General features: G+C 45.4%; 60 protein-coding genes, 1 tRNA gene, 1 rRNA gene and 1 riboswitch (1 of these 63 cut by a window edge). Of the genes, 39 read left to right on the top strand and 23 right to left on the bottom strand.

The features are described 5' to 3' along the window. Window positions 1-292, bottom strand: partial view of a YitT family protein gene (locus L2D08_RS12195; RefSeq protein WP_255821946.1) — the 5' end (the start) only. It extends 335 nt beyond the left edge of the window; the window shows 292 of its 627 coding nt (coding positions 1-292); its start codon is at window positions 290-292; the stop codon falls past the left edge of the window. A gap of 132 nt (window positions 293-424) precedes the next feature. Between L2D08_RS12195 and L2D08_RS12190 the strand changes: the two genes are divergently transcribed. Continuing rightward, window positions 425-1,681, top strand: a complete 1,257-nt coding sequence (locus L2D08_RS12190) for an MFS transporter (protein ID WP_242234050.1) — start codon at window positions 425-427, stop codon at window positions 1,679-1,681. A gap of 74 nt (window positions 1,682-1,755) precedes the next feature. Here the strand turns inward: L2D08_RS12190 and L2D08_RS12185 are convergent, their stop codons facing one another. Further along, window positions 1,756-2,835: a sulfate permease gene (locus L2D08_RS12185; protein WP_255821945.1), complete on the bottom strand. Its 1,080-nt coding sequence runs from the start codon at window positions 2,833-2,835 to the stop codon at window positions 1,756-1,758. Window positions 2,836-3,194: 359 nt separating this feature from the next. Between L2D08_RS12185 and L2D08_RS12180 the strand changes: the two genes are divergently transcribed. From L2D08_RS12180 to L2D08_RS12165, 4 genes are all read left to right on the top strand, one after another. Next, window positions 3,195-3,881, top strand: coding sequence for a 2-phosphosulfolactate phosphatase (locus tag L2D08_RS12180; protein ID WP_242234049.1), 687 nt, complete (start codon window positions 3,195-3,197; stop codon window positions 3,879-3,881). Continuing rightward, on the top strand, window positions 3,878-4,708 hold the full coding sequence (locus tag L2D08_RS12175) for a phosphosulfolactate synthase (protein ID WP_242234048.1): 831 nt from the start codon (window positions 3,878-3,880) through the stop codon (window positions 4,706-4,708). Before L2D08_RS12180 ends, L2D08_RS12175 begins: the two co-directional genes overlap by 4 nt. A 163-nt stretch (window positions 4,709-4,871) precedes the next feature. Further along, window positions 4,872-5,786 carry a lipoyl synthase gene (gene lipA, locus L2D08_RS12170; protein WP_242234047.1) on the top strand — a complete coding sequence of 305 codons (915 nt, stop codon included), beginning with the start codon at window positions 4,872-4,874 and terminating at the stop codon, window positions 5,784-5,786. Next, window positions 5,787-6,101, top strand: a complete 315-nt coding sequence (locus tag L2D08_RS12165; protein WP_242234046.1) for a YutD family protein — start codon at window positions 5,787-5,789, stop codon at window positions 6,099-6,101. 66 nt (window positions 6,102-6,167) lie between these two features. Here L2D08_RS12165 and L2D08_RS12160 read toward each other — a convergent pair whose 3' ends face one another. Continuing rightward, on the bottom strand, window positions 6,168-6,434 hold the full coding sequence (locus tag L2D08_RS12160) for a DUF3055 domain-containing protein (protein WP_242234045.1): 267 nt from the start codon (window positions 6,432-6,434) through the stop codon (window positions 6,168-6,170). A gap of 73 nt (window positions 6,435-6,507) precedes the next feature. Here L2D08_RS12160 and L2D08_RS12155 point away from each other — a divergent pair, with 73 nt between their 5' ends. The 3 genes from L2D08_RS12155 (at window position 6,508) to L2D08_RS12145 (ending at window position 9,321) form a co-directional block, all read left to right on the top strand. Next, window positions 6,508-6,963 (top strand): DUF86 domain-containing protein, encoded by a 456-nt coding sequence (locus tag L2D08_RS12155; RefSeq protein ID WP_242234044.1) that lies wholly within the window; start codon window positions 6,508-6,510, stop codon window positions 6,961-6,963. Beyond that, the gene (locus L2D08_RS12150; protein WP_242234043.1) at window positions 6,960-7,727 is read left to right on the top strand and encodes a TIGR01457 family HAD-type hydrolase; all 768 of its coding nucleotides are present in this window, start codon (window positions 6,960-6,962) and stop codon (window positions 7,725-7,727) included. The genes L2D08_RS12155 and L2D08_RS12150 overlap by 4 nt, the downstream gene beginning before the upstream one ends. A gap of 88 nt (window positions 7,728-7,815) precedes the next feature. Then, the gene (locus tag L2D08_RS12145) at window positions 7,816-9,321 is read left to right on the top strand and encodes an FAD-dependent oxidoreductase (protein WP_242234042.1); all 1,506 of its coding nucleotides are present in this window, start codon (window positions 7,816-7,818) and stop codon (window positions 9,319-9,321) included. 23 nt (window positions 9,322-9,344) lie between these two features. Here the strand turns inward: L2D08_RS12145 and L2D08_RS12140 are convergent, their stop codons facing one another. Continuing rightward, window positions 9,345-9,851 (bottom strand): phosphatidylglycerophosphatase A family protein, encoded by a 507-nt coding sequence (locus tag L2D08_RS12140; protein WP_242234041.1) that lies wholly within the window; start codon window positions 9,849-9,851, stop codon window positions 9,345-9,347. A 122-nt stretch (window positions 9,852-9,973) separates the two neighbouring features. Between L2D08_RS12140 and L2D08_RS12135 the strand changes: the two genes are divergently transcribed. Next, a complete protein-coding gene (locus L2D08_RS12135) occupies window positions 9,974-10,954 on the top strand; it encodes a 2-hydroxyacid dehydrogenase (protein WP_242234040.1) in 981 nt (326 codons plus the stop codon). A 35-nt stretch (window positions 10,955-10,989) separates the two neighbouring features. Here L2D08_RS12135 and L2D08_RS12130 read toward each other — a convergent pair whose 3' ends face one another. Then, complete coding sequence (locus tag L2D08_RS12130; RefSeq protein WP_242234039.1) at window positions 10,990-11,232, bottom strand: NifU family protein; 243 nt, start codon at window positions 11,230-11,232, stop codon at window positions 10,990-10,992. Between the two features lie 202 nt (window positions 11,233-11,434). Here L2D08_RS12130 and L2D08_RS12125 point away from each other — a divergent pair, with 202 nt between their 5' ends. Next, on the top strand, window positions 11,435-12,832 hold the full coding sequence (locus tag L2D08_RS12125) for an NAD-dependent succinate-semialdehyde dehydrogenase (protein WP_242234154.1): 1,398 nt from the start codon (window positions 11,435-11,437) through the stop codon (window positions 12,830-12,832). A 36-nt stretch (window positions 12,833-12,868) separates the two neighbouring features. Here the strand turns inward: L2D08_RS12125 and L2D08_RS12120 are convergent, their stop codons facing one another. Then, window positions 12,869-13,936: an NAD(P)/FAD-dependent oxidoreductase gene (locus tag L2D08_RS12120; RefSeq protein ID WP_242234038.1), complete on the bottom strand. Its 1,068-nt coding sequence runs from the start codon at window positions 13,934-13,936 to the stop codon at window positions 12,869-12,871. A gap of 159 nt (window positions 13,937-14,095) precedes the next feature. On the opposite strand from L2D08_RS12120, the gene L2D08_RS12115 reads away from it, so the two are divergent. Continuing rightward, the gene (locus L2D08_RS12115) at window positions 14,096-14,332 is read left to right on the top strand and encodes a YuzB family protein (RefSeq protein ID WP_242234037.1); all 237 of its coding nucleotides are present in this window, start codon (window positions 14,096-14,098) and stop codon (window positions 14,330-14,332) included. A gap of 52 nt (window positions 14,333-14,384) precedes the next feature. Here L2D08_RS12115 and L2D08_RS12110 read toward each other — a convergent pair whose 3' ends face one another. Further along, window positions 14,385-15,071, bottom strand: a complete 687-nt coding sequence (locus tag L2D08_RS12110; protein ID WP_242234036.1) for a DUF2225 domain-containing protein — start codon at window positions 15,069-15,071, stop codon at window positions 14,385-14,387. A 163-nt stretch (window positions 15,072-15,234) separates the two neighbouring features. Here L2D08_RS12110 and L2D08_RS12105 point away from each other — a divergent pair, with 163 nt between their 5' ends. After that, window positions 15,235-15,603, top strand: coding sequence for a HesB/IscA family protein (locus L2D08_RS12105; protein WP_255821944.1), 369 nt, complete (start codon window positions 15,235-15,237; stop codon window positions 15,601-15,603). 402 nt (window positions 15,604-16,005) lie between these two features. After that, a complete protein-coding gene (locus L2D08_RS12100; RefSeq protein WP_242234035.1) occupies window positions 16,006-19,254 on the top strand; it encodes a DUF6359 domain-containing protein in 3,249 nt (1,082 codons plus the stop codon). A 65-nt stretch (window positions 19,255-19,319) separates the two neighbouring features. On the opposite strand, the gene L2D08_RS12095 is transcribed toward L2D08_RS12100, so the two are convergent. Next, window positions 19,320-19,961 (bottom strand): SDR family oxidoreductase, encoded by a 642-nt coding sequence (locus L2D08_RS12095; protein WP_242234034.1) that lies wholly within the window; start codon window positions 19,959-19,961, stop codon window positions 19,320-19,322. A 52-nt stretch (window positions 19,962-20,013) separates the two neighbouring features. Beyond that, a complete protein-coding gene (locus tag L2D08_RS12090; RefSeq protein ID WP_242234033.1) occupies window positions 20,014-20,967 on the bottom strand; it encodes an NAD(P)/FAD-dependent oxidoreductase in 954 nt (317 codons plus the stop codon). 272 nt (window positions 20,968-21,239) lie between these two features. Between L2D08_RS12090 and L2D08_RS12085 the strand changes: the two genes are divergently transcribed. The 3 genes from L2D08_RS12085 (at window position 21,240) to L2D08_RS12075 (ending at window position 23,562) form a co-directional block, all read left to right on the top strand. Then, a complete protein-coding gene (locus tag L2D08_RS12085; RefSeq protein ID WP_242234152.1) occupies window positions 21,240-22,457 on the top strand; it encodes an NAD(P)/FAD-dependent oxidoreductase in 1,218 nt (405 codons plus the stop codon). A gap of 61 nt (window positions 22,458-22,518) precedes the next feature. Continuing rightward, window positions 22,519-22,998 (top strand): NUDIX domain-containing protein, encoded by a 480-nt coding sequence (locus L2D08_RS12080; RefSeq protein ID WP_242234032.1) that lies wholly within the window; start codon window positions 22,519-22,521, stop codon window positions 22,996-22,998. Window positions 22,999-23,244: 246 nt separating this feature from the next. Next, complete coding sequence (locus L2D08_RS12075) at window positions 23,245-23,562, top strand: YuiB family protein (protein WP_242234031.1); 318 nt, start codon at window positions 23,245-23,247, stop codon at window positions 23,560-23,562. Here the strand turns inward: L2D08_RS12075 and L2D08_RS12070 are convergent. Beyond that, complete coding sequence (locus L2D08_RS12070; RefSeq protein WP_242234030.1) at window positions 23,559-24,311, bottom strand: cobalamin-binding protein; 753 nt, start codon at window positions 24,309-24,311, stop codon at window positions 23,559-23,561. The two genes, L2D08_RS12075 and L2D08_RS12070, sit on opposite strands and share 4 nt — an antisense overlap. A gap of 50 nt (window positions 24,312-24,361) precedes the next feature. On the opposite strand from L2D08_RS12070, the gene L2D08_RS12065 reads away from it, so the two are divergent. The 4 genes from L2D08_RS12065 (at window position 24,362) to L2D08_RS12050 (ending at window position 28,129) form a co-directional block, all read left to right on the top strand. After that, entirely contained in the window at window positions 24,362-25,831 is a 1,470-nt protein-coding gene (locus tag L2D08_RS12065) for a leucyl aminopeptidase (RefSeq protein WP_242234029.1), read from the top strand. Window positions 25,832-25,944: 113 nt separating this feature from the next. Beyond that, window positions 25,945-27,273 carry a Na+/H+ antiporter family protein gene (locus tag L2D08_RS12060; RefSeq protein ID WP_242234028.1) on the top strand — a complete coding sequence of 443 codons (1,329 nt, stop codon included), beginning with the start codon at window positions 25,945-25,947 and terminating at the stop codon, window positions 27,271-27,273. Between the two features lie 49 nt (window positions 27,274-27,322). Further along, window positions 27,323-27,712 carry a hotdog fold thioesterase gene (locus L2D08_RS12055; protein WP_242234027.1) on the top strand — a complete coding sequence of 130 codons (390 nt, stop codon included), beginning with the start codon at window positions 27,323-27,325 and terminating at the stop codon, window positions 27,710-27,712. A gap of 51 nt (window positions 27,713-27,763) precedes the next feature. Further along, window positions 27,764-28,129 carry a DUF2188 domain-containing protein gene (locus L2D08_RS12050; RefSeq protein WP_242234026.1) on the top strand — a complete coding sequence of 122 codons (366 nt, stop codon included), beginning with the start codon at window positions 27,764-27,766 and terminating at the stop codon, window positions 28,127-28,129. 29 nt (window positions 28,130-28,158) lie between these two features. Here the strand turns inward: L2D08_RS12050 and mnhG are convergent, their stop codons facing one another. From mnhG to L2D08_RS12015, 7 genes are read right to left on the bottom strand one after another with little or no spacing between them, the layout of a single operon-like run. After that, a complete protein-coding gene (gene mnhG, locus L2D08_RS12045) occupies window positions 28,159-28,512 on the bottom strand; it encodes a monovalent cation/H(+) antiporter subunit G (protein WP_242234025.1) in 354 nt (117 codons plus the stop codon). Continuing rightward, entirely contained in the window at window positions 28,496-28,780 is a 285-nt protein-coding gene (locus L2D08_RS12040) for a Na(+)/H(+) antiporter subunit F1 (RefSeq protein ID WP_242234024.1), read from the bottom strand. Before L2D08_RS12040 ends, mnhG begins: the two co-directional genes overlap by 17 nt. Continuing rightward, window positions 28,777-29,256: a Na+/H+ antiporter subunit E gene (locus tag L2D08_RS12035; RefSeq protein ID WP_242234023.1), complete on the bottom strand. Its 480-nt coding sequence runs from the start codon at window positions 29,254-29,256 to the stop codon at window positions 28,777-28,779. The genes L2D08_RS12040 and L2D08_RS12035 overlap by 4 nt, the downstream gene beginning before the upstream one ends. Before the next feature lie 5 nt (window positions 29,257-29,261). Beyond that, the gene (locus L2D08_RS12030) at window positions 29,262-30,743 is read right to left on the bottom strand and encodes a Na+/H+ antiporter subunit D (protein WP_242234022.1); all 1,482 of its coding nucleotides are present in this window, start codon (window positions 30,741-30,743) and stop codon (window positions 29,262-29,264) included. After that, window positions 30,736-31,077 carry a Na(+)/H(+) antiporter subunit C gene (locus tag L2D08_RS12025; RefSeq protein ID WP_242234021.1) on the bottom strand — a complete coding sequence of 114 codons (342 nt, stop codon included), beginning with the start codon at window positions 31,075-31,077 and terminating at the stop codon, window positions 30,736-30,738. The genes L2D08_RS12030 and L2D08_RS12025 overlap by 8 nt, the downstream gene beginning before the upstream one ends. Then, window positions 31,077-31,499, bottom strand: coding sequence for a Na(+)/H(+) antiporter subunit B (locus tag L2D08_RS12020; protein ID WP_242234020.1), 423 nt, complete (start codon window positions 31,497-31,499; stop codon window positions 31,077-31,079). Before L2D08_RS12020 ends, L2D08_RS12025 begins: the two co-directional genes overlap by 1 nt. Continuing rightward, entirely contained in the window at window positions 31,486-33,903 is a 2,418-nt protein-coding gene (locus tag L2D08_RS12015; protein WP_242234019.1) for a Na+/H+ antiporter subunit A, read from the bottom strand. Before L2D08_RS12015 ends, L2D08_RS12020 begins: the two co-directional genes overlap by 14 nt. 285 nt (window positions 33,904-34,188) lie before the next feature. On the opposite strand from L2D08_RS12015, the gene L2D08_RS12010 reads away from it, so the two are divergent. Beyond that, a complete protein-coding gene (locus tag L2D08_RS12010; RefSeq protein ID WP_242234018.1) occupies window positions 34,189-34,746 on the top strand; it encodes a DUF5366 family protein in 558 nt (185 codons plus the stop codon). A gap of 37 nt (window positions 34,747-34,783) precedes the next feature. Here the strand turns inward: L2D08_RS12010 and mtnA are convergent, their stop codons facing one another. Both mtnA and mtnK read right to left on the bottom strand, forming a co-directional pair. Continuing rightward, window positions 34,784-35,815, bottom strand: coding sequence for an S-methyl-5-thioribose-1-phosphate isomerase (gene mtnA, locus L2D08_RS12005; protein ID WP_242234017.1), 1,032 nt, complete (start codon window positions 35,813-35,815; stop codon window positions 34,784-34,786). Beyond that, a complete protein-coding gene (gene mtnK / locus L2D08_RS12000; protein ID WP_375337581.1) occupies window positions 35,812-36,981 on the bottom strand; it encodes an S-methyl-5-thioribose kinase in 1,170 nt (389 codons plus the stop codon). Before mtnK ends, mtnA begins: the two co-directional genes overlap by 4 nt. A gap of 88 nt (window positions 36,982-37,069) precedes the next feature. Between mtnK and L2D08_RS11995 the strand changes: the two genes are divergently transcribed. The 5 genes from L2D08_RS11995 (at window position 37,070) to L2D08_RS11975 (ending at window position 41,326) form a co-directional block, all read left to right on the top strand. Next, window positions 37,070-38,251 (top strand): pyridoxal phosphate-dependent aminotransferase, encoded by a 1,182-nt coding sequence (locus L2D08_RS11995; protein WP_242234015.1) that lies wholly within the window; start codon window positions 37,070-37,072, stop codon window positions 38,249-38,251. Between the two features lie 84 nt (window positions 38,252-38,335). Continuing rightward, the gene (locus L2D08_RS11990) at window positions 38,336-39,532 is read left to right on the top strand and encodes a 2,3-diketo-5-methylthiopentyl-1-phosphate enolase (RefSeq protein WP_242234014.1); all 1,197 of its coding nucleotides are present in this window, start codon (window positions 38,336-38,338) and stop codon (window positions 39,530-39,532) included. Window positions 39,533-39,535: 3 nt separating this feature from the next. Continuing rightward, on the top strand, window positions 39,536-40,186 hold the full coding sequence (locus L2D08_RS11985) for a 2-hydroxy-3-keto-5-methylthiopentenyl-1-phosphate phosphatase (protein WP_242234151.1): 651 nt from the start codon (window positions 39,536-39,538) through the stop codon (window positions 40,184-40,186). Continuing rightward, window positions 40,183-40,794 carry a methylthioribulose 1-phosphate dehydratase gene (locus tag L2D08_RS11980; protein WP_242234013.1) on the top strand — a complete coding sequence of 204 codons (612 nt, stop codon included), beginning with the start codon at window positions 40,183-40,185 and terminating at the stop codon, window positions 40,792-40,794. Before L2D08_RS11985 ends, L2D08_RS11980 begins: the two co-directional genes overlap by 4 nt. Before the next feature lie 4 nt (window positions 40,795-40,798). Further along, the gene (locus L2D08_RS11975) at window positions 40,799-41,326 is read left to right on the top strand and encodes a 1,2-dihydroxy-3-keto-5-methylthiopentene dioxygenase (protein WP_242234012.1); all 528 of its coding nucleotides are present in this window, start codon (window positions 40,799-40,801) and stop codon (window positions 41,324-41,326) included. Between the two features lie 75 nt (window positions 41,327-41,401). On the opposite strand, the gene L2D08_RS11970 is transcribed toward L2D08_RS11975, so the two are convergent. Both L2D08_RS11970 and kapB read right to left on the bottom strand, forming a co-directional pair. Continuing rightward, window positions 41,402-43,264, bottom strand: a complete 1,863-nt coding sequence (locus L2D08_RS11970) for a transglycosylase domain-containing protein (protein ID WP_242234011.1) — start codon at window positions 43,262-43,264, stop codon at window positions 41,402-41,404. 94 nt (window positions 43,265-43,358) lie between these two features. Beyond that, window positions 43,359-43,751, bottom strand: coding sequence for a kinase-associated lipoprotein KapB (kapB, locus tag L2D08_RS11965; protein ID WP_242234010.1), 393 nt, complete (start codon window positions 43,749-43,751; stop codon window positions 43,359-43,361). Between the two features lie 133 nt (window positions 43,752-43,884). Here kapB and L2D08_RS11960 point away from each other — a divergent pair, with 133 nt between their 5' ends. The 4 genes from L2D08_RS11960 to queE all read left to right on the top strand — a co-directional run bounded on the left by L2D08_RS11960 (window position 43,885) and on the right by queE (window position 46,049). Further along, on the top strand, window positions 43,885-44,100 hold the full coding sequence (locus L2D08_RS11960) for a hypothetical protein (protein WP_242234149.1): 216 nt from the start codon (window positions 43,885-43,887) through the stop codon (window positions 44,098-44,100). 25 nt (window positions 44,101-44,125) lie between these two features. Then, a riboswitch (PreQ1 riboswitch) is annotated at window positions 44,126-44,169 on the top strand. A 73-nt stretch (window positions 44,170-44,242) separates the two neighbouring features. Then, window positions 44,243-44,908, top strand: coding sequence for a 7-cyano-7-deazaguanine synthase QueC (gene queC / locus L2D08_RS11955; protein ID WP_242234009.1), 666 nt, complete (start codon window positions 44,243-44,245; stop codon window positions 44,906-44,908). Next, window positions 44,905-45,342, top strand: coding sequence for a 6-carboxytetrahydropterin synthase QueD (gene queD, locus L2D08_RS11950; protein ID WP_242234008.1), 438 nt, complete (start codon window positions 44,905-44,907; stop codon window positions 45,340-45,342). The genes queC and queD overlap by 4 nt, the downstream gene beginning before the upstream one ends. Continuing rightward, entirely contained in the window at window positions 45,339-46,049 is a 711-nt protein-coding gene (gene queE, locus L2D08_RS11945) for a 7-carboxy-7-deazaguanine synthase QueE (protein WP_242234007.1), read from the top strand. Before queD ends, queE begins: the two co-directional genes overlap by 4 nt. A 36-nt stretch (window positions 46,050-46,085) precedes the next feature. On the opposite strand, the gene L2D08_RS11940 is transcribed toward queE, so the two are convergent. Next, the gene (locus tag L2D08_RS11940; protein WP_242234006.1) at window positions 46,086-47,255 is read right to left on the bottom strand and encodes a MalY/PatB family protein; all 1,170 of its coding nucleotides are present in this window, start codon (window positions 47,253-47,255) and stop codon (window positions 46,086-46,088) included. Window positions 47,256-47,307: 52 nt separating this feature from the next. On the opposite strand from L2D08_RS11940, the gene L2D08_RS11935 reads away from it, so the two are divergent. The 8 genes from L2D08_RS11935 to L2D08_RS11900 all read left to right on the top strand — a co-directional run bounded on the left by L2D08_RS11935 (window position 47,308) and on the right by L2D08_RS11900 (window position 54,069). After that, entirely contained in the window at window positions 47,308-47,571 is a 264-nt protein-coding gene (locus L2D08_RS11935; protein WP_242234005.1) for a DUF1871 family protein, read from the top strand. Window positions 47,572-47,674: 103 nt separating this feature from the next. Then, window positions 47,675-48,175, top strand: coding sequence for an Lrp/AsnC family transcriptional regulator (locus tag L2D08_RS11930; protein ID WP_242234004.1), 501 nt, complete (start codon window positions 47,675-47,677; stop codon window positions 48,173-48,175). Next, window positions 48,175-49,359, top strand: coding sequence for an aminotransferase (locus L2D08_RS11925; RefSeq protein ID WP_242234003.1), 1,185 nt, complete (start codon window positions 48,175-48,177; stop codon window positions 49,357-49,359). The genes L2D08_RS11930 and L2D08_RS11925 overlap by 1 nt, the downstream gene beginning before the upstream one ends. Window positions 49,360-49,472: 113 nt before the next feature. Then, window positions 49,473-49,838, top strand: coding sequence for a S1 domain-containing post-transcriptional regulator GSP13 (gene yugI, locus L2D08_RS11920; protein ID WP_050183036.1), 366 nt, complete (start codon window positions 49,473-49,475; stop codon window positions 49,836-49,838). 100 nt (window positions 49,839-49,938) lie between these two features. Then, window positions 49,939-51,183 (top strand): Glu/Leu/Phe/Val family dehydrogenase, encoded by a 1,245-nt coding sequence (locus L2D08_RS11915; RefSeq protein WP_242234002.1) that lies wholly within the window; start codon window positions 49,939-49,941, stop codon window positions 51,181-51,183. A gap of 100 nt (window positions 51,184-51,283) precedes the next feature. Further along, the gene (locus L2D08_RS11910; RefSeq protein WP_242234001.1) at window positions 51,284-52,441 is read left to right on the top strand and encodes an iron-containing alcohol dehydrogenase; all 1,158 of its coding nucleotides are present in this window, start codon (window positions 51,284-51,286) and stop codon (window positions 52,439-52,441) included. Between the two features lie 107 nt (window positions 52,442-52,548). After that, window positions 52,549-53,904 (top strand): glucose-6-phosphate isomerase, encoded by a 1,356-nt coding sequence (locus L2D08_RS11905; protein ID WP_242234000.1) that lies wholly within the window; start codon window positions 52,549-52,551, stop codon window positions 53,902-53,904. 92 nt (window positions 53,905-53,996) lie between these two features. Further along, window positions 53,997-54,069 (top strand) — tRNA-Ala (locus tag L2D08_RS11900). A gap of 71 nt (window positions 54,070-54,140) precedes the next feature. Here L2D08_RS11900 and L2D08_RS11895 read toward each other — a convergent pair. After that, window positions 54,141-54,773: an MgtC/SapB family protein gene (locus L2D08_RS11895; RefSeq protein ID WP_375337582.1), complete on the bottom strand. Its 633-nt coding sequence runs from the start codon at window positions 54,771-54,773 to the stop codon at window positions 54,141-54,143. Window positions 54,774-55,097: 324 nt separating this feature from the next. Between L2D08_RS11895 and rrf the strand changes: the two genes are divergently transcribed. Further along, window positions 55,098-55,180, top strand: a 5S ribosomal RNA gene (gene rrf / locus L2D08_RS11890); the annotation flags it as partial.

Raw genomic sequence — 55,180 nt, 5'->3', positions numbered from 1 at the left:
GGTAAACGTTAAAAATGTTGACCGAAATAGAGGTAATCGTAATGCCAAGCAGTGTACCTAAAGCACTCATGCCCCCTAAATAGTGAACAGCGAATAAAAGCATGGAAGAATTAACAAGCCACAGCGCAATGCTTATTGGAATATCCAGCCAGTAATTCAGCAGTACAGTCAGCCCGGCACCGCCGCCGGAAGGAATAAAGTTAGGGAATAAAAACACGCCCATAGCGAAGCCCTGCATAACCGCTCCCACACTGACTAAAAAATACTTTCTGACTAAAGCGCGGAAGGTCAATGGAGCATAACTTTTATTGTTGGTTTTCAGAAAAAATCATCCCCAATTACGTATAAAATGGCGTGCTCGTCCTCCTTTTTAAAGTGTATGCGGCACTGCATAAAAAGAATACGCAAGGAGACCATACATTTAATGAGTTGTCACAAAAACATTAAACGGGGTGTGCATGTGGGGAAACAGGCTGAGAAAGTAAGTATATGGTGTGTTGTAAGTATGGCTTCCATTCCGCTCGTCATGACATTAGGGAATTCCATGCTGATTCCCGTTCTGCCGATATTGGAAAAAAAGGTGGGTATTTCCTCTTTTCAATCCAGTATGATTATTACAAGTTATTCGGTTGCCGCTGTTTTCTTAATTCCGCTGGCGGGATATTTATCGGACCGGATTGGACGAAAAAAAGTTATTTTGCCCAGCTTGGTTCTTGCCCTGATCGGAGGACTTATTGCCGGGTTTGCCTCTTGGAAAATGGCGGATCCCTACACCTGGATTATTATCGGCCGAATTCTGCAGGGGATTGGTTCAGCGGGAGCTATGCCTATTATCCTGCCGCTGGTGGGAGATCTTTACAAGGACAATGCGGAAAAAACAAGTGCCTGTTTAGGAACCATTGAAACGTCGAATACATTTGGAAAAGTGTTAAGTCCGATCCTGGGATCTATACTGGCTGCCTTTTTGTGGTTTTTACCCTTCTTTGCGATTTCTGCTTTTAGTTTAATCTCAATCGCATTAATTTTTTTCTTTGTGAAAGTGCCAAAAGGAAAGCAGGAAAAGCCAAAAAAATTCAAGGAATTTGTGAGTAATACGAAAAAGACCCTTAAAAAAGAAGGGAAATGGCTTTTTACCGTTTTTCTTTTAGGGTTCTATGTGTTTTTGGTATTATTCAGTGTGTTATTTTACCTATCGGACATTTTGGAGAAAGTACATCAAATTTTTGACATAAAAAAAGGTTTTATATTAGCGATTCCGCTTTTCCTGCTTTGTATTGTAGCGTTTACAGTTGGGCGCAAAATCAAAGGGAATTTGCCGACTATGAGGAAAATCCTTATTGTTTGTTTGATTCTTACGTCTATTAGTGTGGTGTTTGTTGGCTTTGTCAGCAAGCAGCTGATCCTTCTCTTAGTGGTAACCAGCATCCTGGGAATGGCGATTGGAGCTGTTATGCCTGTACTGGATGCCATCATTACAGAAAACATCAAAAAAGAAGAAAGAGGCACCATTACCTCTTTTTACAGTGCAGCCCGGTTTGCCGGGGTAGCTGCAGGACCGCCTTTGATGTCTATCGTAATGGCAAAATTTTTAAATGGCGGGTATATTACAGCAGGCGTACTAGGGCTGATTATGCTATTTGTTGTCATGAAATTTATTCAGGTAAAGGAAATCGAAAACTGAAAACCTTTCCTGTCTTGTCAGGACCGGACAATCTATATGTGTTCCGGTCCTTTCTTATTTTTATACGATCCGGCTTATTTACCTTTGTTTCCTTCTTTTAGAAAAGCAGGCTTTGCAAGGCCGATCGGCTTAATCAAGCTGATCGACCCAACCGTAGCTGCAAAAACAGAAGCACCCACAATGACGGCATAAAGATCAAAATCCAAAAACAGCTTAACGAGGTTGTAAGAAATAACCAGAGAAAAAAGCGGAGACACGAGCCATACTTTCAGCAGCCTGCTGATAATGCCTTTTTGAAATATTTTTGCGCCTTCTTCCGAGAAGCCAATACCGAGAATACTGCATGTGGTCACCTGGGTTTGTGGAACAGGAATGCCGAATAGAGAAGCAATAATTACGAGTGTCCCGCCGAGACCTGAAACCGCACTTCCTTGAAGCAAGCTCAGGTCGGTCAGCTTTTTTCCATTTGTTTCGATCACTTTTGCGCCGAGAAGCAGCGCGCCCGCTGCGGTAAATAGTCCGCCGATCACAATTCCGTTTTGGATAGAGATCAGCCCGGAAGCAGCGAGGGGGCCGATCGAGTTGGCGACATTGTTCATACCGGCTGAAAAAGCTTCCAAAAATCCTGTGCCGATCACTAATACGGACAAAACTTTGATCCATTTCGGCTTTTTTAAAAACAACAGCCGGGCTTCTGCTTGTTTTACCCCTTTATTTAAAAGCCAGGCGAAAAAAAAGGCCACAATCGGAATAAGAATCCAATACATCATAATCGTCAACAGCGTACTGATAAATACTTGTTTATACGCCACCCCAACGCCAACAATCGCTCCTACCGTCACTTCACTTGTGGAAAGCGGGATACCGGAAATATTGGCGATAAAAAGTGAAATAGCGGCCGAGCAAAGAATGATCAAGGAAATGTGAATGCTGATCAATTCTTGTGGAATAATCCCTGAGCCGAGGGTTTTAGCTACTTCGCCGCCGCCTAAAGCCGCTCCGAGCAGCACGCCGATTCCGCAAATAACCAATGCCATCCGCCTGTTTTTTAACGCTCCAGAACCATAGGCAATACCCATGGAGGCAGCGGCTCCGCTTGCACCGATATTAAGTGCAAAGAAAAGGGCTGCCAGAAAAGCCAATAAGGTAATCATTTCCTGTTCCGCTCCTATCCATTCGGGTAACGCCCGCCTTCTATTTTCTCACTGGACTGGTCTCTTGTACGGGTCATTCCTAAACAAGCAGCTGTGCCTGCAGCTGGCTGCACTCCTTCCTGAAACAAACAAAACCAATCAATAGGTGAATTCCTAAAAGCAGTTTATTCAGCATTTAGAAAAAGAGTTCGAAAGGAAAAAGCAGGCTGAGCATATGCCCAAAGGAGCAAAAAATCAAGAACCATCTGAAAAATAGACGAATAAATTAGCTATATGCTGATAAGGTGAGAGACAAATGAATACTAACGTAAGCGGTTTGTCAGCAGGCAGGGAAAACGTTAAAAGGAGAGGAGCAGATAATGGCAGTCCGAATTTATCAAGGCCACTCTCACCAGCTGAGCTGTGCCGATGTGAATGTTGTGATTGACGTCATTCGTGCGTTCACTTTTGCCCACTACGCGTTTATAAAAGGGGCAGAGGAAATTTTACTGGCAGAAACAATCAATTCTGCACTTCAAACAAAAGAAAAAAATCCCACATACATGCTGGCCGGTGAAGAGAAGGGGCTCTACATCCCTGGATTTGACCTTGATAACTCTCCAGCCAGTCTCCTTGAAGCAAACGTGGAGGGGAAAATTCTTGTTCAAAAAACGACCAATGGAGTAAGAGCAGCGTTACATGCATTAAACGCCAGCCATGTATTTGTAACGGGCTTTTCCAATGCGAAAACAACCGCTCAATACATTCGCCAGCTTGTCGGGAAAAACGCGGACATTAATATAATCGCTTCCCATCCGAGTGGCGATGAGGATCTTGCCTGTGCCGAATACATGAAAGCTATTATTGAAGGAGAGAAAGACTGCTCTGCGTTTGAAACAGTTTCGAGAATTAGAGAAGCAGAGCCGGCACAAAAGTTTTTTGATGATAACCGGCCGGAATTTAAAAGTGCTGATATTGCCCTGTGCGTGAAAGAGCTGGACACTGGTTTTGTGATGGAAGTAAACCAGAAAAATAATTTACCAAGAATTGTGAGGGTGAATGTATGAGGGACACAGGGCTGAACCTGCCGAAAAGAAGCAGTAAACCAAGAGGAAATGGGCTCACCGTTCTGATTGATAACGGGGTTCCATTGCAGCTTTTTCAAGACACGATCAATAGTGCAGAAGCCTATATTGATTTTGTGAAATTTGGCTGGGGAACAGCAGTTGTCACGAAGCACCTGGAAGAGAAAATTGCCTGCCTGCAGGAAAATAAAGTGAACTTCTTTTTTGGCGGCACGTTATTTGAAAAGTTTGTCAGCCAAAAGAAATTGAGTGATTTTGAGAAATTTATTCAAAAACATGGATGCCAGTACCTCGAAATCTCAAACGGCACAATTGACATGGCCAACAGAGAAAAAGCAGCTTATATAAAAGAGTTTGCCAAGGATTTTACTGTGTTTAGTGAAGTAGGGGCCAAAGACAGTGACAAATCTCTGCATCAAAATGCATCTCAATGGGTCGAATGGATTCTTGAAGATATTGAAGCCGGCTCAGCCAAAGTGATCACCGAAGCGCGTGAAAGCGGCACAAGTGGAATTTGCCGGAGTAATGGGGAAATGCGCATGGAAATCGTGGATAAAATACTAGAAACGGGAATGGATCTGCAAAAAATGATTTTTGAAGCACCCTCAAAAAAATTACAGACTGCTTTTATCCAAATTGCTGGTCCGAACGTGAACCTCGCTAATATTCCATTTTCTGATGCAATTCCGCTTGAAACATTACGGCTTGGGCTGCGGTCCGATACATTTTCTTTAAGCGAGCGATGTATAATGACAAAAGAGTATAAAGTAAACAAGGTTTCTGCTGACAGTATTGATTTCTTCATATAAAGAAAAAGCTGCATCCCTGTTAACATAAGGGATGCAGCTTTTTCTTTTTTTATATTTTAACAGCCGCCCGTATTTTCTTCTTCTTTGGAGAAATCACCTTTTGCGGGCACTTGATAATTATGATAAAGTAGCGGTATAGTGTAAGCCGATTGGAGATGGAAAAATGAGTACGAAAGAGGAATACTTGCGTAAACCAGAATGGTTGAAAATAAAGCTGAATACAAACGAGAATTACACAGGATTAAAGAAAATGATGCGCGAAAAGCAGCTTCACACGGTTTGTGAAGAAGCCAAGTGTCCAAACATTCATGAGTGCTGGGCTGTCCGCCGTACAGCGACATTTATGATTCTTGGCAGCGTCTGCACACGCGCCTGCCGTTTCTGTGCTGTAAAAACAGGTCTTCCGACAGAGCTTGACCTGCAGGAGCCGGAACGCGTAGCGGATTCGGTTGTGCAAATGAATTTAAAACACGTCGTTGTTACGGCTGTTGCGCGTGATGATTTAAAAGACGGCGGTGCTTATGTATTTGCTGAAACGGTTCGGGCTATTCGCCGGAAAAATCCATTCACATCGATTGAAGTGCTTCCTTCTGATATGGGCGGGATTGAAGAAAACTTACAAATGCTGATGGATGCCAAGCCTGATATTTTAAATCATAACATCGAAACAGTCCGCCGCTTAACGCCGCGTGTTCGTGCGCGTGCAAAGTATGACCGTTCGCTTGAGTTCTTACGCCGTGCGAAAGAAATGCAGCCGGATATCCCGACAAAATCAAGCTTAATGGTTGGTCTCGGGGAAACAAAAGAAGAGATTATTGAAGTGATGGACGACCTTCGTGCGAACAACGTAGATATTATGACGATTGGGCAATACTTGCAGCCATCGAAAAAACACTTAAAGGTACAAAAATATTACCATCCAGACGAATTCGCCGAGCTGCGTGAAATCGCCATGTCAAAAGGGTTCAGCCACTGCGAAGCGGGTCCAATGGTTCGTTCTTCCTACCATGCGGATGAGCAGGTTAATGCTGCGGCAAAAGCGAAACACGCCGAGGGCGAAGCACAGGCGGCCCAATAAATGATTACGATTCAAAATGAAAGCTATGAAATTGTCGAGGAGCGGACAGAAGGATTTAATGAAGAAGCTTTCCGGGCCCGCTACAGTGATATTTTGGCGAAGTATGATTACATTGTCGGCGACTGGGGATATGGACAGCTTCGGCTCAAAGGATTTTTCGAAGACGACAACAAAAAAGCGTCCTACGACAACAAGTTTTCGACTATACGTGATTATTTGCTGGAATACTGCAACTTCGGATGCGGCTATTTTATTTTAAAAAAGCTGCCTGTTGCGGCAGCACCGAAAAAACCAGCCGAGTCCCAAGGAAAATAACAGGCGGCGTGTTTGCTTATTTGTATGGCGCGATTCAATATGAATCGCGCCATGTTGTTTTAAGCGTTAAATTACTTCATATAAAAATTCTTTTAACTCCGCCGCTTCTTCTTCACCCATATTAAATGCATATTCAATATAGCCCGGCTCTTCCAGGTCATCGCGGCCGATAATGGCATATGTATTTCCCTGCAGGTTTAAAACGACCGACTTGCCGTAATAGCGGTCCGTCTGCATAAGGGCCAGGTCGTATCGGCTGTGTTCGCCGGCAAAGCTGACAAATCGCGTTACCGTCGTATCTTTTTCGTCATAAAGAAAAAAACGTTCACTCATGTGCTGTCCTCCGCTCTACATTTTCAACCATTGTACCACATGATACAATAGAAGCGGAAAGGATGGATGGCCTGTGTATTTTATTGACCGCAAGAAAATAGAAGCAACACTTCGCTTTATGGAGCAGCAGCTCGATTTGTTCCACTCTCAGCCAGTCTGGGGAACAATCATTGAAAGAGCGGCACTTGAGAGAATCGCCCAAACGGTTGTGGAATCGATTATTGATGTTGGCAATGCAATGATCGATGGCTTTATTATGCGTGATCCAGGAAGTTACGATGACATTATTGATATTCTGGACGATGAAAACGTCATTCTGCCAGAACAATCTGCTCCTTTAAAAGATGTAATCGCTCTTCGGAAAATGCTTGTCCGCGAATATATCTCTATTTCGCATGATGAGCTGGCGGCAGTATTTATCGCTAATAAAAAAGAATTGGCCGATTTTCCAAACCGTGTCCGTGCTTATTTGGAACATGAGCTTGGACCTGTTTCTGCATTTTTACCGGAAGAAGGAGAAAAGAAATGACACGTTATAAAGGCTATTTAATCGATTTAGACGGCACAATGTATGCCGGTACACAAATTATTCCGGGAGCAGCGGAGTTTGTTGACCGCCTGAATGCTGCGGGCCTTCCTTATTTGTTTGTGACGAACAACTCATCCCGTACGCCGGAACAGGTGGCAGACAAACTAGTGAAAATGGGTATTCATACACGCCCGGAAAATGTATTTACCACTTCGCGTGCAACGGCGCAATTTATCCACGATGAAAAACCGGGAGCAACGGTGTATGTGATCGGAGAAGATGGCATCCTGCAGGCGCTTGCAGAGCAAGGCCTTGAAGTTGTGACGCATGAACACCCTGATTACGTCGTTACGGGAATTGACCGCGGTATTACATATGAAAAGCTGGCAGGTGCCTGCTTGGCTGTGCGTAACGGCGCCCGCTTTATTTCGACAAACGGCGATATTGCTATTCCATCAGAACGTGGCTTTCTGCCTGGAAACGGCTCGCTGACATCGGTGGTGTCTGTTTCAACTGAAACAGAGCCGGTCTTTATCGGAAAGCCGGAGCCGATTATTATGGAACAGGCTATGGAAGTTCTTGGAACAACAAAAGAAGAAACGATTATGATCGGGGATTATTATGATACAGATATCCTGGCTGGCATTAACATTGGAATTGATACACTGCTTGTACATACGGGTGTAACGCAGCCGGAGTTTTTGGAGCGGTATGATATCCAGCCGACTTACACACGAAAAAATTTAAATGAGTGGGAATTGTAAGAAACAGCACATTGCTGTTTCTTTTTTTGGGGTGAAAATGAGCACATAAGGGTATGGAGTCCATATGACTATTTTTAGGGAGGCTCTTATGAAAATTCCGAAAAAAACCATATCTTACTGGAAAGACCATGAAGCACCACGGTCATTCACTCCACTGCAAACTGATTTAACAGCAGAGGTTATCATTGTCGGTGGTGGGATTACCGGCATTTTAACGGCATGGAAGCTGGCTAGAGAAGGAAAAAAAGCAGTTCTGATTGAGGCAGGGAAATTAACCGACGGGACAACTGGGTTTACAACCGCCAAAATTACCGCTCAGCATAGTCTTATTTATGATAAGCTGATTCGCACCTTCGGAGAAGAAAAAGCGAGACTTTATTATGAAGCAAACGAGGAAGCAATCGCTTTTATAGAGAAGACGGTCAAAGAGCTGGATATTGAGTGCGAGTTTTCAAAACAAGATGCTTACACCTATATTACAACCGATGAAATGCTTCCGGCGCTTGAAAAAGAAGCAGACGCTTACCAAAAGCTCGGCATAAATGGAGGCTTGGCCGGCGTCTCTGCAGGGATGAATCTGCCTTTTCATGTAGAAGAAGCGCTCGTCATGAGAGAGCAGGCACAATTTCATCCTGTGAAGTTTTTGGAAGCGCTTGTGAGGGATATGGCGGGGCAGGTTCACATTTTTGAAGATACACGGGCAGAGTCCATAGACGGACGGACGGTTAAAACAACAGACGGACATTTCATTACCGGGGATCATGTTGTTGTGGCTTCGCATTATCCGTTTAATGACTTTGACGGTGCTTATTTTGCTAAGCTGCATCCGGAACGGTCCTATGCTATTGGGGTAAAAGGGGATCACACGCTCCAGAGCGGCATGTATATCAGCCAGGATCAGCCATCGCGCTCCGTCCGGTATACGCGAATGGAAAATGGAGAGCAGCTGCTTATTATTGGCGGGGAAAATCATCCAGCCGGGCGCAGCAAACAGGAGACGACTCATCATTACGAAGAGCTGGCTGCGTTTGCCAAAAAGCATTTTGGAGCCGAAGAAGTTCTTTATCGTTGGTCCGCGCAAGACTTAATCACACTGGATCAAGTTCCTTATATCGGGCAGATACATGAAAAAATCTATTTGGCAACCGGATACGCCAAGTGGGGAATGACGAGCGGAACAGTGGCCGCCGCGCTGCTAACCGATTTGATTGTACAGGGCAGCAGCCGGTACGCTGACGTTTATGATCCGAAGCGTGCCAAAGTGAAGCCGACCGATATTAAAACATTTATTTCTCAAAACGCAGCCGTTGCAAAAGAACTGATCAGCGGAAAGCTAAAAGGAGCAGACAAAACGGCCGACTCTCTACAGCCTGGCGAAGGAGGCATCATAACCGTAGACGGCGAAAAAATCGGAGCGTACAGGGATGAACAGGGCAGGTGCCATTTTGTCGATATCACGTGTACGCATATGGGATGTGAAACAGCCTGGAATGATGCCGAACGCTCATGGGACTGTCCATGCCATGGCTCTAGATTTTCTTATGACGGCAAAGTGCTGGAAGGGCCGGCTGTTCAGCCATTGAAAAAGAAATAAAAAAGCCGCCTGTAAAAGGCGGCTTATTCGGTATGGGCAGCACGGTGGGCAAGGCGGCTCGCAGCAGCAGCGGCAAGAGCGCCGACAATATCATCTAAAAAAGTGTGTACCTGTCCGGTTGATTTATCATTTAAAAACTCCAGAATACCTGGCTTTTGCTTATCAATATAGCCATAGCTTGTTAAGCCAATTGTTCCATAAACATTAATAATGGCAGTGGCAATTGTTTCATCAAGGCCATACAGTCCTTCGTCCGTTTTAATAATGGATTGAAGCGGTTCCGCCAGCTGGTTTTTCTCCGCCAGCATATCAAGCTGAATGCCGGTCAGAATCGCGTTTTGTACTTCACGCTTACGCAGTACAGCTTCTACATGCTCTGCTGCTTCTTCCAGCTTCAAATTAGGATGGTAAGGTTTTTGTAAATATAAAACAAGCTCCGCAATATCATCTACTTTAACGCCGCGCTCGGCAATCCAGCGGCGGGCCGTTTGTTCAGACATGCTCATGACGCGTTTCTTTTCAATACTCATCTTCCACACACCTTTTTTATCATTATATGTATTACTGCTGTTCCTATACCCGTTTTCATTGTGACATACTCAAGATGAAAATGATACAATAAGACAGAATAATCGGAAATGGGGGACGCTGTGTGAAGCCGTATGTGTACGTAACGAGAAAAGTGCCGGATGAAATAACAGCGAGATTGTCTGCTTCTTACCAGGTGGAAACATGGACAGAGGAGGACAAAGCTGTGCCACGGGAAATTCTGCTCGAAAAAGCAGCTTCCGCTCATGCATTGTTAACCGTAATTTCAGATGCAGTGGATGAGGAATTGCTTTCACAGGCTGAACGATTAAAAGTGGTCGCAAATATGGCCGTTGGCTTTGATAATATTGATTTGGATGCGGCCAGCCGCCATGGTGTGGCTATTTGCAACACGCCGGATGTATTAACGGATACAACGGCAGATTTGACCTTCGCGCTTCTTTTAGCAACAGCACGCCGGGTAACAGAAGCGTCTGAGTTTGTGAAAGAAGGAAAATGGACAAGCTGGGCGCCGATGATGCTGGTTGGAACGGATGTGCATCATAAAAAAATCGGCATTGTTGGAATGGGTAAGATCGGAACCGCTGTAGCCAAAAGAGCAGCCGGCTTTGATATGGATATTTTATATCACAACCGCAGCCGCCATGAAGTAGCAGAAGAAATGCTGGGTGCCCAGTACCGCAGCTTGGACGAGCTTCTAGAGGAAGCGGATTTCGTTGTTTGCCTGGCTCCGCTGAACGATGATACACGGGGCATGTTTCAGCGGGAACACTTTCAAAAAATGAAAAAAGATGCGATCTTTATCAATGCAAGCCGGGGACCGATTATTAATGAACAGGCACTAATAGAGGCACTCGAAGCCGGGGACATTGCGGCAGCAGGGCTGGATGTATTCGACAGCGAGCCGATTTCCGCTGATCATCCGTTTTTATCGATGAAAAATGTAGTGGCACTTCCTCATATCGGCAGCGCATCAAAAGAAACAAGGCTGGCTATGATGCAGACATGCTGTGACAATATTGAAGCGGTATTTGATGAACGTCCGCCCAAAACGCTTGTGAACAAAGATGTATTACAATTTTAAAAAAGAGCTGATCTTATAAAGATCAGCTCTCATCATTAAAATACTTGTTCAACTTCTACAACGCCAGGAACTTCTTCGAGCAATGCGCGCTCAATTCCTGCTTTGAGTGTAATAGTAGAACTAGGGCAGCTGCCGCACGCGCCAAGCAGACGAAGTTTTACGATCCCGTCTTCAATATCAACGAGTTCACAGTCGCCGCCGTCGCGAAGCAGGAATGGACGTAATTTATCAAGTACTTCCTGTACTTCACTGAACATTTGTTGTTCTTGTGCTTGCATGAATCATCGGCTCCTTTCGATTCGATACATATATTATAATGATTTTAAATTGAAAATGCAATTTCTCCTTTACGGAAAGGGAAAAAGGATGTTGTATTCTCAGCACTGCTATATAGAATGAAAAAGTGTTTAAAAAAGATCGTCAGGGCAATAGAACACTATGCCTATAAATAAGGAGAGGATTATCTTGAAAGAATGGAAAATGTACATAAACGGTGAATGGGTAGCAGCGGATAAACAAATTCAAGTCGTGAATCCGGCAACAGGCGAAACCTTTGCATCCGTACCAAAAGGCGGAGCTGTAGAGGCGGAGCGGGCTGTAGATGCAGCTTATGAAGCATTTCGCACGTGGTCCCAAAAAACGGCCGGTGAGCGATCCGAATTATTACGAAATTGGCATCGCCTGATTGACGAGCATAAAGAGGAAATTGGCCGGATTATGACGGAGGAGCAGGGGAAGCCGCTTCAGGAAGCCATTGGCGAAGTGAATTATGCGAACAGTTTCATTTTATGGTATGCAGAAGAAGGAAAGCGGGTGTACGGAGAAACAATTCCCGCCTCGGATCCGAAAAAGCGCCTGTTTGTTTCACGCCAGCCAGTAGGCGTTGTCGCGGCCATTACACCATGGAATTTCCCGGCAGCCATGATTACACGCAAAGTCGGACCAGCACTGGCATCCGGCTGTACGGCTGTAGTAAAGCCGGCTTCTTCCACTCCTCTTACAGCGCTGAAGCTTGTTGAACTCGCTCACGAAGCGGGTATTCCAAAAGGGGTGCTGAATGTTGTAACCGGTGATTCAAAATCAGTGGCTGGCTCCTGGATGGAAGACAGCCGTGTGCGCAAAGTGACTTTTACGGGTTCAACCGAAATCGGCAAAGTGCTCATGAAGCAGGCAGCAGATACAATGAAAAAAGTATCGCTTGAGCTTGGCGGCCATGCGCCATTTATTGTTACAGCCAATGCAGATATCCAAAAAGCAGCCAAAGGCTTGATCGGCTCAAAATTTCGTAACGCCGGCCAAACTTGTGTGTGCGCCAACCGGGTTTACGTTCATGAATCCATTGAGCAGGAATTTACGGAGGCGTTCAAGGCAGAAGTGGCGAAATTACGTGTCGGAAACGGAATGGAAGAAGGCATAACGATCGGCCCGCTTATTGATGCGGATGCGGTCGAAAAAGTACAGAACCAGTTAAAAGATGCGAAAGAAAAAGGGGCAGTCGTTGAAATGGGCGGTGAAGCGGACGGAAACTTTATTACGCCTGCTGTTCTAACGAACGTGACAGATGATATGGAATGTATGGTTGAGGAAACATTCGGTCCGCTGGCACCGATTGCCACGTATCGCACAACGGAAGAAGTGATAGAACGCGCGAACAACACACCATTTGGCCTGGCGGCTTATGTGTTCTCGGAAAATATTTCAGAAGCCATTGCAATAAGCGAAGGGCTGGAATATGGCATTGTCGGATTGAATGATGGATTGCCATCTGTGGCCCAGGCACCATTTGGTGGCTTTAAAGAGAGCGGGCTTGGGCGCGAGGGCGGCCATCACGGCATGGAAGAATTTTTAGAAGTTAAATATATTTCGCTTGGATTGTAAAAGCAAAAAAACCGGCTGAAAGGGCCGGTTTTTTTATTATCCGTTATGATATTTGTACATCCATAAAACGCCTGATTTCAAGAAGCGGGCAACACGTCCAGTAATAGCCCGGTCTGCTACAAAACCAAAGCCCTGTTTTTTGCCAAGAGAACCAAGTACACCTTTAAGTTTCATTTCCGGCATTTTTTCCGGAAGCGGTTCATTTCTCCAGCGCTTTTGAAGAACATCGACAATCTGTTCTGCTTGTTCTTCCGCAAGCTGTGCGCTCGGTGCATGAGGAAGGCTTGCGCAGTCCCCAACTACATAAACATGTTCATTGCCGGGCAGATTATGATGAGGTGTCAACACAACGCGGTCAGAGCGGTCTTTTTCCACATTCATCTGCCGGACAACAAGGCTTGGCTGAATGCCTGCGGTCCATACAACAGCGTCCATTTGATATTCGTCTTCACGGTTGTAAATGCGGTCAGGCTCAACACGCGTAATGTTTGCATCTCTCACTACTTCCACGCCGTGGTCGGTAAACCATTTTTCAATATAACGGCTTAAACGCTGGGGGAAGTCTTTTAAGATACGCGGTCCGCGGTCAAACAATTTAATATCAAGATCGGGACGGCTTTCGCGAAGTTCACTCGCCAATTCGATTCCGGAAAGACCTGCACCTACGATACCAACTTTTGAACCAGCCGGCATGTTGTTCAGCTTTTCATACGTGGCACGCGATTTTTGGATGGACTGAATGCTGTATGTATACTCTTCAGCCCCTGGCACGCCGTGATATTTATCCTCACAGCCAAGGCCAACAACAAGGTCGTCGTAAGCGAGAGAACCTTTTGTTTTTAACTCAACTTGTTTTCGATCTAAGTGAATAGCTGTAATTTCATCGTAAATAATATTTAGTTTTTCATGCTCTGGGAAAGATACACGGACCTCATGATCGGAAGCGGTTCCAGCCGCTAGTGCATAATACTCCGTTTTCAAGCAATGATACGGCACTTTATCAACCAGTGTAATCGTTACATCATCCGGCAAATGATTGGGCAACAGCCTGAGCAAAACACGCATATTGCCATATCCGCCTCCAAGCAAAACTAAATGTCTCATATGTATGACCCCTCTGCTTCGTATTCATATGTACAGTATTCATTTATTCATATCCGAGTATAACGAAGATAGCCCTATTATTCAACAGACTTCGCGAAACTTCACGCTTTTTTCTGCACGTAAATGATAGTACAATAAACGGGTGAGGTGAAAGATAAAATGAAGCCAATTATTGAGTTTTGCGTCAGCAACTTAGCAAGCGGTTCCCAGGAAGCATTTGAAAAACTGGAACGGGATCCGAACTTGGATGTGATTGAATATGGCTGTTTAAGCTACTGTACACGCTGCTCGGAATCTCCATTTGCGCTTGTGAATGGAGAAGTTGTCGATGGAGCGACACCTGACGAGCTTGTTTCGAATATATATACACATATAGACCAAACATGGCTGTTTTAAACATTAAGAAACCGGATCCTGTCCAAGGCAGCCGGTTTTTCTTATGTACACTTTAAGTCGTTTTCATTTGCTCACGTAATTCATGCCAGCGGTCACGCGCCATTTCCACGATTTGTTTTTCGTTTGACTGGCGCTGCCATTCAATCACTTTTGAAAAATAGGAAACGGCTTTTTCCATGCGTCCCAGCTTTCGATTCAGTTCACCGAGGAGATAGAGCACTTTAATTTCAGACATTTTCTGTGCTACATCCTCTACAGAAAAAGCTTCCTCATACTCACGGGCAGCGATAGACAAAAATCGCTTTTCTTCTTTTTTGCGGCCCATGTCCCGATAGATCCATGCCGTGCGAAGGGCAAGACCTGCCAGAGTTAAATGCTTTTCTTTCTTCAGTACGCCAGAATAAAGAGCGAGCTTATAGCTTTTAATCGCTTTAGCCGGCGACCGCTCACCGCTGAAATCCTGCTCGACCCAATGATCGGATACCGAAGCCTTTAATACTTCTGCTGTTCCTGGTGCAAAATAAGAAGTAAAATCCTCTGTAAATGAATAGCCGCAATGCATACAAACATGCACATTGTAAAAAAGAGGATTTACCTCTCCCGCTTCATAAAGCGGTTTTAAGTCCGTATCCTGGCCGATGACTTTAACAGCACTTTTACGAACTTTCGTTGTGCTAAAGGACTGCTGGCAATGAGGGCACTTCATCATTTTATAATAGATTAATGGGGCATCAGACATGATAAAACCTCCTTTTTTCTAAAATAAAGGTCTTTTTACTTATTTTATTATACAGGAATTGGAGGTAAAAAGAATTAATTTGGATAAAAAAATCAATGAGCGGTTCAGTTGAGGATTTGTTCTATTCCTCGTATACTAAAAGAAAATGAAAGGAGCGATTCCTTTGGCGGATCAACAAGTTGTTACAATTACGGAAGCTGCGGCTTTTCAAATAAAAGATATGATGAAGCAAAACGAAGAAGAAGGGTCATTTTTGCGGGTAGCCGTTCATGGCGGGGGATGCAGTGGATTATCATACGGGATGGGTTTTACGCCTGAAGCAGAAGAAGGCGATATGGAACTTCTTCAGCACGGTATCCCTATTGTGGTAGCCAAAAAGGATGCCCCGATTTTGAAGGGAACGATAGTGGACTACAAGCAGTCGCTGATGGGCGGCGGATTTACGATCGATAATCCGAATGCCATCGCGTCCTGCGGCTGCGGATCCTCTTTCCGGACAGCAACAGAAACCGGAACACCGGAAAACTGCTAATGTAAAAAGCCTGGCTGTATCTACGGATGCAGCCAGGCTTTTTTATTGGCTTGATTTCTTTTTTCGCGTAAACCAAACCGACACAAGCGGAATGATGACGAAAAACAGAATAAACAAAGCAAAGGTTAATTGTAAAAGCCAATAATCATTATACAAGCTGCTGCCTCCTAAAAGCTTTTTACCTTTAATATGGGACAGCAGGAAGATTCTTATACAAAAAGACTTACATAAAAGGAAATAGCATGAATGAAACAGACAATAATAAGGAGGAAATTATTCCTGTTTTTTCTATTTATTAAAGTTTTTTAAATTATCTGTAAAGTTTATATTTTAAAATAAAAAGTAGATTACAATGAAGGTGATTTCTGTCGAACGTCCATTACATGAGAGAGGAGTTTTTAAATGAGAAAAATTGGACAGGCTTTATTTGCTCTTGTACTCGTCATTGGCACATTACTTCCGTTTCAGGTTCCAGCGAGCGCCGCACCGATCACGGTGGCCGATGCAATTGCTTACAACTCGGGTACAGCCACCGTCGAAGGCTATATCGTTGGCTATGCACTATCAGGAAGCAGTTATACAGCAGATCCTGCACGTTATCAAAATACAAATATTGGTATAGCGGATGAAGCAGGGGAAACAGATCCAGCTAAAATATTACCAGTACAATTAACAGCAAATTTCCGGCAGGGAATTAATTTGAAAGATTATCCGGAAAACCTCGGCAAAAAAGTGCGGGTGACAGGCTCTCTTGAAGCGTATTTTACAGTTCCTGGCTTAAAATCACCAACGTCGATTGAACTTTTGGATAACGGAACCGCAGAACCAGAAGTGCCTGAGGAGCCGTCAAACCTTATAAAAGAACCGATTTCGGACGTGCGCCAAAAAGCAGAAAACACAAAGGTGTGGACGTCTGGTACAGTAACGGCTGTTTTCGGAAGCACGGTATATATTCAGGATGAAACCGCCGGTATTGTTTTATATGGTTCCGGTATGAATGTAAAACTAGGTGATGTTGTAGATGTGAAGGGGAGCATTGATGACTACAATTCTCTTTTAGAGATTAACGTATCATCCGGCAGCGTAACTGTGACCGGCGAGGCTGTTGTGCCGGCACCGTTAACCGTAAGGGCTGATCAATTTACAGAAGAAGTGGAAGGGGAGCTTGTTACAATCAGCGATGTTTCTGTTTCCAGTTTTTCAGGCGGCAATTACACAGCAAAGGATGAAGAAGGAAATAACTTTCAAATCAGGCCGCAGGATGCATCACTTCTTGCAATAAACACCAAATACGATTCGGTAACAGGGGTTGTCGGCTCTTATAACAACGTCTATCAATTAATTCCGCGTCATGCAGCGGATATTGAACCTGACTCTTCTACGGCTGGATCGGTAACGGCCAATCCGGCAGCGGGCGTTGTTAAAGCAGGAACGAGTGTTACACTGTCTTCACCAACAGAGGATGCCGACATTCGTTATACGCTGGATGGCTCTCAGCCGACAAAAGAAAGCGTGCTTTATACAGAACCGATCGTGATTAATGAAAACAAAACGATTCAAGCAGCAGCATTTAAAGAAGGCTTAAATGACAGTGCCGTTTCCTCTTTTTCATACGTTATAGAAAAAGAAAACATTCGCATCTATGATATTCAAGGAGCCGGGCACAGTTCTCCATATAATGGTTTAGCTGTTAAAGATGTAGAAGGAATCGTTACCCATATCGTTGACAGCAGTAACTTTTATATGCAGAGCGTAGAAGCAGATGAGGATGAAAATACGTCAGAAGGTATTCTCGTTTATAAGCGGAGCCACGGGTTGTCGCAAGGAGATCTTGTCTCTGTTGATGGTACGGTAAAAGAATGGGTGCTTGATGGATATGCGGAAAAGCTGCAAACAGATCTTCCCGTAACAGAAATTAGTGCGGGTACTGTCAGTAAAAAAGCATCCGGACAGCCGCTGCCGGCACCGGTTGTGCTGAATAAAGATCGCATGATGCCAATGAAAGTGATTGATAACGACCAATTTGGCCTATTCGATCCACAGCAGGACGGCATTGACTTTTTTGAAAGCATGGAAGGCATGCGCGTTCAAGTGAATAACCCGAAAATCATTGCTCCGCAGAGATACGGAGAAGTAGTGGCTGTGCCGGAAAATATAGAAACCAATACAACAGCGGGTGCTCTTCGGATTGAAGCAGACGACTACAACCCAGAACGTATTCATCTTGATTTGGATAATGAAGACTTTATGGCAAAAACAGGCGACTCATTTGCCGGTCCTGTCACGGGTGTCGTCAGCTACGGCTACAGTAACTTTAAAGTGCTGGCAGACGAAGTGCCTGAAGTGATGGACGGAGGGTTAAAAGCAGAAGAAACAACCCTTACATCAACGGAAGATGGACTAACGACCGCTTCTTACAATCTCGAAAACTTTTCAACGGTTTCAGGCGAAGAGAAAACAAGACGCCTTGCCATGGGAATTGTAAATGGAATGAAGTCGCCGGACATCATCGGTGTAACAGAAGTACAGGACAATGACGGGCCAGCAGATTCTGGCACAACGGACGCATCTCAAAGCGCCGCCGTACTGATTGAAGCTATAAAAGAGCTGGGCGGACCGGCTTATGAGTACACGGATGTGGCGCCGGTCAATAAAGAAGACGGCGGACAGCCGGGCGGTAACATTCGTGTTGGCTTCTTGTACAATCCGGAACGTGTTCGTCTTGCGGAAGGAACAAAAGGAAGCGCGACAGAAGCGGCTGCCTATGTAGATGGGAAATTGACCGCTAATCCTGGGCGGATTGATCCCGAAAACGAAGCGTTTGAAAATAGCCGTAAGCCGCTGGCTGCTCAATTTATATTTAAAGGTGAAAAGGTCATTGTAGTGGCCAATCATTTTAATTCAAAAGGCGGAGATGAGCCGTTATTCGGAAAGAATCAGCCTCCTTATTTAGGAAGTGAAATCCAGCGCAAGCAAATTGCAGCGATTGTAAATGGCTTTGTTGAAGATGTAAAGTCAGCGGATCCAAACGCGAATCTGGTGCTTTTAGGTGATTTTAACGATTTTGAATTTACCGAGGCTCTTTCTATTGTAAAAGGGGAGGAGCTGGCCAACATGATTGAAAGAGTACCGGCAGAAGAGCGGTTCACGTATTCCTATCAAGGAAATGCACAGGTGCTCGACCATATTCTGGTCACAAATAATATGGCCGCTTCTACTGAAGTGGATATTGTTCATACCAATTCACAATTTATGGAGGAGCATGGACGGGCGAGCGACCATGATCCGGTAGTTATCCGGACGACCTTTGCAAAAGATCATCCAGAAGCGGAAATCGTTTATGTGCCGGCGATGGAGAAAAAACAGTTTATAGCTGCACAGCCGGAGATTCATCTGGATTTTGATGAAGGTGCCCGTTTTAGCAAAGGCATTATTGTAAAGCATTCAGCTAAACTGCAAGGAGAAGGATTAAAGTATAATACCGTTATCGTTTCCACGCCGAAAAAAGGGCAGGTTGTTGATTTACGAGATGCAGAAGTGAAAGAAGTTCAAATCGATACAAAGCAGGAAGTGGAGATTATAGGGGCTGACAATGTAAAAAAATGGACAGATTTACGAGAAAAGAAAACAAAAAAACCGGCTGCTTCTTAAGCAGTAAAAACGTCTGCAGCAAAAAAGCCGGCATACCAGGGCATGCCGGCTCTTTTCTATATTAATTATAAGGCTTTTAAGGCTTCGGCAATTGGGACAGTGCCTTCGACAATTTCAAAGATCCGGCCCTCTGTTTGGGGGGCGAGCAGGCTTTGGACAAGTACTTCGGCAACATCAGCCCTTGCAATAGACTTCGTTCGATTCGCAACTTGGGGAGCTGCTTCAATTTTTCCGCTGGCCGCTTCATTTGAAAGGGCACCGGGACGAACGATCGTATAAGTGAGACCGCTCATCATTAAATGAGCGTCTGCTTCATGCTTGGCCCGAAGGTAATGCTGCAGAGCCTCAGGACCTGTATCCGGCCGGTCTGCTCCCATTGAACTGAGCATGACAAAACGCTCAATACCATGTGAAACGGCCAGGTCAATGGCTTTGATTGCTCCGTCACGGTCAATAGCCGTTGTTTTATCGGGGCCGGTTGCTGAACCGGAGCCGGCTGCAAAAATAACCGCGTTCACATCATTCATTGCATAACTGAAGTCCTGCTCCAGGTCGGCCAAAACCGGTCTGGCACCAAGCTGTTCCATGTCTGCCATCTGGTCGGTTTTTCGAACCATTGCTTTCACGTGGTGCTGAATATTTTCAGCCAGACTTTGGACAACGAGGCGGCCGGTTGTACCGGCTGCACCGATCACAAGTACATGCATAGTGAACCACCCTTTTTTTCCGTTTTCTATTCCTTTACCCGACATTAAAGGATTAAAACAAGGATGTGCTGTGCAGCGGCTGGACTTTTGCATCCGGATCAATATAGGATTTTGCATTGTTAACAGCCGTTGGCGCTTCTCCAAATCCAGTGGCAATCAGCTTTACTTTACCTGCGTATGTTGCCACATCACCGGCTGCATACACACCTGGGATATTTGTCTCCATACGTGAATTGACCACGATCGAGTTTTTCTCAATGTTAAGCCCCCAATTTTTCATCGGGCCAAGTGAAGAAATAAACCCGTAGTTCACAAGGAGGTCATCGATCTCTAGAGATTTCTTTTGGTCGCCTTTCACTTCCTCAAGCGCAAGAGTCTGCCCGTCAAAGGATACAGGAACAAATGGCGTCATAACCCGGACATCTGATTTGTGAAGCAGGTCCACACTGTGTTCGTGGGCGCGAAATTTGTCACGCCGGTGAATGATGGTCACTTCTTTTGCAGTTTTTTCAAGCATCATGGCCCAGTCAACCGCAGAATCACCGCCTCCTAGAACCGCGACACGCCGGCCTGAAAAAGAGGAAAGGTCATTGACAAAATAGTGAACGTTCGGCAAAGCATCTGCGCCATCAAGCTCAAGACGCCGCGGCTGAAAAGCACCGTTGCCCGCGGTAATAATCACCGCTTTGGTTTCATGCTTCCCCTTGTCCGTTCCAAGAACAATGCTGCCGTCTGGATTTTTTTCGAGGGACTGAACGGCCTCCTCCAGACAAAGTTCAACTGGAAAACGATTCATTTGTTCGACAAGCCGGTCAACCAGCTCCTGCGCCCGTACTGCCGGAAAAGCAGCTACATCATAAATAAACTTTTCTGGGTAAAGAGCGGATAACTGGCCTCCCGGCTGCGGCAGGCTTTCGATAATTTTAACAGAAGCACCGCGCATTCCTGCGTAAAAGGCGGCAAACAGGCCAGTAGGACCTGCCCCGATAATCGTAATGTCTTTCACTCATAATCCCCCTTTTTAAAAAGCCATAAGATTGATGTATATGCCATCTTTGCTTTATTATGTCTTATTTTACAAAATTCCATAAGGGAAGTCTCATTTCAAATTTCTTGTCCAAATAACTTGAAAAAAGCAGTCAAAGCGTCTATGATAAAACTAGTTATGCACATTGTTAACATTTTGTGACAAAGTAAGAGGTATTTTTTTATACTTATACGTGAAGATTATCACATTCTTCGCGTGAATATTTTTAGTAGAGGTGGATAAAGATGACAGTGAGAAAGCCGAAAATTGTAGTACTAGGCGCCGGCTATGGCGGCCTTATTACTGTAACACGTCTTCAAAAAGCATTATCTGTAGATGAAGCGAATATTGTGCTCATCAACAAAAATGATTACCACTATGAAACAACATGGCTTCATGAGGCATCAGCGGGCACTATGCACCACGATCGTGTGCGCTACGATATCGATGCAGTCATCAACCGCAGCAAAGTAGAATTTATTCGCGCGGAAGTAGAAGATATTAAAACAGATGAAAAGAAAGTCATTTTAGATACAGGCGAAGTAGAGTATGACTACCTTGTGATCGCCCTTGGCGGAGAATCTGAAACATTCGGAATCGAAGGACTAAAAGAACACGCTTTCACCATTTCGAATGTAAACACATCCCGTCAATTGCGTGATCATATTGAATTCCAGTTTGCAACTTATGCAAATGAAGAAGAGAAAAATGATGAGCGTTTAACATTTGTTGTCGGCGGTGCCGGCTTTACGGGTATCGAGTTCCTTGGTGAGCTTGCGAACCGTGTTCCTGAGCTTTGCAAAGAATATGATATTGACTTTTCAAAAGTGCGTATGTACTGCGTAGAAGCAGCACCTATGGTTCTTCCTGGTTTTGACCCTGAGCTTGTTAAATATGCGGTTGCACAGCTTGAGAAAAAAGGTGTTGAGTTCAAAATCGGCACGCCGATCAAAGGTGCAACAGCTGACGGCATTATCGTGGCAAAAGGCGAAAACGAAACAGAGGAAATCAAAGCAGGCACAGTGGTTTGGGCAGCAGGTGTCCGCGGCAGCAGTATCATCGAAAAATCAGGCATTGAAAACATGCGTGCACGCGTAAAAGTAACGCCTGAACTTCGCGCTCCTGGCCATGACGAAATCTTCATTTTAGGTGACTGTTCACTTGTGATCAACGAGGAAATCAACCGTCCGTACCCGCCAACGGCGCAAATCGCAATGCAGCAAGGGGAAACGGTTGCGAAAAACCTTGTGAAGTTAGTGAAAGGCGAAGGGAACCTTGAATCCTTTACACCGAACATTAAAGGTACAGTGTGCTCACTTGGCGATAACGATGCAATCGGTGTCGTGTTCGACAAAAAGCTTAAAGGCACAAAAGCTTCATTCATGAAGAAAATGATTGATAACCGCGCGCTATTTATGGTCGGCGGCCCTTCACTTGTCTTGAAAAAAGGGAAATTTAACGTCCTGTAAAAAGCAAAAGAGCCCTCTTTAAAAGAGGCTCTTTTTTTATGGAAAGAAAGGAAGCGTTTGGATGAAAAGGGGAAAGGTATGGTTGGCGGCAGCGGGTCTGGTTATTGACAGCAGCGGGCGCTGGCTTGTTGTGAAAAAAGCATATGGCGGGCTGAAGGGACAGTGGTCACTGCCGGCCGGATTCGTGGATGCGGGCGAAACAGTAGATGAAGCCGCTGTTCGAGAGGTGCGCGAGGAAACAGGAATTGAAGCATCCGTGTGCGGGGTGGCCGGTATTCGGTCTGGCGTCATTCAACATGATGTCAGTGATACCATGGTTGTTTTTCATATGATGCCGTCAGAAGAAAAAGAGCCGGAAGCATGCGGGAGAGAATTACTCGCTGCGCGCTGGATGGACGTATCGGAACTGCAAGAAAGTTCCGATACGTCCGTGCTTTTGCGCCGCATCATTGAATCATTTGAGGCGCCGGGTTTAACTTCTCTCGATATCTCAGATCCAGGTCCGCAGTTTGGCTATACAGCATACCGCTTTTTTGGGTAAGAGGATGAGGGAATAAAAAGAAGGAAAATGGTTATACTAAACCGGGAAAGTTTATTTCCTTTCCAAAAGGAAATACTTCTATAAAGCACTGGGTACGCGTCCCCCTCGTATCCAGTGCTTTTTTGTGTGGAAGACTACCTGTCTGGCTAAAAGTGCAACATGCCGGGTTTTCTCTGTTTTTCGCTCATTGACCTTTTGAGGGCGGTTCAGTACACTTAAATGTATACAAATAGGGGGAATGGCTCCATGCATATTGCCGTTGTACTTGTATCTGCCTTGCTGTTTTTTGTTCTGTTTTTTGGCATTGGGTTTATTTTAAACATGCTGCTGCGCATGACATGGATTATGGCTTTTATTTATCCGCTTGTGACGATCGCCATTGTGGACAATATCAGCACGCTTGATTACTTGTTTCAGCCGGGAGAATCATTCGGTATTCTCAGCGGGCGGGTGATCGGGCTTCAGCCGGTTGATATTACCATTCTATCATGCGGCTTTTTAGGCGCTATTGGAAGCGGATTCGTCATGCGGCTGCTGCGTGCAAAAGGCTATCAAATGTTTTAAGGAAGCGGCCTCTTTAAGGTCGTTTTTTTGTTTTGCAAAAGCTTGTCCAATACTTCAATTCCTTTAAGCAGGTTTGGCGATGGCCGACAAAAGTATTTTTCTTCCAGAATGAAAACAGGTGTTTCTTCGTACCCAGGCCTTTTTCTAATGATATCGATATTTACTTTGCTGGTCATTACTCCTACCCACGCCAGCAGGATGACATCCGGCTTTTTTTCCAGAACCGTTTCCCAATCGGTTTGTAAGCTTGGCATTAATCTATCTTCAAATACATTGATTCCGCCGCACAGCGTACTGATTTCGGTGAGCCAGTTGGTGCCTCCGGGTGTAAACAATGGCTTCGGCCACCATTCCCAATAAAGACGCACACGGTCTGTCCATTCACGTGACCTGTACGGCTGGAGTGCCCGCATCCACTTGATTCGAGCTTCTCTTCCATCTGTTCCACAGGCTTCGGCAATTTGCTCAATAGAATGCCCGATATCGTCAAGTGAATGGGGATTTGTCACGACATGCGGAATGCCAAGCCGCTCCAGGGCTTCTATATTTTTCTCCATTCCTGGTACACTGAGCGATGCCAGCACCATATCCGGCTGAAGAGCGGACAGCTTCTTCATATCAATTGCTAAATCAGGTCCGAGCCTGGTTCGTTCTAAGTCGGAAAAGTCGTCTACACCGACAATTTTCTCTTCCAGACCAAGATACTGGCACACTTCTGTATTGCTTGGGCAAAGCGATACAATCCTCATTCCAACACTCCTATCCGTTTTCCCCTATAATAGCACGTGAGGTGATGAAAATGTTTGTAATTAAAAACGAACCCTTTTTGGAAACTGAAGCAGATGTACTCCTTATCGGCCTGTTTGATAAGCCATTGAAATTTGAGGGAGTGCTCGAACCGCTCGATCAAGCTTTTTCCGGGCAGCTGACAGAACTAGTGAAAAACGGTGATCTTTCCGCGAAAGAGGAACATACCTCTGTTATTCCAGCTCTTGGCCATATTCCAGCTAAGCGAATGGTCACAGTTGGGCTTGGCAAAGAAAAGGAAGCGGATTTTCATGCCATTCACCGAGCTGTCCAAAAAGCAGCCAAGCAGTCCAAGCCATACGGTCTGGAATCGATTGCTATTGTACTTGATTCCTTTGTCACAGAGAACGTGACAGCCGTTGAAGCGGCAGAGGCTGTAACAGAAGCACTGTTTTTAGCGCGCTTTGAATACACGGGATACCGCACGCCGGGTAACGAGCCGGAAAAGCAGTTAACGACAGTTGCTATATATACAGAGGCAGATCCGGACGAGATCCAGGCGGCATGTAAAGTAGGAAAAACGATGGCAGAGGGCACGAACACAGCGATTCGTTTAACCGCTACTCCGCCGAATATGATGACAGCCGGTGATCTTGCCCTTCACGCAGAGAAATTGGCCGAGCGGTATGGCTTTGAACTGGAAGTGCTGGAACGGGAAGATATGGAGAAAATCGGCATGGGTGCTTTTTTAGCCGTTGCCCAAGGATCGGCTGAACCGCCTAAAATGATTACGCTCAAATACAACCCTGCAGATACGTGGGAGGATGTACTGACATTTGTCGGAAAAGGAGTCACTTTTGATACAGGCGGCTACTCTATCAAGCCGAAAGATGGCATTGTCGGCATGAAAACAGATATGGGCGGCGCAGCGGCTGTGCTTGGTGCGATGGAGATTATTGGAGAGCTGCAGCCGGATCAGCCGGTTATGGCTGTGATTCCCGCGACAGACAATGTGATTAGTGCCAATGCTTTTAAACCAGATGATGTCGTTACTTCTTTGTCAGGAAAAACGATTGAAGTGAAAAATACAGATGCAGAAGGCCGCCTTGTGCTGGCAGATGCGATCACATATGCCAAACAGCAGCGTGCCGGTAAAATTGTGGACGTGGCCACACTGACAGGCGGAGTGATCATTGCGCTTGGAAAAGATAAAACAGGTGCGATCACAAACAATGAACCGTTTTTTGAGCAAGTGCTTGAAGCATCACATGAAGCGGGGGAAATGATCTGGCAGCTTCCGCTGACTGAATACGATAAAAAGAGAATTCGAACAAGCGATGTGGCAGATTTAAATAATTCTCCGGGACGGGAAGGCCATGCCATTATGGGAGGCGGCTTTATCGGCGAGTTTGCAGAAAGTACGCCCTGGGTGCATCTCGATATCGCTGGCAGTGCAGAGCTGACGCCGGGAGCCATGACAAGGACATTGGCGATTTTAGCACTTTCAGATCAGTCTGAATAATTTGTTTATTAACTATATTAGAAAAGTATATTGACAAGCGGGCAGGCAATTTGCTATCTTTAAGCGGTTCTTTAGTAATTTAGCAGATTAAAGTGTTGGAGGTATAAGAAGAGATGAATGCAGTTGTTTTTGCTGTCATTGTAATGCTCATCCTCAGCCTGCTCCGCGTCAATGTTGTATTTTCCCTTATTATGGGTGCTCTTGTCGGCGGGTTAATAGGCGGACTTGGAATGGATGGGACCATTGCAGCGTTTTCTGAAGGAGTCGGGGGCGGTGCCAATGTGGCGCTCAGCTATGCAATGCTTGGCGGATTCGCCGTTGCAGTTTCAAGCACGGGGCTTCCAGAAGCACTTGTGGCGTTTGTATTAAAGTTTATTGGAAATAAAGAGGAAGCACGTTCAAAAAAGCTGCCGAAAGCTCTTATTTTATTTGTGATTTTAATTATGGCCTGCTTTTCACAGAACGTAATTCCTGTTCATATTGCGTTTATTCCGCTTTTGATTCCACCATTATTGAAAATTATGAATGAACTGCGGATTGACCGGCGCCTGGCAGCTTCTGTTCTGACATTTGGGCTTGTAACGCCGTATATGTATCTTCCAGTTGGATTTGGGCAGATATTCCATGAAATTGTTGCGACCAATATGGCGAAAAGCGGCCTGGAAGTTTCAATGGATCAATTGCCGACTGCGATGCTTCTGCCAGCTGTCGGCATGGTTGTCGGCTTGCTTATTGCGCTTTTTGTGTATCGCAAACCGCGTGAATACAAAGAAGCACAGCTGCCAGTTTCTGCTGAAGCACAGGTGCCTGAGACTCAGACTTATACGAAATCGGGCTTGATTGTCGCAGGAATCGCTATCGTGGCTGCATTGGCTGCCCAGCTGCAAACTGATTCGATGGTATTCGGTGCGCTGGCAGGGATCATTGTTTTATATCTTTTCCGTGCCATTCGCTGGAGTGAAGCGGATTTCCTGTTAACGAACGGTATGCGTATGATGGCCTTTATCGGCTTTGTCATGATTGCCGCTTCCGGATTTGCCAGTGTTATGGGAGCTACAGGTGATGTAGAAACATTAGTGCAAAACTCTGCTGCAGCAATCGGCGGAAACAAGGCGCTTGGTGCCCTGCTGATGCTTGTAGTCGGACTACTTGTTACAATGGGTATCGGTTCATCTTTTTCAACGGTTCCGATCATTGCGACCATTTTCGTGCCGCTTGCTTTGGAACTTGGCTTCAGCCCGCTGGCAACGATTGCGCTTGTGGGAACAGCCGGCGCGCTTGGTGACGCTGGTTCACCTGCTTCGGACAGCACGCTTGGTCCAACGTCCGGATTAAACGCAGACGGACAGCACGACCATATTTGGGATACAGTTGTACCGACATTTCTTCACTATAATATCCCTGTTATTATTTTCGGCTGGATTGCAGCCATGACGTTATAATAAAAAGGTGCCTCTTAAAGAGGCACCTTTTTTTGAAGGAGAGGATTTTATGAATATTCAAACCGATCATACACTGCTTGCCGCACTCGGAATGGAAGTGGTAACGATTGAAACGGGCCGTGCAGTGATGACAATGCCTGTGGATGAACGCACGCGCCAGCCGTTCGGATTTCTGCACGGAGGCGCTTCCGTTGCCCTTGCGGAAACAGCGGCAAGTATTGGCGCTGCAGCGATGATTGACCTGGACACGGAGGTCTGCTTTGGCCTTGAAATCAATGCCAACCACATCAAATCGAAAAGAGATGGGATTGTGACGGCTACCGCCTTAAACGTTCACCGGGGAAAGTCAACAATGGTATGGTCTATTGAAATAAAGGACGAAAACGGGGAGCTGATTTGCCTTTCACGCTGTACGATTGCTGTGAAAGCGAAAAAGTGACGTTTGATTTTTTCACAGGGCGGGAACATTTTTGGAAAAGGAGTGGTTTTCATGCCTTGGAATAAAAATGAGTACCCGGCTTCGATGAAAAATCTCCCGGACCATGTACGTGATAAAGCAATCGAAATTGCCAATGCGCTCTTGGATGAAGGGTATGAGGAAGGGCGTTCTATTGCCATTGCCATTGACCGTGCGAGAAGCGCTGAAGGAAAAAAGGATGAAGGACGGCCGCGTTATGAAGTAAAGCATGAGGAAGACCGGTGGGTATTAAAAAAAGAAAAGGGCAAACGGGCCATCCGTTCAGAGGGCACAAAACAAGCGCTTTTAGATGAAGCGAAAGAATATGTGAAACAGCATGAAGGAATTCTTACGATTTATCAGGAAAATGGCGAGAAGACCCAAACGCTGTATGAATGAAAAAAGCTGTCCAGTTGCGGACAGCTTTTTTAGTTCTTTTTTTGTGCCTGTTTATTCTTTAAGTCATCACGCACGCTTTGATCCCACATTTTCACGCCGGAATTGTAGGCGGCACGGCTGATTAGATGGCCTGCAACAGGTGCGGTAATAAAAAAGAAAGCAATACCGAGCAGGAGCCGTGAGCTGAAAAATCCGTCTTTCGCAAAGAAATACACAAACGTTGCCAGCAGAATGCACATCACGCCGAGCGTTGCGCTTTTAGAAGCGGCGTGATTGCGTGTATAAACGTCCGGAAGGCGGATCAGCCCAAATGCTGCGACAAGGGTTAAAAACGCTCCTAGAAGCAATAAAACGGCAATGACAGCTTCACTGATCACGGTCATATTCAATCACCTCGCCTTTTTCTAAAAACTTGGCAAAAGCAACAGTTCCGATAAATGCCAAAATACCAATCAAGAGAATAACATCAAGATAATTATGCGTATCAAGCAGCATAGACAAAACGGCTGTAATCGACACAAGATTGACACCCATTGCATCGAGAGCGACAACACGGTCTGGAACGGTTGGCCCTTTCACAAGCCGGTAAACGAGCCCAATCATAGAAACGGCCAGGAGCAAAAGAGAAATTTGTAAAACAGCCTCCATCATCCGCGGCTCACCTCCATAATGGCTTTTTCAAACGAGTTTTTAATACTATCTACTGCTTCTGACACATCTTCAATATCAATAGCGTGAATATAAAGGGTTTTATTATCATCCGATACATCTACCACAAGTGTGCCGGGAGTCAGCGTAATTAAATTCGACAGGAGGGTTACTTCCCAGTCTGACTTGAGTTCGGTTTCAAGCGCAAAGATACCCGGACGAATGTTCAGTTTAGGACGGAGCACCAACTTTAACACATCAATGTTCGCTTTGATTAACTCTTTTAAAAACAAAAGAAACAAGTAAATCACGGCCCAGACACGATGCAGATAAAAGCGGCTTTTAAAAAAGCGGCGCATTCCAGCCATCACAATCAATCCAAGCAGGTATCCAATAATAAAAGTCCGTGCACTGAAAGACACCTGCAAAAACATCCAAAGAAATGCGAGAAACACATTGAGTAAAATTTGAAAAGCCATACGATCTACTCCTTTAATACGGCGTCAATGTAGATTTCCGGATGGATGAGCGCTTCAACAGCCTGCATCACATAAGGATAAACCGCTTCTGTTCCGACACCGTATAAAACAGAAAGAACAACAAGAGCTGCCGCTGGAAGGAACAAGGAGGATGTTTGTTTTTTTGCATGAAGCTGCGGCAATTTTGGCTTTTTCCAAAAAACCTCCATAAATAACGTAACAACCGAATACAACACAGCCAGACTCGACAGAAGCACAACGATGGCTCCAACATATTCACCCGATTCAAATCCTGCCCGGACAATTAATAATTTGCCGATAAAACCAGACAGCGGCGGAATGCCGGCGAGCGCAAAAGATGCTGTAAGAAAGGTCCAGCCAAGTGCCGGATATTGGCGGATCAGCCCGCCCATCTTATCCATCTTTGACGTACCTGTAATCCAAACCATGATGCCGCCCAGCATAAACAGAGCTGCTTTGATAATCATGTCATGAATAAAATAAAAGAGGGTGCCGGCGATCGATTCCTCCGTCATAATGGCAATGCCGAATAATAGAACGCCAACCGCTATCACGATATTGTAGATCAGAATTTGTTTTACATCCTTGTATGCAAGAGCGCCAACCGAACCTGCAATCATGGTCAAGAGAGCCAGCAGGGATAAAATATCATGTGTAAATGGCTGGTCATGATAGAAAAATAGCGTGTAAGTTCGTAAGATGGCGTATACGCCTACCTTTGTAAGCAGGGCACCGAACAGGGCCAAAACAGGTGCAGGCGGTGCCGCGTACGAACCCGGCAGCCAGAAGTAAAGCGGAAAAATACCGCCTTTTAAACCGAACACAATCAAGAAAAGAAGCGCCAGCACAGTGACAATGGGCTCACCGCCAATGTCAGTAAGGCGGGCGGAAATGTGCGCCATATTCAGCGAGCCGGTAACCGAGTACAAAAATCCAACCGCGATAACAAAAATAGCCGAGGAAATCACGTTAATCAAAATATATTTAATAGATTCCTGCAGCTGTGCTTTTGTTCCGCCGATCACAATCAGCACATATGACGACATTAACATAATTTCAAAGAAAACAAACAGGTTAAAAATATCACCCGTTGTAAACGATCCATTTACGCCAACAAGCAAAAATTGAACAATTGGGTAGTAATAAAATGCTTCCCGGCCGCTGCCAATGGAACGGAATGAATAAATGACCACACAAAGCGTAATGACAGAAGACGTTAAAACGAGCAGGATGCTCAGCATATCTGACACAAGCGTAATGCCAAATGGAGCCGGCCAGCTGCCCATGTCAACCGTTTGAATCCCATCTGTCTTCACTTTCATTAAAACAACAGCCGCGGCAATAACCGTAGCAAAAGAAGCAGCCACAGATACCACTCGCTGGGCATAGACCCGCTTTGATAAAAACAGGAGTAACACAGCGGAAACAAGAGGGATCAGGATTGGCAAAATAGGTAAATTAATCATCTGTTTCCATTCCTCTCATCTGCTCCATATTATCTGTGCCAATCTCCTGGTACGCACGATAAGCGATTACAAGAAACACGGCTGTAACACCAAAACTAATGACAATAGCCGTTAAAATAAGTGCCTGCGGAATCGGGTCTGTATAAGTGGAGGCATGCTCCCCAAGAACCGGGACAGCTCCCGTTTTAAGCCCGCCCATTGTTAAAAGCATTAAATGGGTACCGTGGCTGAGAAGCCCGGTGCCGATAATAATCCGAAGCAGGCTTTTCGAGAGCATCAAATAAACCGCGGCTGCAAAAAGCAGGCCGGCAATGATACACATTAAAATTTCCATTATTCACTCTCTCCAATCGTTTGAATAATGGTCATGGTTACACCAATGACAACGAGATACACGCCTAAATCAAACAACATTGCGGTGTGAAGCGATGTTTTGCCGAACAGCGGCAGTTGAAAGTAATTATAAGCGTGAGTGAAAAACGGTACATTGAAAAGCAGAGATCCGGCAGCCGTCCCGACTGAAAAAAGGAGGCCCAGGCCGATCAGCCATTTGAAGTCAAGCGGAAACCCGTGGCGTACCGTTTTAATATCAAAAGCTAAAAGCAAAAGAACAATCGCGCCGGATGTAAGCAGGCCGCCCACAAAACCGCCGCCCGGATAATAATGTCCGGCAAAAAACAAGTGAACCGCAAAAAAGATAATCATGAAGAAAACGACTTTGGCGACGGTTTGGAAGATCACATCATTTGTTTTCATTCGTTTCGCCGCCTTTCTCAAGCCTTAGTTTAATCAATCCGTAAATGCCAAGTGCCGCAACAGCCAGCACAGTAATCTCAAACAGCGTATCAAAGCCGCGGAAGTCAACGAGGATTACATTGACCATGTTTTCGCCGCCGGCTTTTTTATATGTGTTCTCAACATAATAGTCATTAATAGAAGTGAAAAACTTTGAACTGTGAGCGGATATGCCAAGCAGTGTCACCATGATACCGACACCGGCTGCGACAAGGGCATTACCTGCCTGGAAGCGCCGTTTTTCTTCATGCCGCGATAATTTTGGAAGATGGTAAAAGCAAAGAAGAAACAAGGCTGTTGAGACAGTTTCAATTACAAGCTGCGTCAAAGCCAAATCCGGTGCGCGGAAAATAACAAAAAACAGCGACACGGTATAGCCAACCCCGCCAAGCGCAATAATGGACGTTAAACGTGATTTTGCCAGTAAAATGGTGGCAGTCGCAATAACTAGAACGATGATTAAGCTTACTTCATACAATCCAATCGGCGCAGCAGCAGAAGCATCATAGTGAAACGCTTCTTTCGCCCACATGGTAAAGCCGAGCATTCCGATGAAAAACACAAAAATGTACATGAGATAGCTGCGGATAAAGCCGGTCATATACGAGTTTGTAATCGCATTTGAGCCGCGTTCTGCTGCGTACAAGCTGGCATTGTAAAGTTGATTCAGAGTAACCTTTCCAGGCATATAGTCATACATTTTGATCCATTTTGGCATGAGTTTATAGAGTAGAATGCCAATGACAATTACCCCGATGGTCATAAAGAGCTCAGGCTTAAAGCCATGCCAAAAGGAAATATGGACGTCGAGCTGGCCGCCCGGCGGCAGAATAGATGGCACAATGGCGGCTGCGGCCGGCTGAATCAAGCTGTAGGAAAGCAGATTTGGAAACAAGCCGAATACAACGACAAGCAAGGCTAAAATAATCGGTGAAACAAGCATGCCAATAGGTGCTTCATGCGGTTTTTTCTCCAATTTTTCCGGCTGGAACCGGCCCGTAAAGACTTTAAATATAATCATTATACTGTAAATGAATGTAAATACACTGCCAATCCAGGCCATAACCGGGAAAAGAATCGCCCATGTATCCATCTGGAACAAATCCAGTTCCAGTAAATGAACCATAGAAGCAAAAAACATTTCCTTGCTTAAAAAACCGTTAAATGGCGGCAAGCCGGCCATTGAAAAAGCACCGATGACAGACAGCGTAAAGGTAACCGGCATCAAACTCATTAATCCGCCAAGCTTGCGGATATCCCGCGTCCCTGTTTCATGGTCAATAATGCCGACCGCCATAAATAAACTTCCTTTGAAGGTTGCATGGTTGATTAAATGAAAAACCGCTGCAATAACGGCTGTGATAAACAAGTTATCATCCAGCGATTCAACATGAAGCGATGCAGCACCTACGCCGAGCAGCGACATAATTAATCCAAGCTGGCTGACTGTTGAGAACGCTAAAATTCCTTTTAAGTCGGTTTGTTTCACCGCATTAAAGGAAGCCCATGTCATGGTGAACAATCCGACGGCTCCGACAATCCAGAACCAGTAGCCGGAAAAGGCAAAGATCGGACTGAAACGGGCAACAAGGTAAATCCCCGCTTTCACCATTGTAGCCGAGTGCAGGTACGCACTAACCGGCGTTGGTGCTTCCATCGCATCTGGAAGCCAGATGTAGAATGGGAACTGCGCGGACTTTGTAAAAGCGCCGAGCAGAACAAGGATCATCGCAAGCCCAAAAAGCGGATCTTTGTTCAGCTCAAGGGCCTGAGCCGCTAATTCGCGAATACTGAATGTATCACCCATAAGCGATAAAACGAGGAACCCGCCAAGCATCATCAATCCGCCGAATACGGTAATGAGCATCGACTTTAAAGCCCCGTAGCGGGAGCGTTCGCGGTCATACCAGTACGCGATCAGCAGGAAAGAAGAAATAGACGTAAGTTCCCAAAACATATACAGCGTGATCACATTGTCAGACAGGACAACGCCAAGCATTGCACCCATAAACATGAGCAAGTATACGTAGAAGTGACCTAGTTTTTCCTTTGATTGAGACAAGTAAAAAACAGAATATAATACAACCAGCGAGCCGATTCCGGTAATCAAGAGGGCAAACAGGAGGCTTAAGCCATCTATGTATGCGGTAAAGTTGATTCCAAGTGATGGAATCCAGGAAGCCGTTTCGGTAATAGAGCTGTTTTCTCTTGTGACGGGAAGGTATTGCAGAAACATCCCAAACAAAAGCACGGGCAGAATCAGTACAAACCACCCGGTATGGATGGCCGCTGCTCTTTTATGAATAAGCGGAACGAATACAGCCATCAAAAAAGGAGCGAGAATGGCCCAGTGAAGCAAAGACAAATAAATCCCTCCCATATTTTTATGCGTAATTCAAATTATAGCGTAAAAAAAATGTTCGTGCATTGCCCAAAACGGGAGAACAGTCGAACTGCTCCTTCTCGTAATAAATATGAAGAGTAACGGCATTTTTTGAGCAAAAAAAAATAAAAATTCGACAAAAGAACTATGCGGATTTTGGCAGAAATTGTGGGGTTTTTCCAAAAAAAGATTGGAAATGACTTGTCATAGCCACCAACCTCTTGCATAATGAACAGTGACTGACTGTGACAGGGGAGAATTATGTTGATGAAAAACTCGTATTTAACCGGCTATATGCCGCTCTTATCCATCCTATTATTCAGCTTATCACTTTCGATGTTTGGACAAGCCTTTATTGTAGATATGCTGAAACAAGCAAACTTGTATAATACCATGCTCGATATCTTTACCAAAACAGAAGTAAATCTCGTCGTAATCGGCGGGTTGATGGTTTTATTCACTATGATTTTTGCCACGCTCAAGCTGCTGGCGAATACAGCAAACGAGCTGGCGCTGCTTTTTTTCTCTAAAGATGCAGAAGGAGAGCTGCTGAAAAAAACCCGCTTCGGCGCGGTGATCTATTTTCTGGGCGGACTGGTTTCATTGGTCAGTTTTTCTTCTGCTGTCGGGACGATCATTATTTTTCTTGTGACGTCTGTAGTGTATGTTGTGTACTTTGTTTATAAGCTGAGCCCGCATATTTCAACGCCGCAAATGATTGGAATTATCGTGTTTGAAGCGGTTTTCTGGATTTTCTTCGGCTTATTGCTCGCTCTTATTTTTATGAAGTTATACAATGGCCTGCTGGCTGGTCTACCGCTTTAAAAAAACGAGCTTCGTTTCGAAACGAAGCTCGTTTTTTTTATACAAACAGTGCCGCAATGGCTTCTTTGTTCGGTTTTACAATTCCTTTTTCGGTAATGATCCCTGTAATCAATTCGGCTGGCGCTACGTCAAAAGCCGGGTTGAAAACAGAAATGCCTTCCGGTGCAATGCGCATGCCATTCACTTCGGTAACTTCGGCTGGATCCCTCTCTTCAATAGGAATGGCATCGCCATTTGGTGTATCCAAATCAAAGGTTGACAGGGGAGCAGCAATATAAAACGGAATGCCAAATGATTTGGCTAAAACAGCAAGGCCGAAGGTTCCGATTTTATTAGCAGAGTCCCCGTTCGCTGCTACACGGTCGGCTCCTGTAATCACCGCTGAAATATTTTTCGTTTTCATCGTGTGTGCTGCCATACTGTCCGTAATCAGTGTGACATCTACACCGGCCTGCATAAGCTCCCACGTAGTGAGGCGGGCTCCCTGGAACACAGGGCGTGTTTCACAAGCAAAAACGGACAAGTGGATTCCATGCTCTTTTGAAAGAAAGAAAGGGGCAAGCGCCGTTCCATATTTTGCAGTTGCAATAGAGCCTGCATTACAAATCGTCATGACATGGTCACCGTCGTTGAAAAGAGGAAGAGCGTGTTCGCCAATCGCCCGGCACACATCTTCGTCTTCTTTTTGAATAGCAAGTGCTTCGGCAAGCACGTTTTTGCGCAGTGCGGCGGCTGTCTCAGATTTAACGACCACGTCATTCATCCGATTCAATGCCCAGAATAAATTAACAGCTGTTGGGCGGGACTGTGAAAGATAGCCGCTGTCGATTAATACTTTTTCCCTTAGTTCACCAAGGTCATCAGAGGGGTGACGGAGTGCCGACAATGCGACACCAAAAGCAGCCGCAATTCCAATAGCCGGTGCCCCGCGGACAGCGAGAGACTTGATTGCGTCAAACACAGCCGGAACCGTTTCTAACGTTAAATATTCAGTTACATGAGGCAATTTTCGCTGGTCAAGCAGTTGGATCGCATCGTTCTCCCAGAAGACGGATTGTGGAATATTCATTGAAGTGCCTCCTTTACAGCTGCCACTAACTGATCGGCAGATGAATAGGAAGCCCGCTCTTTAACAAAGTGAGCGCCAAGCGACAGAGAGTGGCGTTTCGCCTGCAGGCGCTGCTGATCATCCACGATGCCATCCAAATCTTTTACGTGGGCAAGTCCAATTGTCCGGCGAATCATTTCAAGTCCCATAAAGCCGGCAGCCTGTTCAAAAATATCCGCCAGCAGCCACTCTAAATAGCCTTCTGTTTTTGCGAATGCTTCCGTATTTTGTTCGTTCCAAAGACGGCTGAACTCATGGTTAAAAACATCCCAAACAGTCACAATATGCTCGTAAAGCGGCTCGCGACGACCCTCTTCGCGGGATAGAACATTCATAAACAGGTTCGCCGTAAAGTGAGCAATATCAAATCCGAATGGCCCATAGAAAGCAAATTCCGGATCGATGATTTTAGTTTCAGCAGGGCTCGCAAAAATGCTTCCCGTGTGCAGGTCCCCGTGCAAAAGCGCATCACCCGCTGTTAAAAACAAGCGCTTCAACTGGGCAGCATGAAGCTTCAATTCATCATCCTGCCAGAGCTTTTCCACATCCGTACGCAAGCTCTCTTCGAAATCATTCGTTCCTGCATCAAAAAACGGATCCGTAAACACAAGTCCTTCTGTAATATCGCACAGCTCAGGATTGCTGAATGTATGCTGCAGCTTCTTTTTCTCCTGCGGACCGAGTGCGAAATCCGAGGTTCCGTACAGCGTGCGTGCAATAAATTCACCGGTATGGCGGGCAATCAGCGGATAATCTTCTCCTTGAATCAGGCCTGTCCGGGCAATGGTTAAATGAGATAAATCTTCCATAATTGTAATCGCTAAATCTTTATCAGAATAGTAGACTTTAGGGGTATAGTCAGGCGCAAATGTTCCTTGCAGGCGCAGAGCACGGTTTTCAATGTCAGCCCGTTCAAGCGTCAGCGGCCAGCTTTCTCCTACTACTTTTGCATAAGGAAGGGCTTGTTTAACAATAAGACTTTTTTCTGTTCCTTTTATATGAAACACGTAATTTAAATTGCCATCTCCGATTTCATTTGCAGAAACGGTATCGGTTTCCGTGAGCAAACCAAGCTTTTTAACGAGGGCAACCGCAGAATCTATCGTTAAGGGTTCATATGAAGACATGGTCATTCCTCCAAATATATTTACAATTTGATCAATAATATATATATTTATGACTGAAATTGCAAGAAAATTTTAAGTAGGTGAACGAATGAAGCAATTTAAACAATCACAGCTGTTATCCGGGCTGCCCGACCAATTTTTTGCGGCGCTTACCAAAAAAGCCGCCCAATATGTCAGCGCCGGACACGATGTTATTAATCTAGGACAAGGCAATCCAGACCAGCCGACTCCGGAGCATATTGTAGCGTCTTTAAAAGAAGCAGCAGAGCGGCCGGATTTTCATAAATACCCGCCGTTTCAAGGACAGAGTTTCTTAAAGGAAGCAGCGGCCGGCTTTTATAAGCGGGAGTATGATGTAGACCTGGACCCGCAGACGGAAATCGCTATTTTATTCGGCGGCAAAGCGGGGCTCGTTGAGCTGCCAATGTGTTTAATGAATCCAGGCGAATATATGCTCGTGCCTGACCCTGGCTATCCGGATTATTGGTCGGGAGCAGCGCTTGCCGGCGTTCAAATGGATTACATGCCGCTTGTGGAAGAAAACCGCTTTTTGCCGGATTACGGGGATATCGGGAAAGCCCGGCTCGAACGAGCAAAAATGCTTTTGCTGAACTATCCAAACAATCCGACTGGTGCACAGGCGACCCGGGCATTTTTTGATGAAACCGTCGCGCTTGCACATGAGCATGATATTTGTGTGGTACACGACTTTGCGTATGGAGGAATTGGCTTTGATGGACAGAAGCCGCCAAGTTTTCTGCAGTCACAAGGCGCGAAAGAAGTTGGCGTAGAGCTGTACACATTGTCGAAGACCTATAATATGGCCGGCTGGCGGGTCGCATTTTTAGCGGGGAATCCAAGTGTGATTTCTGCGGTCAACCTGCTGCAGGATCATATGTATGTAAGTCTTTTCAGTGCCATTCAGCAGGCTGCAGCTGCTGCACTTTCAGGGCCGCAGGATTGTGTGCGGGAATTATCAACCCGGTACGAAAAGCGCCGTAACGCACTTGTTGATGCCTGCCGGTCAATCGGCTGGAATGTGACGGCCCCGGCTGGTTCATTTTTCGCCTGGCTCCCAGTGCCAAAGCCTTACACATCCGTTCAGTTTTCCGATTTACTGCTGGAAAAAGCACATGTTGTCACAGCGCCGGGTATTGGATTTGGTGCCCATGGGGAAGGCTATGTCCGTGTTGGACTGCTGACGGAGGAAGCGCGGCTGCAAGAAGCCATCCGGCGCATTGGCCGCCTTGGCTTGTTTTCCGCTCTTTAATGAAGGTCCGCTCCATTGACAAATTAACTGAAAAATGACACAATCCTAGTAAACTAGTAGGTATTTAGAATGGAGAAAAGCTATATGAACGAAGTGATCGCAACGTACCGCCTGTTTGATCAAAAAGGCGCTTTTGAAAAAAAAGCAGAAGGAATCGCACTTGGTTTAACGATTGGTTCTTGGACCGATTTGCCGCTTCTGGAACAGGAGCAGTTAAAGCAGCATAAAGGGCGTGTTCTGTCTGTTCAGGAAACCGGAGAAGAAACGGTTTATGGGCGCGGGGCAGAAGTGAAAATTGCCTATCCGGCTGCCAACTTCAGCGCGGATTTGCCGGCGATTCTCGTGACGGTGTTTGGCAAACTGTCACTTGACGGTGCGGTCCAGCTGGTCGATTTATCCCTTTCAGATGATCTTGCCCGTCGTTTCCCGGGGCCAAAGTATGGTGTCGAAGGCATTCGCGAACAGACCGGTGCTTACGGGCGTCCGCTTCTTATGAGTATTTTCAAAGGCGTAATTGGCCGCGATATGGCGTATATGGAAGAGCAGCTGCGAGCGCAAATCGCCGGCGGTATTGATATCGTCAAAGATGATGAAATTTTATTTGATAATCCGCTGACACCGTTTGAAGAGCGCGTAAAGCTTGGAAAACGGGTTATCGAGCAAAGCGGCCGAAAAGCGCTGTATGCCGTAAACCTGTCAGGACGTACAAGCGAATTGAAAGAAAAAGCGTATCAGGGCATTGAGCTTGGCGCTTCTGCGTTTTTGTTTAATGTATTTGCTTATGGGCTTGATGTGCTGCAGGAGCTCGCTGAGGATCCAAAGATCAGCGTGCCGATCATGGCGCACCCTGCTGTCTCAGGCGCCTTCACATCTGCACCATATCACGGCTTTTCAACTGAGCTTATGCTTGGCAAGCTCGTGCGAATGGCGGGAGCTGATTTTACACTGTTTCCATCTCCATATGGATCGGTGGCACTTGAGCGATCAGCAGCGCTTAAAACAGCAGAAATGGCGCTCCAGACAAGTGTGCATAAGCCCACTTTTCCGGTTCCATCAGCGGGCATTCATCCAGGGCTTGTTCCTGTTCTGTATGATGACTTTGGAAAAGATTCGATCATTAACGCAGGAGGCGGGGTTCACGGCCACCCGACTGGTGCAGAAGGCGGCGGGCGTGCATTCCGACAGGCCATTGATGCGGTTTTAGCCGGCCGGACTCTTGAGCAGGCAGCAGAAGAAAATGAAGAGCTGCGTGTGGCACTTGATTTATGGGGGAGCAAATAAATGATGCAAAACCCCGTTATTATTTGTGACTTTGATGGCACTATTACAAGGAATGACAATATTATTGCCATCATGAAGAAATTCGCTCCTCCAGAGTGGATTGCGCTGAAAGACGGCGTCCTTTCCCAGAAAATCTCGATTAAGGAAGGCGTCGGCCGAATGTTTTCATTGCTTCCTTCTTCTCAAAGAAGTGAAATTACAGAATTTATTCTGGCAGATGCAAAAATTCGGGAAGGATTTTCTGAGTTTGTCGCGTATACAAAAGAGGCAGGTATTCCGCTTTACGTAGTCAGCGGCGGAATGGACTTTTTTGTGAAACAAATTTTACAGGGCCTTGTGCCGGAAGACCATATTTACTGCAATGAAGCTGATTTCTCAGGCAGCCATATTCATATTAAATGGCCGCATTCCTGTGACGAGCATTGTACAAACGAATGCGGCTGCTGCAAACCGTCGATTGTCCGTCATATTGCACCGGGGCAGGAGATGATTGTGATCGGGGACTCCGTGACCGATCTTGAAGCAGCCAAGCTTGCCAGTTTTGTGATTGCCAGAGATTTGCTGCTGCAAAAAAGCGAAGAGCTGGGCCTTTCTCACAAGCCATTTGAAACGTTTTGGGATGTTATCGACCATGTGAAAGAGGTAGTGAAATGAATGCATTACAGTTAAGATGGAATGATCTGGCGGAAGTTAAAAGAGAGCTTGCTGCCCGTGATTGGTTTCCCGGCACAAGTGGAAATCTATCTATTAAAGTAGACAAAGAGTCTTTTTTAGTAACAGCCAGCGGCAAAGACAAGCGAAAAGAAACGGATGAGGATTTTTTGCTTGTAGACCTTCAAGGTCAAGCGATTGAAGGATTTACCGGTAAGCCGTCCGCTGAAACACTTCTTCACGTAGAAGTGTATGGGAAAACGGCTGCCGGCTGCAGCCTCCACGTACACACAGTGGACAATAATGTCATCTCTGAGCTGTACGCTGAAGAAGGAGCCGTAACATTCAGCGGCCAGGAAATCATTAAAGCATTTGGCATTTGGGAAGAAAATGCATCGATTACGGTACCGATTATTCCGAATCATGCCCATATCCCGGCTCTCGCCAAAGAGTTCGGCCGCTATGTTACACAGGATGCCGGTGCCGTTTTGATCCGTAATCACGGTATTACGGTATGGGGCAAAGATGCATTCGAAGCGAAAAAGTTTTTAGAAGCCTATGAATTTTTGTTTTCATGGCATATTAAATTACAGATGTTGAAAGGAAGATAACAAAATGGCAGTCATTCAATTTCAAGAAACAGGCGAACGTATTACCGATAAAAACGCAATTGATGCATTTTTAGCAGCACAGGAAGTTATTTATGAAAAATGGGATATTTCCAAACTTCCGGAAAACCTTCGTGAAAACTATGCGTTGTCAGATGAAGAAAAGCAGCAAATCCTTGAGGTGTTCGGTGAAGAAATCCGTGATATTTCAGAGCGCCGCGGCTATCAGGCGCACGATGTGATTTCCCTGTCTGACAGCACACCTAATTTAGATGAGCTTTTAACAAACTTTCAAAAAATCCATATCCACACAGATGACGAAGTTCGTTTTATCGTCAGCGGCCATGGAATTTTTGCGATCCAGGCAAAAGACGGCCAGTTCTTTAATGTTGAACTTGAGCCGGGTGATTTGATTTCTGTACCGGTCAACACGCGTCATTACTTTACGTTGATGGACGATCGTAAAGTGGTTGCCGTCCGTATTTTCGTAACAACAGAAGGCTGGGTGCCAATCTACGACGAAACAAACGCATGATGAATCAGAACCGGACCCTGCGTCCGGTTTTTCTTTGCAAAAAAACGCACATCCGGGTTCGGATGTGCGTTTTCATTATCTCATAATGCGTTTCCAGATCAGCTGGTGCGGGGCATAGGATTCCATAAAGCGAATATTATCCCACTTGTTTTCGTATTTGTCTTTCCCCGTCCATACAGCAGCTGTGTAGCCTTCCGTTAAGCCGACAAACCAAAGGTCACGGTAGCTGTTTGTTGTACCGGTTTTCCCACCAATATACGACGTAGCAAAGTTCGCTTTTTTCCCGGTTCCATTTTTTACAACATTGGTCAGCATCGCCCGCATTTTGTAAGAAGTGGCTGTTGACCAGACTCGGACCGGCTCCTCATCCCATGCAAACAGCGTATTGCCGTGAAAGTCCGTAACACGTTTGATCGCATGAGGTTTTGTATACGTGCCGTCAACAAAGGATGTATAGGCGCTTGCCATTTCCAATGTGGTCATCCCGTAATCAAAGCCGCCCAGTGCTGTTGCAGGAGCGTTATGATCAGTTTCTGTTACTTTTTCAAATTCAAACTTATCCAGGTAGCTGTAAGCCCGTTCCATGCCTGTTTTTATTAGAAGGCGCAGAGCGGCTGTATTATGTGACTTGGCCAGCGCTTCTTTGATAGGCACCATTCCATACTCTGTTTTACTGTAATTGGATGGGCAGTAGCCTTGATAGCAGTAATTGTCCGCTGAAACCATCTCATTGATATCCGCTCCATACGTATCCAGATAAGGCGCATAATCAAGCAGCGGCTTAATTGTTGAGCCCGGCTGGCGGTATCCTTGGAAAGCGCGGTTGAAGGCTGTTTTCTGAAAACCTTTACCACCCGACATAGCAACAATATCATGGGATTGATTACCAATAACGGCAGCAGATGCCTGGACTGATGAGCCGGCCAGCACGTTATTGACGGCATTTACTGCTTTTGATTGAATGTCCGGGTCAAGCGCTGTGTGAATGACAATACCGGACGCCAGTACTTCTGCGACGCGGTCGCTCAGCTTTTGCTGGATCGCTTCACGGGCGTCGCCCTCAGCGTTTAAAAGCTGCTGGTCAAAGCCTTCCGACTCCGAAATCAGCTCTCTGAATTCATGCATCACGTAAGTTGAGTAGTCTGGATATTTATCTAAACGATCCCGTACTTTCAACGTGATTTTTTCACTTTTGATTTGTTCCGCTTCCTCAGGAGTAATAAATTCCTCACGGGCCATAATATCAATCAGCCGTTCCTGACGCTTTTTCGTATTTTCAACGTTTCTTTCAGGATCATAAAGAGTTGGGTTGTTTGGGATGGCTGCAATAAAAGCCATCTGTGCTTTGGACAGCTTGTCCACCGGCTTTTGGAAGTAATACTGCGCAGCCGCTTCAACACCATATGTGTTGTGGTTGAAATAAATAACATTTAAATATAAATCTAGTATTTCTTCTTTATCTAGTTTTTTCTCGATCTGATAGGAATACAGCACTTCGGCAATTTTCCGTGCCAGCGTCCGGTCTTGTGTCAGATAAATATTGCGTGCCACCTGCTGGGTAATCGTACTGGCGCCTTGTTCAATTTCGTCTGACTGGGCGTTTACCATGAATGCACGAATCACAGCTGCCGCATCAATACCGGAATGCTCATAGAAATGCTTATCTTCCGACTGAAGAAAGAGTTCTTTTAGAAAAGAAGGGATTTTTTCCCCATCGACTACAATTCGGTTAGGCTGATATAACTCAACGTAAATATCCCCGTTTGTGTCTTTTATCTTGCTTGCCTGAGGCAGATCTACTTCGTTAATGACTATCTTTTCTTCTACGTAATCATCAAAATTTTGCACTTTTCCCGCTTCTGCATCCGCATAATAAAATGTTAAAACAGAGAGGGGGATGAGTAAAATGATGAGTACATATCCTAAAACCGTTCTCATTCACTAACCGCCTTTTTCGAGGTTTAAACGTGCATATGTACCATAATAAAGGAAATAACTTTGGAAATAAAGGGCTCTTCTTCACAAAAGTGGGCTATTTGAACGAAACTTTGTACATAAGTTCATATTCTTTTTTCACAGACTGAAGTGCCTCGAGGCTGCGGGCAGAAAAAGCATTTTCCCGGTCTTTTAATCTTTTTTCAAGCTTATGAACAGCAGCGATGAGAGATTCATTGTAATCCAGGGGAGCTCCTTCGTAAGAGTGGACAGCTGATTCCGGAATGTTCGCCTGTTCGTGATGCGCCAATGCTTTACGCTCATGAAAAAACGGCACATCCGCTTCGTTTGGATTGTGCAGATCTCCCTGGGCAGGATGACGTAAAACAGATGAGATTTTTACTGTATAGATACCGGGGCGGATGCCAGTAATCATTCCAATATATTTGCCTGATTTATAATGGGCTGTTACTAAATCACCAATGTTCATATTTTTCCCTCCTTAATGGATTATTGTATCAATATTCCTGTGTGAATGGAAATAACATTATCGTACAGTTGGATTTATGAAAGTGTCCTGCTATAATAGACGGGAACAACGAATGGAGGCATGGCCTGTGTGGATGAATCTTTTGGTCGGATTTGGTAATTTTTTGTATTTCCCGGAAGACAAAAGCGAGTACATTCCAGCGGCCATCTCAATGAGTGTGTTTGTGCTGATGGCAATCGGCGCGTTTCTTCTAATTAAAAGTATATCAAAAAAAGAAGAAGAGCGGACAAAGCATTTGGAAGAACAAATTCAAAGAGCCAACAAAACGAAGCATAAGCGTTATCAATAAATGAAAGAAGACATTCCGCTCCAGGGCGGGAGAGGTTCGCGAATTCCCTCTATAAAAAACTAAGGAAAAAACCGGCAGATGACGGTTTTTTTCTCGTGTCTTCGCGTTCCATTTCTTTCGAATAAGAAAGAAGGAAGACTATATGTTAAAAAATGAAAAAGCCGTTGTTGTTTTCAGCGGCGGCCAGGACAGTACTACGTGCTTGTTCTGGGCGAAACAAACTTTTAAAGATGTGATTGCGGTAACGTTTAATTACGGACAGCGGCATGATGCTGAGATTGAGGTGGCAAAAGAAATTGCCGCGGATTTAGAGGTGCCGCACCATGTGCTTGATATGGGATTGTTAAACCAGCTGGCACCGAGTGCACTCACTCGTTCTGATATCGATATTGAAATCAAAGAAGGAGAGCTTCCATCTACATTTGTGGAAGGACGCAATCTGCTGTTTCTTTCGTTTGCGGCGATTCTTGGGAAGCAGGCTGGAGCCCGTCACATTGTAACAGGCGTATGCGAAACAGATTTTAGCGGCTACCCGGATTGCCGTGATTCTTTTGTAAAATCATTGAATGTCACGCTTAACTTATCAATGGATCATGATTTTGTGATTCATACCCCGCTTATGTGGCTGGATAAAAAAGAAACATGGAAGCTTGCCGATGAACTGGGCGCTTTTGAATATGTACGGGATCGGACGCTTACCTGCTATAACGGAATAAAGGGATCGGGGTGCGGTGAATGCCCGGCGTGCCAGCTGCGTCAAAACGGCCTTGATCAGTTTATAGAGGAAAAAGGAGGCGGCGTGCAATGATGCAGCAGATTTATCCAGCGCCAGCGCACGATTTCCGCTATGAATTAAACAAAGATTTTCATTTTGCCGCAGCGCACTATGTGCCGCATGAAGAAGCGGGATCCTGCCGGAACATACATGGACATACGTACTTCGTCAACATTACGGTTGCTGGGGACCAGCTGAACGATTCCGGCTTCTTGGTGAATTTTCAGCTGATCAAGTCACTTGTGCATAAACGTTTTGACCATACTCTTTTAAACGAAGATGGGCTTTTTTCTGAAGATCTTTCAGAACGCTTTCCCACAACGGAAGTGGTAGCCCGCACAATTTGGGAAGTGATCCAAAAAGAACTCGATCAAACGGCCAATAAGCCAAAATGTCTTCAAGTGTTTGTGCGTGAAACACCAACAAGCTATGTGGTTTTCCGTCCGAAAAAAGGTGATTTTGCATGATTCCTGTATTAGAGGTTTTTGGTCCGACTGTTCAAGGGGAAGGAGCCGTCATTGGCCGCAAGACAATGTTCGTCCGGACGGCCGGCTGTGATTATCGCTGTTCCTGGTGTGACTCGGCTTTTACGTGGGATGGAAGTGCGAAAGACGAGATTCGCAAAATGACACCGGAAGAAATTTGGACGGAGCTTTGCAGCGTTGGAGGAAATACGTTTGATCATGTAACGATTTCAGGAGGCAACCCTGCGCTTTTGCCGCACATTGATGGGTTACTTGAGCTGTTTAAAGAAAAAGGCATCACATCTGCACTTGAAACGCAGGGAACAAAGTATCAGCCCTGGTTTAAAGACATTGATGAATTGACGATTTCGCCAAAGCCGCCGAGCTCTGGCATGGTGACGGACTTTGATAAACTGGCTCATATTGTCACGCAGACAGCCGGCCAGCCTGTCAGCTTAAAAGTGGTTGTTTTCAATGAAGAAGATTTAGCTTATGCAAAGAGTGTGCATAAGCGGTTTCCGGATGTGCCGTTTTATTTGCAGGTAGGCAACGACAGGCTTGATGAAGAAGATGACAGCCGGCTGCTTGCATATTTAGCAGGCCGGTATGAATGGCTGATTAATCTTGTTATGCCGGATGCTGATTTTAAACGTGTGCGGGTGCTTCCGCAGCTTCATACATTTGTGTGGGGAAACAAAAAGGGTGTATAAAAAAGCCAGGCCGTTCTGCGGCCTGGCTTTTTTCGATTAAAGGGATTCTACGGCTCTTTTCATTCGTTCCATCGTTTCAGCCACAGCAGAGCGCGGGCAGGCGACATTAATCCTCATAAACCCTTCTCCGCCCGGTCCGTATTTAGCACCGTTTCCGAGAGCCACACCATGCTTGAGAAAAAGATCCAGCAGCTCTTTGTCTGAAAGGCCAAGTGTTCGGCAATCTACCCAAACGAGATAGCTTCCTTCCGGCTCCATAATAGAAAGAGCGGGAATATGTTCATCTGCATATTCTTTTACTAGCTGTATATTTCCATGAATATATTCCAACACTTCATCGAGCCAATCATGGCCGTATCGATAAGCCGCTTCCATGCCGACAATGCCCATTTGATTCAGCGTAAACTGACCTTGTTTCGCAAACAGCGTCTGCAGTTTCATACGAATGGTTTTATCCGGCACAATAAGGGCGGAAGCCTGCAGGCCGGCTAAATTAAATGTTTTGCTTGGGGCGATAAGTGTAATCGTAAAAGCTGCATATTTTTCTTTCAGTGATGCAGCGGGGACGTGTTTATGAGGCGTGCGTGTTAAATCAGAATGAATTTCATCAGAAACAAGGATAACGCCATGCTTTTCACACAGGTCCGCTGTTTTTGCCAGCTCTTCCGCTGTCCAGACACGGCCGCCTGGATTATGAGGGGAACAGAGCACCATCATTTTTGCTTTCTCTTGAACCATTTTTTGTTCAAGATCCGCGAAATCCATTTCGTAACGTCCGTCTTGAAGAAGCAGCTCATTGTACACAAGCGTGCGCCCGTTTCGCTGAATCATATCAAAAAATGGATTGTAAACAGGCGGCTGCACAATCACCGCATCTCCCGGCTCGGTCAACGCTTCAACAGCTGCACCAATAGACGGAACCACACCATGATTAAACAGCAGCCATTCTTTTTTTATGGCCCAGCCATGCCGGTCTTGCATCCAGTTGACGATAGCCTCCCGCGTAGAGTCCGGTACAATCGTATAGCCGTACACGCCATGCTCCGCTGATTGTTTAATGGCTTCAATCACAACATCCGGCGCTTTAAAATCCATATCTGCTACCCACATCGGCAAGACATCTTCGCGGCCAAATACGGTTTTTAATCCATCCCATTTTACCGCGTTTGTTCCGCGGCGCTCAATGACTTCATCAAATCTTGACATGCCTTTCACTCTCCTTGACAATAAACATACATCAAGTTGGAAGGTGATACAAATGAATGAAACTGCTCAATTAAACTTTGCGCTTGCAGACGTACTGCAGGCGTTTGACCCTTATAAAGCAGGAGAAGGATTTTACGATACAGAAATGGCGGATGTGATTTATGCGGTTTACCAGGAGGATGATGCTGAAAAGCTGGCGGCAGAGATTCGCCGTATTTATGAGCATTCGTTTGATGCTCCGATGCCGGGAGGGGATCCTATTCATCTCGCAAAAAAACTGCTTTCTATTAAACAAACCATTTCTTGCTCTTTGTGAAAAAACACAAATATAATCGTATTTTTTAGCGAGGTACACAAACCGTTTCGTTTTTTGCTATAATGATCCATGTAGCTTTTGATATCGCTGAGGAGGATTCGTAATGAAGCTGAATGAAAAAGAAGTGGAAATTCTGGAAATTCTGCAAAAAGACGCACGGTTTGAGGCAGTGGACATTGCCAAAATGATCGGTACGTCAGAAACTGAAGTCGCGGAGACGATTCGCCGCCTGGAAGAAGAAAAGGTGATTGTTCACTATGCCACACTCGTTGACTGGGCGAAGATGGACAATTTCACAGGTGTAACGGCGATGATCGACGTGAAAGTCACGCCGAAACGAGGTGTCGGTTTTGACGAAGTGGCAGAACGGATTTACCGCTTCAAAGAAGTCAGCTCTGTTTATTTAATGTCAGGGGTTTATGATTTATCGGTAACCGTTGAAGGGCAGTCCATGAATGAAATTGCCCGCTTTGTTTCCGAAAAATTATCTACGCTTGATTCAGTCGTTTCCACAACTACTCATTTTCAACTGAAAAAATATAAGCATGATGGCAAGATTTATGCATCAAAGCGTGAAGATAACCGAATCGTGGTGTCGCCATAATGACACTCACTAAAAAAAGTTATGTGGCAAAGTCTGTGGAAAAAATGCGCCCGTCCGGTATCCGGAAATTTTTTGACCTGGCTGCGACAATGGAAGGAGTTGTTTCTCTCGGTGTAGGGGAGCCCGACTTCGTCACTACATGGTCTGTACGGGAAGCTGCTATCAATTCATTAGAGCGAGGCTTTACCTCGTATACGGCGAATGCCGGTTTGATAGAACTGCGGACAGAGATCGCCCGTTATATGGCAGACCGGTTTCGAGTAAGTTATTCTCCACAAGAAGAAGTGATTGTTACGGTAGGGGCAAGTCAGGCGCTCGATATTGCGATGCGTGCGATTATTGACCCGGGTGATGAAATCATTGTGGTAGAGCCTTGCTTTGTGTCTTACGCTCCCCTGGTAGAGTTGACAGGCGGTCATGCTGTAACGATTGGCACAACGGGGGAGACCGGTTTTAAACTGCAGCCGGAGCAGCTTGAAGCAGCGATCACCCCGAGAACGAAAGCCGTTTTGCTTTGCTATCCAAATAACCCGACCGGCACCCAGCTGGACCGGGAGGATCTTGAAGCGATCGCTTCGATTGTGAAAAAACACGATTTGCTTGTAATTGCGGATGAAATATACGCAGAGCTGGCATACGACCAATCACACACATCGATCGCATCACTTAGTGGAATGCGGGAGCGGACGATTTTAATTAACGGCTTTTCCAAAGGATTTGCCATGACCGGCTGGCGGCTTGGCTTTACATGCGCGCCCGAAGAAATCTCACGGGCCATGCTGAAAATTCATCAATATACGATGATGTGTGCTTCTACACCTGCACAGTATGCAGCCGTCGAAGCTTTGCAGAACGGAATGGCGGACGTGGAAAGCATGAAAAAAGATTACCGGCAGCGTCGTAATTACATGGTGCAGTCGTTTAAAGAAATCGGTCTTGACTGTCATTTGCCAGGCGGTGCTTTCTATGTGTTTCCATCCATTCAATCAACAGGTTTAACTTCTGAACAGTTTGCCGAAGCGCTGCTGCTTGAAGAAAAAGTCGCTGTAGTGCCGGGCTCCGTGTTCGGTAAGGGAGGGGAAGGGTATATTCGTTGTTCCTATGCATCCTCTATGAGCCAGCTGCAGGAAGCCATCAAACGAATTAGCCGCTTTTTAGAGAAGCAGAAAAGAAGTGCCGTGTAAACGGCACTTCTTTTTTTGTTAAAAAACCGGTAGATAATGTTATGTCAATCAAAAGTGTGATATAATATCGCGACGCATAAAACAAGAAACCACAAAAAAACTGGAGAGATTTGATGGAACCAAAATTTGAACCGGGACAAATTGTGACCGGGAAAATTACCGGCATCCAGCCATATGGTGCATTTGTAGCGCTGGATCATGGCCGTCAGGGACTTGTCCACATTTCGGAAATTACCCATGGATTTGTCCGTGATGTCCATGATTATTTAACGGTGGGCGATGAAATTACGGTAAAAGTGCTATCGGTAAATGAAGACGAAAGCAAGATCAGCTTGTCGATCCGGGCAACAGACGAAGGGGGCCGAAACCATCGGCGCGGTATTCGCATTGATGATGACGGAGACGGTTTCCATCCACTACAGGACAAGCTGCAGGAGTGGATCGAGCAATCAATGAAAGAAGAACGAAAAAAAGGGTGACGGATTGCTTGCGAATCATCCTTGCACCGGCGTAAAATGAAAATGAAAACGGAAGCAAAAAGCAAGATTGAAAAAATGAGAATAAAAGAGGCGAAGGTACATGGCTGAGAACTTAAACTTATTCACATCAACCCAGAATGTCATTAAAGAAGCGCTGACAAAACTCGGTTACACAGAAGAAATGTACGAGCTGTTGAAAGAGCCGCTCCGGATGATGACGGTGCGCATTCCGGTGAAAATGGATGATGGATCGGTTAAAATTTTCACCGGCTACCGGGCGCAGCACAATGACGCACCTGGCCCGACAAAAGGCGGAGTCCGCTTTCACCCTGAAGTTAATGAAGAAGAAGTGAAAGCGCTATCGATGTGGATGACGCTGAAAGCTGGCATTGTAGATCTTCCATATGGCGGCGGAAAAGGCGGCGTTGTATGTGATCCTCGTCAGCTGTCTATGCGTGAAATTGAGAATATCAGCCGTGGCTATGTTCGGGCGATCAGCCAGATTGTCGGCCCGACAAAAGATATTCCAGCTCCGGATGTGTATACGAACTCCCAGATTATGGCCTGGATGATGGATGAATACAGCCGGATTCGTGAATTTGATTCACCTGGATTTATTACCGGAAAGCCGCTCGCACTTGGAGGATCACATGGCCGTGAAAAGGCGACTGCCCAAGGTGTAACGATTTGTATTCACGAAGCTGCTAAAAAGCGAAACATTGATATTAAAGGCGCTCGCGTGATCGTTCAGGGATTTGGAAACGCCGGAAGCTTTTTATCGAAATTTATGCATGATGCCGGAGCGAAAGTCGTTGGTATTTCAGATGCGTATGGCGGACTTTATGATCCGAACGGTCTCGATATTGACTATTTATTAGACCGCCGCGATAGTTTTGGGACGATTACGACACTGTTTGATAATACAATTACAAACCAGCAGCTTTTAGAGATGGATTGTGATATTTTGGTGCCGGCGGCTATCTCAAATCAAATTACCGCTGACAATGCACATAATATTAAAGCATCCATTGTAGTAGAGGCGGCAAATGGACCGACAACGCTTGAAGCAACAAAGATTTTATCAGAACGCGATATTTTGCTTGTTCCGGATGTTCTGGCAAGCTCTGGTGGTGTAACGGTATCTTACTTTGAATGGGTGCAAAACAACCAGGGCTACTATTGGACGGAAGAAGAAGTAAATAAAAAATTGCATGACAACTTAACAAAAGCATTTGATAATATTTATGAAGTGGCGCAAACACGCGGTGTCAATATGCGTCTTGCCGCCTACATGGTCGGAGTACGCCGCGCGGCAGAAGCTTCCAAGTTTAGAGGATGGGTATAAACCGGCTGATGATCAGCCGGTTTTTTTATGCCTCAAGGTCAATCAGTTGAAAAACAAACAGCTTCTTTCGCATAATGAAAAAGAAAAGGAGCTGAAGTAAATGAATCAATTTGTGTATTGGAATCCGGTAAAGTGGATTTTCGGTAAAGATACGGCGATGCAATTACGGGATAATGTTGCTTCGTTTGGTGAAAACATCCTTCTCGTTTATGGAGGCGGCAGCATTAAAAAAAGCGGTCTTTACGATGAAGTCATTGAGCAGCTGGACGGCTTTAATATTACGGAGCTTTCCGGCGTGGAACCGAACCCTCGTCTTTCAACGGTCAAGCGCGGCGCAGAACTGTGCCGGGCAAATGATGTTTCTTTTATTCTTGCGGTTGGAGGCGGCAGTGTGATTGACTGTACCAAAGCGATTGCAGCAGCCGCAAAATTTGAAGGAGATCCATGGGACTTTATTACACGAAAAGCCACTGTGGAAGAAGCGCTCCCATTTGGAACAATTTTAACCCACGCAGCGACTGCTTCTGAAATGAATTCTGGATCCGTTATTACAAACTGGGATACAAATGAAAAACTTGGATGGGGAAGCCCGCACACCTTCCCGAAATTTTCTATTTGTGATCCGAAATGGACATTAACGGTGCCGCGTGATCAAACCGTTTATGGGATCGTAGATATGATGTCACATATGTTGGAACAGTACTTCCACAATGCAGAGGAAACCGATGTGCAGGATCGTTTAATTGAAGGGACAATGAAAACACTGATAGAAAAAGCACCGGCGCTTATGAATAACCTTCAGGATGAAAAGCTGCGTGAAACCGTAATGTTTGCCGGTACGCTTGGATTAAACGGTATGCTGCAAATGGGGTACCGCGGCGACTGGGCAACCCATAACATTGAGCATGCAGTGTCAGCTGTATATGACATACCGCATGGCGGCGGCCTGGCGATTATTTTTCCGAATTGGATGAACCACAATATCGATGTGAAACCGGAACGCTTCAAGCAGCTCGCGGTGCGTGTTTTTGATGTAGACCCAGAAGGGAAATCAGATCGCGAAGCGGGCTTGGAAGGGATTGAAGCACTTCGTACATTCTGGACATCAATCGGGGCTCCGTCACGCCTTGCTGACTACGATATTGATGACAGCCGTCTTGAGGAAATGGCGGGAAAAACGTTATTTAATGGTCCGTTTGGGAATTTTACTAAATTGGATCGGGAAGACGTGGTCGCGATCTTACGTGCGTCACTTTAACCGGGCGGAATTAAGCCCGGTTTTTCCTTGTTTTTTTCCTTGCGAAACCGCGTACAGTCGTATACAGTTAAGTGGAAAAATACCGTTTAGATGGAGGGTAATGAAGAATGACGCATATTAAGTTTGATTACTCAAATGCACTGCCTTTTTTCGGAGAACATGAAATCGATTATTTAAAAGACGCTGTAAAAGTAGCTCACCATTCTTTACATGAAAAAACAGGCCAAGGAAGCGACTATCTTGGGTGGATCGACCTTCCGGTTGATTATGATAAAGAAGAATTCGCCCGTATTCAAAAAGCGGCCGAAAAAATCCGCCAGGACTCTGATGTTTTAGTGGTAATCGGTATTGGCGGCTCTTACCTTGGCGCCCGTGCAGCGATTGACATGCTGAACCACAGCTTCTATAACGTGCTTTCATCTGAAAAGCGCAACGGCCCGCAAGTATTCTTTGCCGGAAATAACATTAGTTCTACATACATGAGTGACCTTATCGAAGTGCTGGAAGGGAAAAACTGGTCAATTAATGTTATTTCTAAATCCGGTACTACAACAGAGCCGGCGCTTGCATTCCGCTTGTTCCGTGACCTGCTTGAAAAACAATACGGAAAAGAAGAAGCGAAGAGCCGTATTTACGCAACGACGGACAAAGCACGCGGCGCTTTAAAAACCGTTGCGGATGAAGAAGGATACGAAACATTCGTTATTCCTGATGATGTCGGCGGCCGTTATTCTGTTTTGACAGCCGTAGGCCTTCTGCCAATTGCAGCAGCAGGGGCGGATATTGAAGCCATGATGCAGGGAGCTCGCGATGCTCGTGAAGCGTACAGCTCGTCTGAACTTCAAGAAAATGAAGCGTACCAGTACGCAGCAGTTCGCAATATTTTGTACAACAAAGGCAAAACAATTGAAATGTTGATTAACTATGAGCCGGGGCTTCAATACTTCTCTGAGTGGTGGAAGCAGTTATTTGGGGAAAGTGAAGGAAAAGACTTTAAAGGTATTTATCCATCGTCTGCCAATTTCTCAACCGATCTTCATTCGTTGGGCCAATATGTTCAGGAAGGGCGCCGCGACTTGTTTGAAACCGTTGTTCGTGTTGAAAACCCGCGCAAGTCCTTAACGATTGAAAAAGCAGAAAATGATCTGGATGGGTTAAATTACCTGGCAGGTGAAACAGTAGACTTCGTGAATAATAAAGCATTTGAAGGAACCCTTCTTGCCCATACGGATGGCGGTGTACCGAACTTAACCGTTTCTATTCCAGCTATGGACGCGTACACATTCGGCTACACAGTTTATTTCTTCGAAAAAGCATGCGCAATCAGCGGCTACCTTCTTGGTGTGAACCCGTTCGACCAGCCGGGCGTAGAAGCATATAAAGTGAATATGTTTGCGCTTCTTGGTAAACCAGGTTTTGAAGAAAAGAAAGCCGAGCTTGAAAAACGACTTCGCGGGGAATAATTCCCCCGAAGTTTTTTAAAAAAGACTTGCATTAGCTGAAAAAATCTTTATAATATAATCTAGACGCTAAGAAATACATATAGCTTAAAAACGGGGGCTTAGCTCAGCTGGGAGAGCGCTTGCATGGCATGCAAGAGGTCGTCGGTTCGATCCCGATAGTCTCCATATATTGATGAATGAAAAGCTGTTCCAATTGGAACAGCTTTTTTATTGTTTAAAAGAAGAAGGAAGTCTGCTTATGTGCTTTCAAGCTCGACAGATTGCACATGGGGAATTTCATATAGGGTATAATAAATTTCTGTAGTTCGTCTTTTGAAATGTACACCTGCGGCAAAAACCAGTGAATGAGTATGGCGCTTTTCATCATATAAAATACGAATTTCTTTAACTGTAATTTTGCCTTTTTTTACGTCTTTTAAAGTTTCTTTAACATAATGGTGCGAGGCAGTTCTTAATTTAATGTGCAGGCCTTTTTCCTGGAGGCGGCTTGGAGCGGCAAACCGAAGAACAACAGGCAGCATTTCTACAGCCAGGATAATAAGGATTATACCTGCAAGTGCCGCCGCATAAAAGCCGGCACCGACAATAATACCAATACCTGCAGCGCCCCAGATCATGGCCGCGGTCGTTAAGCCGGAAATGGTGTCATTTTCCCGGTGCGGGATTACACCTGCACCGGGAAAACCAATGCCCGAAACAATTTGGGCGGATAATCTCAAAGGATCCATGGTCACATTTACACCGGCATCTCCATGATAAAAATAAACAGATTCCACTGAAACAGAGGTTAACAGGCAGCTGATAACGGAGATCACGATGCTTGTTTTTAAGCCGGCCGGCTTGCTTTTTAATTCGCGATCTAACCCTATAATGGCCTCGAGTCCGCCGGATAACCCAGGCTTAAGCAGTAAAGCGAAGTATCATTTTCCATTCCATACAATCTGCCGCCTTCCTATAAAGGAGGGTCTTTAGGTGTTTGTTTCATATTATACAGGATAGATAATTATACGTGAGTTTCTTTTCAGTTTGAGAAAGAAGAAAATATTCTTCTTAAAATGCTTGCATAAAGGTAAAAAGTTATGATATATTATTTTTTGTCGTTAGCAGTAAAAAACAAATTGCTCACAGGTTTCTTTGAAAAATGGATTGCTAAATTTGTTTAATATGTTATAATAATAAATGTCGTAAAAAAGTCAGGCGGCAATAGCGAAGAGGTCACACCCGTTCCCATCCCGAACACGGCCGTTAAGCTCTTCAGCGCCGATGGTAGTTGGGG

It is taken from the genome of Domibacillus sp. PGB-M46 (genome assembly GCF_022668875.1).
Lineage (GTDB): Bacteria > Bacillota > Bacilli > Bacillales > Domibacillaceae > Domibacillus.
Note: the sequence above shows the minus strand (reverse complement) of the source record. Positions and strands in the feature narration are given on the sequence as shown.

What these genes read in the sequence shown, in the direction of transcription:
- L2D08_RS12040 (WP_242234024.1), bottom strand. Translation starts at nt 28,780, where the DNA reads ATGATGGAGGCTGTTTTACAAATTTCTCTTTTGCTCCTGGCCGTTTCT.
- L2D08_RS11940 (WP_242234006.1), bottom strand. Translation starts at nt 47,255, where the DNA reads ATGTCAAGATTTGATGAAGTCATTGAGCGCCGCGGAACAAACGCGGTA.
- L2D08_RS12070 (WP_242234030.1), bottom strand. Translation starts at nt 24,311, where the DNA reads ATGAGGATTGTATCGCTTTGCCCAAGCAATACAGAAGTGTGCCAGTAT.
- L2D08_RS11970 (WP_242234011.1), bottom strand. Translation starts at nt 43,264, where the DNA reads ATGAGAACGGTTTTAGGATATGTACTCATCATTTTACTCATCCCCCTC.
- L2D08_RS12065 (WP_242234029.1), top strand. Translation starts at nt 24,362, where the DNA reads ATGTTTGTAATTAAAAACGAACCCTTTTTGGAAACTGAAGCAGATGTA.
- L2D08_RS12140 (WP_242234041.1), bottom strand. Translation starts at nt 9,851, where the DNA reads ATGAGTATTGAAAAGAAACGCGTCATGAGCATGTCTGAACAAACGGCC.
- L2D08_RS12150 (WP_242234043.1), top strand. Translation starts at nt 6,960, where the DNA reads ATGACACGTTATAAAGGCTATTTAATCGATTTAGACGGCACAATGTAT.
- L2D08_RS12145 (WP_242234042.1), top strand. Translation starts at nt 7,816, where the DNA reads ATGAAAATTCCGAAAAAAACCATATCTTACTGGAAAGACCATGAAGCA.
- L2D08_RS12030 (WP_242234022.1), bottom strand. Translation starts at nt 30,743, where the DNA reads ATGATTAATTTACCTATTTTGCCAATCCTGATCCCTCTTGTTTCCGCT.
- L2D08_RS11910 (WP_242234001.1), top strand. Translation starts at nt 51,284, where the DNA reads ATGAATCAATTTGTGTATTGGAATCCGGTAAAGTGGATTTTCGGTAAA.
- L2D08_RS11990 (WP_242234014.1), top strand. Translation starts at nt 38,336, where the DNA reads ATGAACGAAGTGATCGCAACGTACCGCCTGTTTGATCAAAAAGGCGCT.
- L2D08_RS12160 (WP_242234045.1), bottom strand. Translation starts at nt 6,434, where the DNA reads ATGAGTGAACGTTTTTTTCTTTATGACGAAAAAGATACGACGGTAACG.
- L2D08_RS12165 (WP_242234046.1), top strand. Translation starts at nt 5,787, where the DNA reads ATGATTACGATTCAAAATGAAAGCTATGAAATTGTCGAGGAGCGGACA.
- L2D08_RS12115 (WP_242234037.1), top strand. Translation starts at nt 14,096, where the DNA reads ATGAAGCCAATTATTGAGTTTTGCGTCAGCAACTTAGCAAGCGGTTCC.
- L2D08_RS12080 (WP_242234032.1), top strand. Translation starts at nt 22,519, where the DNA reads ATGAAAAGGGGAAAGGTATGGTTGGCGGCAGCGGGTCTGGTTATTGAC.
- L2D08_RS12025 (WP_242234021.1), bottom strand. Translation starts at nt 31,077, where the DNA reads ATGGAAATTTTAATGTGTATCATTGCCGGCCTGCTTTTTGCAGCCGCG.
- L2D08_RS11935 (WP_242234005.1), top strand. Translation starts at nt 47,308, where the DNA reads ATGAATGAAACTGCTCAATTAAACTTTGCGCTTGCAGACGTACTGCAG.
- L2D08_RS12100 (WP_242234035.1), top strand. Translation starts at nt 16,006, where the DNA reads ATGAGAAAAATTGGACAGGCTTTATTTGCTCTTGTACTCGTCATTGGC.
- L2D08_RS12020 (WP_242234020.1), bottom strand. Translation starts at nt 31,499, where the DNA reads ATGAAAACAAATGATGTGATCTTCCAAACCGTCGCCAAAGTCGTTTTC.
- L2D08_RS12130 (WP_242234039.1), bottom strand. Translation starts at nt 11,232, where the DNA reads ATGCAAGCACAAGAACAACAAATGTTCAGTGAAGTACAGGAAGTACTT.
- L2D08_RS11915 (WP_242234002.1), top strand. Translation starts at nt 49,939, where the DNA reads ATGGCTGAGAACTTAAACTTATTCACATCAACCCAGAATGTCATTAAA.
- kapB (WP_242234010.1), bottom strand. Translation starts at nt 43,751, where the DNA reads ATGAACATTGGTGATTTAGTAACAGCCCATTATAAATCAGGCAAATAT.
- L2D08_RS11960 (WP_242234149.1), top strand. Translation starts at nt 43,885, where the DNA reads ATGAATCTTTTGGTCGGATTTGGTAATTTTTTGTATTTCCCGGAAGAC.
- L2D08_RS11980 (WP_242234013.1), top strand. Translation starts at nt 40,183, where the DNA reads ATGAATGCATTACAGTTAAGATGGAATGATCTGGCGGAAGTTAAAAGA.
- L2D08_RS12185 (WP_255821945.1), bottom strand. Translation starts at nt 2,835, where the DNA reads ATGATTACCTTATTGGCTTTTCTGGCAGCCCTTTTCTTTGCACTTAAT.
- L2D08_RS12175 (WP_242234048.1), top strand. Translation starts at nt 3,878, where the DNA reads ATGAGGGACACAGGGCTGAACCTGCCGAAAAGAAGCAGTAAACCAAGA.
- L2D08_RS12010 (WP_242234018.1), top strand. Translation starts at nt 34,189, where the DNA reads ATGAAAAACTCGTATTTAACCGGCTATATGCCGCTCTTATCCATCCTA.
- L2D08_RS12035 (WP_242234023.1), bottom strand. Translation starts at nt 29,256, where the DNA reads ATGGCTTTTCAAATTTTACTCAATGTGTTTCTCGCATTTCTTTGGATG.
- L2D08_RS12125 (WP_242234154.1), top strand. Translation starts at nt 11,435, where the DNA reads ATGTACATAAACGGTGAATGGGTAGCAGCGGATAAACAAATTCAAGTC.
- L2D08_RS11930 (WP_242234004.1), top strand. Translation starts at nt 47,675, where the DNA reads ATGAAGCTGAATGAAAAAGAAGTGGAAATTCTGGAAATTCTGCAAAAA.
- L2D08_RS11905 (WP_242234000.1), top strand. Translation starts at nt 52,549, where the DNA reads ATGACGCATATTAAGTTTGATTACTCAAATGCACTGCCTTTTTTCGGA.
- L2D08_RS11995 (WP_242234015.1), top strand. Translation starts at nt 37,070, where the DNA reads ATGAAGCAATTTAAACAATCACAGCTGTTATCCGGGCTGCCCGACCAA.
- queE (WP_242234007.1), top strand. Translation starts at nt 45,339, where the DNA reads ATGATTCCTGTATTAGAGGTTTTTGGTCCGACTGTTCAAGGGGAAGGA.
- L2D08_RS11985 (WP_242234151.1), top strand. Translation starts at nt 39,536, where the DNA reads ATGCAAAACCCCGTTATTATTTGTGACTTTGATGGCACTATTACAAGG.
- L2D08_RS12050 (WP_242234026.1), top strand. Translation starts at nt 27,764, where the DNA reads ATGCCTTGGAATAAAAATGAGTACCCGGCTTCGATGAAAAATCTCCCG.
- L2D08_RS12075 (WP_242234031.1), top strand. Translation starts at nt 23,245, where the DNA reads ATGCATATTGCCGTTGTACTTGTATCTGCCTTGCTGTTTTTTGTTCTG.
- mtnK (WP_375337581.1), bottom strand. Translation starts at nt 36,981, where the DNA reads ATGTCTTCATATGAACCCTTAACGATAGATTCTGCGGTTGCCCTCGTT.
- L2D08_RS12060 (WP_242234028.1), top strand. Translation starts at nt 25,945, where the DNA reads ATGAATGCAGTTGTTTTTGCTGTCATTGTAATGCTCATCCTCAGCCTG.
- L2D08_RS11975 (WP_242234012.1), top strand. Translation starts at nt 40,799, where the DNA reads ATGGCAGTCATTCAATTTCAAGAAACAGGCGAACGTATTACCGATAAA.
- L2D08_RS12055 (WP_242234027.1), top strand. Translation starts at nt 27,323, where the DNA reads ATGAATATTCAAACCGATCATACACTGCTTGCCGCACTCGGAATGGAA.
- L2D08_RS12180 (WP_242234049.1), top strand. Translation starts at nt 3,195, where the DNA reads ATGGCAGTCCGAATTTATCAAGGCCACTCTCACCAGCTGAGCTGTGCC.
- queD (WP_242234008.1), top strand. Translation starts at nt 44,905, where the DNA reads ATGATGCAGCAGATTTATCCAGCGCCAGCGCACGATTTCCGCTATGAA.
- queC (WP_242234009.1), top strand. Translation starts at nt 44,243, where the DNA reads ATGTTAAAAAATGAAAAAGCCGTTGTTGTTTTCAGCGGCGGCCAGGAC.
- L2D08_RS11925 (WP_242234003.1), top strand. Translation starts at nt 48,175, where the DNA reads ATGACACTCACTAAAAAAAGTTATGTGGCAAAGTCTGTGGAAAAAATG.
- mtnA (WP_242234017.1), bottom strand. Translation starts at nt 35,815, where the DNA reads ATGAATATTCCACAATCCGTCTTCTGGGAGAACGATGCGATCCAACTG.
- mnhG (WP_242234025.1), bottom strand. Translation starts at nt 28,512, where the DNA reads ATGACCGTGATCAGTGAAGCTGTCATTGCCGTTTTATTGCTTCTAGGA.
- L2D08_RS12120 (WP_242234038.1), bottom strand. Translation starts at nt 13,936, where the DNA reads ATGAGACATTTAGTTTTGCTTGGAGGCGGATATGGCAATATGCGTGTT.
- L2D08_RS12110 (WP_242234036.1), bottom strand. Translation starts at nt 15,071, where the DNA reads ATGTCTGATGCCCCATTAATCTATTATAAAATGATGAAGTGCCCTCAT.
- yugI (WP_050183036.1), top strand. Translation starts at nt 49,473, where the DNA reads ATGGAACCAAAATTTGAACCGGGACAAATTGTGACCGGGAAAATTACC.
- L2D08_RS12095 (WP_242234034.1), bottom strand. Translation starts at nt 19,961, where the DNA reads ATGCATGTACTTGTGATCGGTGCAGCCGGTACAACCGGCCGCCTCGTT.
- lipA (WP_242234047.1), top strand. Translation starts at nt 4,872, where the DNA reads ATGAGTACGAAAGAGGAATACTTGCGTAAACCAGAATGGTTGAAAATA.
- L2D08_RS12190 (WP_242234050.1), top strand. Translation starts at nt 425, where the DNA reads ATGAGTTGTCACAAAAACATTAAACGGGGTGTGCATGTGGGGAAACAG.